Raw genomic sequence first — 55,333 nt, 5'->3', positions numbered from 1 at the left:
TGCGCCGAGCGAGAGCGGGGAGTCCTGGCGGATGTCCTTCGGAACGGCGGTGTCCACGAGGGCGTCGACGGTGTCATAGCCGACAGCCTTCAGCATGGCGTCGACGTCGGACTCACGGCGGGCGCCGATGTGCCGGTCAACGAAGGACGTGGAGGCTGAGGTAACAGTCACAAGGAACTCCATAACTAAGGCGGCGCAGGGTACGCCACATTGATTCGGGTTCCTCCCCGCTCTGTATTGGACCTGAGAGTTTCCGCGCAGCCGTGCTCTCGCATGGCTCCGCTTGCACCGTCGGTGAGCACAGCATGTCAGAAGACAGCCTGCTACTTTCCAGAGTTGCCTTGCCGCGGCGGTACATGGGCCTGAGAGATTCCTGGGGAGGATTTGCTCCTACGGCGCCTGCTTGTACCTACAAGCAGAACTCTCCCGCCGCAGATCAAAGGCATATTAACTTGGCGTGACAACAGTCACAGCTCTCATTGTCCTACGCCCGGCCCGCGTCCGCAAACCAGCGACGGGTCGCCCGCGAGAGTTACGCGCCGGGACCGCAGACGGTAGGCGGACGGGCCGCCGCAGGCCTAGCCGCGGAGACGTTCGAGGGCAGTGAGGAGGCTTTCGACGTCGGGGCCGACCTCCGGCAGCGATCCGCCCGGCCCACGGGCCAGCATGGCATTGAAATACAGCCCGTCCCCCATATAGAGGACCGGCTTGGCCATGGCGGGGCCGACGTCGGCCGCCAGCAGTTCCAGCCATGACGCCTGCACGGCGGCCATCCGCCGCAAGGTTTCCTGGTGGGCCACTTCGGCGAGCCTGGTGGCGGCGACGAAGACCCGGTCCAGCGGCGTGTCAGCCCAGACCGAGGACTTGATGAAGAACGCCGCAGCGCCTTCGGGGGCGGCCGCCATGGCAGCGAGGTCCTCGGCGAGCAGCCGGTCCAGCCGTTCCAGCAGGACGGAGATCATCGCTTCCTTGTTGGGGAAGTGGTACAGCAGCCCGCCCTTGGAGACGCCGGCCAGCCGGGCCACGGCATCCAGCGTCGCGGCACGCTCGCCCTCTTCTATCAGCAGGGATTCGAACGCGTCGAGGACGGCTTCGCGGGCGACGGGTTTTCTGGCCATGCGTCCTATCATGCCTCCTGGCGGGGGTTTCATTTCTTAACTATACCGTCCAGACGGTACAGTTAAGCCATGAGCAACACTTCCTTCACCCGCAGCAGCGCCGGAGCACTTGGCAAGTCCGCCGCCGGGGCAACAACCAGCCATGCACCGCGTGCCCCGTGGCGCGACTGGCTGGCGCTGGCGCTGTTGATGTTTCCCGTGCTGCTCGTGGCCGTCGACAACACGGCCCTGACCTTTGCGCTACCGGCCATCGCGCGCAGCCTCGACGCCACCGGAGTTGAGCTGCTCTGGATTGTCGACGCCTATCCACTGGTCCTGGCCGGTCTTCTCGTGGCCATGGGCAGCCTCGGGGACAGGATCGGCCGCCGCCGGCTGCTCTTCATCGGCAGCACGGGTTTCGCTGCCGTCTCGGCGGTCACCGCCTTCGCCCCCAGCGCCGAATGGCTGATCGCCGGACGCGCAGGGCTGGGATTCTTCGGCGCCATGCTGATGCCCTCCACCCTGTCCCTGATCCGCAACATCTTCCCCGAGCCCAACCGGCGCCGGCTGGCCGTGGCCATCTGGGCCGCCGGCTTCTCCGGCGGCGCCGCGCTGGGCCCGATCTTCGGCGGCTGGCTGGTGGAGCACTTCTGGTGGGGCGCTGTCCTGCTGGTCGCCGTGCCGATCATCCTCCCGCTGCTGGTCCTGGGTCCGGCCCTGATCCCGGAATCCCGCGACCCGAACCCGGGCCGCGTGGACGTGCCCAGCATCGTCCTGTCCCTGATGGTGATGGTGCCCGTGGTCTACGGCATCAAGATCCTGGCCACCCACGGACCGGCCGCGGAACCGCTGGCCGCCATCGGCTTTGGCCTGCTGATGGGCTACGTCTTCATCCGGCGCCAGCGGCACCTCCTGCAGGCCGGTCCGGCACAAAGCCGTCCGGTACGGAACCGCACCGCTCCGCTGCTGGATATCAGCCTCTTCGGCAACCGGGTCTTCAGCACCGCCATCATCGCGAACGTGCTGGCACTGTTCTCCTTCAACGGCTTCATCCTTTTCCTCGCGCAGCACCTGCAGTTGCTCGAGGGGCAGTCCCCCTCGGAATCCGGCGTCGCCATGGTTCCCGCCCTGATCGCCACCGTGGCGGCCGGCCTGCTGGTGGTCCCGCTGGTGAAAAAGGTCCGGCCCGGTTTCGTGGTGGCCGGCGGGCTGCTCCTGAGTGCCGCGGGCTACTTCCTGGTGGCCTTCGGCGATCACGGCAACGGCCCCGCGCTGCTGCTGGCGGCCCTGCTGGTGCTGTGCCTCGGTGTGGGGGCTGCGGAAACCATTTCCAACGACCTGATCCTGGGCGCCGCCCCCGCGGAGAAATCCGGCGCGGCGGCGGCAATTTCCGAGACGGGCTACGAAATCGGATCCCTCCTCGGCACCGCTATCCTGGGCTCGATTCTGACGGCCTCCTACCAGGGCAATCTCCGGTTGCCCGCTGCCGTCGCCGAGAGCGCCCCCGCCGAGGCGTCTGCCCAGGCCGGCGAGACCCTTGCCGGGGCCGTGGAGCTGGCCCAGGCTCTCCCGGGACCGCTGGCGGACGCAGTAATGACCGCAGCCCGCGCCGCCTTCGACTCGGGCGTCCACATCACGGCAGCCATCGCGCTGGTCCTGATGGCGGGGGCGTCAGTCCTCGCCGCCGTCGTCCTTCGGAAAGTGCCAACGGCGCGGTAACCCGGGGGGATTAAATGCCGAGCGCCCGGCGTCGGTGGGAACCGGCGCCGGGCGCTGAAAATGCTGGCGGCTGCTACTTGCTGTCCGCCGTGGTGACGCTGGCGTTGGCCCGCATCGTCTCGGCGTTGACCATCCACGCGTACTGCTCAAACTTGGCGATGAACTCGTGCAGCAGGTCCGCCGTCGTGGGGTCCTCTTCGTCCACTTCGTCGTGAACCTTGCGCATGGTTCCGACGGCGGCCTCGAGGGCGGCGACGATCCGCTCGATGGCGTCCTTCGTGTTGATCAGGCCCGCCGGGAATTCGGCGAGAGAGGTGGACTTGGACACCGTGGAGCTGCGGCCGTCCGGGAGGGCGTGCAGGGCACGCATGCGCTCCGCCAGGTCATCCGCGAAGGCGCGCGCGGCGTCTATGATCTCATCCAGCTGCAGGTGGAGGTCCCGGAAGTTCGTCCCGACGATGTTCCAGTGCGCCTGCTTGCCCTGAACGTGAAGTTCGATCAGGTCCACGAGCACTGCCTGCAGGTTCGTCGTGAGCGTTGGTGATGCTTTCATGCGTCCTCCTGAGTAAGTCCGATACCGTTGCGCGACTGTAGAATCCGCTTTTACCAAGCCGCTATTGCGGTCGATATCGCTGGATTCGATGCTACCGACGCTACCCCAGAGCATGGAGGGACGGCGACGCCCCGGGTAGAATTTCTCGGTCAGCTTACTAAGTCGGCTTACTACCTGCCGGGGAGGACGTGCGGAACCGCTCAGACCGCCTGGTTGAGCACCGGCCCCTGCGGGAAGATCGCCCGCGTAATGCCGCCCGTGGTGGTTTCTGCCAGTTGGGCGAGGTAGTCGTTTCGGCGTTTCGGGGTGATCCGCGACTGGGGCTCGAAGCCCTGCCCCGGATCGTCCGAATAGTGCGCGGTCAGGCCGTCACGCATAAGCCGGATGGCCTCGGCGCGCTGCTGGGAGACCGCCGCGTGGGTGGATCCAAGTTCCGCGGCCAGGTCCTTGACGGTCCGGTCGCCAAAGTAGATCTCCTCGACGACGTAGCGCATCCGCTCGGGGAGGGACTTCACCGCCGCGCGGAGGTACTGGAGCCGCTCGTCCGCGAGTACGGAGTGTTCAGGGGTCAGGGTCTCGGCGGCCAACGTGTCAACGACGGCTTCATCCAGGGGCGTCAGGGTCCGGGAGGCATCGGCGAGGGCTGCCTCGACGACGCTCTGCTGGACACCGAGGGCCGCGGCAATCTCGTCGACGCTGGGGGTGCGCCCGAGGGCTGCGGCGAGGGTTTCCTGGACCGACATCGTTTCTTTGATCCGGCGCCGCGCCGAGCGGGTGGCCCAGTCGCTGGCCCGCATCTCGTCGGCAAAGGCACCCAGGATCCGCCGGCGCGCGAAAGCACCGAACGGCACACCGAGGTCCGGGTCGAAGGAGTCCGCCGAGGTGATCAGGGCAATGGCGCCCGCCGACGCCAGGTCATCGCGAGAAAGGTGTGACGCCTTTGAGCACAAGTCTGAGACGAGGTAGCCCACCAGCGGAAGATGCTGTGTGACCATCTCGTTGCGTTCCACGCGATTCAATAGAATGTCCCCCCATGAGACAGGATCCGGCAGCCTTAAAAGACCGAGAGCCGCACCCGAAATGGGCCCCGTGCTCCCCCCATGGAAGTCGGTGTTCAAAACCCGGGCGCAGCACCCAGAACGAAACCTATCACCTGATCCCCGCTCTGCGTGTAACCTCAGGGAAAAGCTTGGCTGAAAATGCGGTAAGGCTTCTCGGCCGGGGGCGGCAAGGGGAATGGGGCCCATGGGTGCAGGTGATCTTTCGGCGGCTCTCTGGCAGGAGCGCCGGCAGCTGGAATTGCTCTTATTCAGGCTGGAGACGCAGCGTCTCCATGTCTTGGCCGGCAACCTGCAGTGGCTGAGCTTCACTGCCTCCGAAGTGGAGAGCGTCCTTGACCGGCTGCGCTTTGAAGCGCTGGCCCGGAGTGTCGAGTCGGCGGCGGTGGCGGCCGAGTGGGGGTTGCCCGCCCAGGCGACCCTGAATGAACTCGTCGCGGGGGCGCCGCCCGGAGCCTGGGCCGGAGTCCTGGAGGATCATCTGGAAGGTCTGCGCGCTTTGGTCCGGCAGCTCGACGATGCCGCCCGGACCAGCGAGGACACGCTGCGCAACCTGAACCGTCCAGTGGCGTCCGGCGCGTCCGCCGGTCCACGCAACGGCGACGCCGCCTCTTTGCCGGCGGACACCGCCGGGGTTCTTGATCAGCTGACGACGGCGGGGAACATTGAGCGCGCCCTGGCAGTCACCCGCCGGACCAAACAGCCCCTCCTGGACCAATACCTCGGCGGCAACCGCGGCTGACCGGGTTCCCGTCCCGGCACTCAGTCCGCGGCGGGGGCTGGGGCCGACGGCGGCAGGAGCCCGCGCAGCGCGTCTTCCGTGTCCGGGCCGGATTCCGCGCCCGCTTCAGCTGCCGCCAGGTTCGCCGCGGCAATGGCCTCGATGACTTCCCGGCGCTGGATCGGCACCCCGCGGGGCGCCTCAATGCCTATCCGAACACCGTCGCCGCGGCCTTCCAGAACCGTGATGACGATCCCGTCGCCGATCATGATCTGTTCGCCCGGCTTGCGTGTAAGTACCAGCATCCTCTCAATCTACCCTTCGCTGTGCTGAGCTGCCGACGAATCCTGCTGCTGGTGCCTGGATCGTGCCCATCTCAGATCCTGGCCGCACGGGCCTGGCCGGAGTCGATCCAACCCACCGGCAGTCCAAGCGTGTTGACGGTTTCCGGGGTGGCGGTCTCCGCCGCCCCGACAACCGCTACCGCGGTGATGTCGAGTTGCGCGGCGAGCACGCCGACCCAGCGCGCCGAGTCCTCCTGTTTGCGTCCGGCGTCGACCACTACCCACAGCTGGTCGGCGGAGAGCGCGGCGACGGATTGGAGCCGGGCGAGGGCATCGCGGGCCTTCCCGAGGCCGAAGGCCACCAGCACGGTCTGGTCCGTCATCACGGCGTGGGCGCGGGCCGCCGTCGCGCCCTGGCGTCCTTCCACGTGCAGATGGCCATAAGCGGACAGCTTGCCAGCCGTGCGCACATCGGCGCCGCCGGCGGCCGTGGACATCGCCAGGGCCGTGTCCAGCGCGTCGTCGTCGAGCCCGACCAGGACCACCAGATCACCGGTACCGCTCAGCGGCACCGGCACGGACTCGAGCGCCTGGGCCGGGGCGGGCGCCGGTGCTGCCGGAGCCGCAGCGCCGGCCGTCAGTTCGGTAGTGGCGCCAAGGGCCGGGGCAGTGGCCGTTCCGGAGCCCTGCCGGTTGCGGCTGCCCGGGACACCCGGGGCGGCGGCAGGGCCGCGCAGCCCGGTGCCGAGCTGTTCGAGCAGTTCAGCGAAGTCCGGGGACTCCGTCGAGAGGCCGGGGTTGCCGGGGCGGTGCAGGCTCAGTTCTGCAGCGTCGGCTTCCTCGAGCAGGGCCGCAATTGCGGCGCCTTTCAAGTCGTGGGCGGGCGCAGCCCCCGCGGGCTTTGCAGCCTCCGCCGACGGTGCCGCCGGCGCGTCAGCCTCGGCCAGGATGTCGGGATCGGGAACCACCTCACCGGTGACCACCTCATGCCCCGTCACCACCTCGACGATCGCCTCGTACCGGTCGCCGGCGAAGAGTCCGGCGATCCCTGGGCTGATCACCCGTTCCGCCGAGACGATGCGCGCCGCGGGGCCGTGCTGCTGTTCCGCCTTGCGACGGATCTCCTCCAGGGAGGCGCCCTTAAGCCGAAAGCGGTTCTGCATGGCGAACGACTCCTACTGTTTCGATCCGGACGTTGGCTGAAGTGACTTCGCGGTAAGAGAGTACCGGCACCGAGCCAGGCTGCGCTCCCACGAGGCGGCGGATGGCGGGGCGGAGCGCAGGCGCGCAGACCAGCACGGCCGGTCGGTTGGCGCCCGCTGCGGAGTCGACGGCGGAACGCACCGAGCGGAGGACGGTGTCGAGCCTGTCCTGGTTCATCACGATCTGGCTGCCGCCCTCGGCGGGCCGCATGTCCTCGAGCATGTGTTGTTCCAGGACGGGGTCGATCATGATCACGTTCAGCACCGGGCCGTCCATGAACTTGGCCGTCAGCGCCGGGCCGAGGGCCTGCCGCGCGGATTCGACCAGCGATTCCGGGTCGGTGGAGACCTTCGCGCGGAGGGTGAGCGCCTCGTAGATCCTGGCCAGGTCGTTGATGGGCACCTGCTCATCCAGCAGGCCCTGGAGAACGCGCTGCAGCTCGGCGAGGGAGAGCAGGGCGGGCGTGAGTTCGTCGACGGCGGAGGGGCTCTGCTTCCGCACTCCCTCGGTCAGGACCCGGACGTCCTCGCGGGACAACAGCCGGGCGGCGTTGGCCGTGACGATCGAGGACAGGTGCGTGACCAGGACCGAGACGCGGTCGATCACGGTGGCGCCGGTCATCTCCGCGTTGTGCCGCATTTCCGCCGGGATCCATTTCCCGGCCAGCCCGAACACGGGCTCAATCATTGCGATGCCGGGGAGCGAGTCGAGGCTGTCGCCCAGGGCCAGCATCTGGCCGCTGGGGGCGGTGCCGGCGCCCGCTTCGACTCCGGCGATCCGGATCGAGTAGCTCGCCGGGGGCAGGTCCACGCTGTCCCTGGTGCGGACGGGCGGGATGACCAGGCCCAGCTCCATGGCAATCTTGTGCCGCAGGGACCTCACCCGGGCCAGCAGGTCGTCGGAGGCGCCGGAGACCATATCCACGAGGTCGGGGGCGAGCAGGATCTCCACCGGATGGACGCGCATGTCCTCGAGCAGCTTCTCGTTCGGATCCATTTCCGGGAAGTTCAGGGCGCTGGCCTCGGCGTCCAGGGTCTTTGCCTCCTGCGCCTTTTGCGCGGCGATCCGGCGGGACGCGAAGATCAGGCCGACGCCGACCAGGATGAACGGCAGCGGCGGCATGCCGGGGATGAGCGCCATCGCGACGGCGGCGACGCCGGCGATCATCAGCGCGTTGGGCGACTGCATCAACTGGGTGGAGGCCGTGCGGCCCATGTCGGATTCCGCGTTGGAACGGGTCACGATCATGCCGGTGGAGACGGCCATCAGCAAGGCCGGGATCTGGGTCACGAGGCCGTCGCCCATGGTCAGGATGCCGAAGGTGTTCACGGCGTCGCCGATCTCCATGCCGCGCTGCAGCATGCCGATCGCGATGCCGCCGACGAAGTTGATGATGATGATGATGAGCCCGGCGATTGCATCGCCCTTGACGAACTTCGAGGCGCCGTCCATGGCGCCGTAGAAGTCGGCCTCGGCCGAGACTTCGGCGCGGCGTTCGCGGGCCTGGGTGTCCGTGATGAGCCCGGCGTTGAGGTCGGCGTCGATCGCCATCTGCTTGCCCGGCATCGCGTCGAGGGTGAATCGGGCACCGACTTCGGCCACGCGCTCCGCACCCTTGGTGACAACCACGAACTGGATGACGACAAGGATGAGGAACACGACGGCGCCGATGATCATGGAGCCACCCACGGTCACCTGGCCGAACGCCTCGATGACCTGTCCGGCGTGCCCCTCCCCCAGGATCAGCCGGGTGGAGGCGACATTCAGGCCCAGCCGGAAGAGGGTAGCGACCAGCAGGAGTGACGGGAAAACGGAGAAATCCAGCGGTTTCTTCACGAACATGCTGGTCAGCAGGACCAGGAGCGCCAGCAGGATATTGCAGACGATGAGGACGTCCAGCAGCGGCGCCGGCACCGGAACAATCAGCAGCAGCACAATGCCGACGATGCCGATCGGCACTGTCAGCGGGGCGAGCTTCTTCATGGTGCGGTCCTTTCACAGACGCTGGTTGGAGCAGTTTTCATAGGGCAGCGGCCATCCGGTGCATGCCGCGGGCGGCGCCGCGGGCCTTGAGCGACATCACGAAGGCCAGGACGCCGGCCACCGCACGGTAGAAATCCACCGGGATCTCCTGGCCCAAGTCACAGGCGCTGTGCAGGGCCCGGGTCAGCGGAATGTCCTGGACCATCGGCACGTTCTTCGCCTCGGCCTCTTCCCTGATCCTGACCGCGATGTGGCCGGCGCCCTTGGCCACCACGCGGGGGGCGGACTTTCCGGGTTCGTATTTGAGCGCCACGGCGAAGTGTGTGGGGTTGACCAGCACGACGTCGGCGTCCCCGATCGCGGCGATCATGCGGTTCCGGCTCATCGCCATCTGCCGGGCCCGCCGCTGCGAGCGGATCAGCGGGTCGCCTTCGCTGCTCTTGTTCTCGTCCTGGACTTCCTTCTTGGACATCCTGGTCTTCTTGCGGTTGCGGCGCATCACGACGAAGAAGTCCGCCGCCGCCAGCACGATGCCGGCCGCCACGGCAAACTGGACCAGCGAGGCGATGCCGCCTCCCGCGGCCTGCACGACACCCGAGACGGGCATTCCCCCGGCCGTCAGCAGCACCGGAACCAACCCTTGCACGACGCCGTAGAGGACCAGCCCCACCACACTGGCCTTCAGCAAGGCCTTGACGCCGCCCCAGATCGCCTGGGTGCCGAAAACGCGCTTCAGGCCCTCGAGAAGTTTGAAGTGCTCGAAGTCCAGCTTGAATTTCTTCATGTGCACGCCGCCCTGCAGCGCGGACCCGGCGAGGACCACGATGAACACCACAATCAGCATGGGGCCGACGATCCCGGCCATGGAGGCGAGCCCGTCCTCCAGGGCCTTGACGGCCTTGCCCGGGTCCGGGGCCGCGACAATGCCGCGGACGCTGAAGAGCTGGTCCGTGGCGGCGTTCGAGGCGCGTTCGACGGTGGCCGGAATCATGATGGCGGCGGCTCCGACGCCGACCCACGCGGTGAGGTCCTGGGAACGGGAAAGCTGGCCCTTGGAGCGGACCTCTTTCATCCGTTTGTCGGTGGCTTCCTCGGTTTTCTCCTGTGAATCCGACATCAGCCCACCCCCAGCACTGTCTTGGCGGCCTGGTTGGCGAGGCTGGAGACGATTCTGGGAAGCGCCAGGAACATAAACCCGGCCAGCATCAGCGTCATCAGGATCTTGAGCGGGAAGCCGAGGGAGAAGGCGTTGAGTGCCGGGGCCACGCGGGTCAGCAGGCCCAGCCCGACGTCGGCGAGGAACAAGACCACCACGAGCGGCCCGGCGATCTGGACAGCGGCGAGGAACATGCCGGTGACCGCCGACGTCATGGCCTGGACCGGCTGGGCCAGATCGATGCCGCCGGCCAGGGGCAGTGCCACGAAGCTGCCCGTGAGCCCGGTAATGACCAGCTGGTAGCCGTCGGAGGCGAACAGCAAGGCCAGCGCAGCCATCTGCAGCAGCCTGGTGAACTGGGCGCCGTTGACGTTCATCTGGGGGTCAAAGCTCTGGGCCAGCTGAAATCCGCTGAAGAGGTCGATCAGGCTGCCGGCGGACTGGACGGCGGAGAAGATCACCAGCACCAGGAAACCCAGAGCCAACCCGGTGACCAGCTCGAGGACCACGCCCGTGATGAAGCCGGCCGTGTCCCGCGGTGTGTAGCCGGCGGACACCCACTGGGAGACGGCCAGGCCGAGCCCCAGCCCGAGCATGGCCTTCACGCGGCCCGGGAAGGCCTGTGACGCGAAGGGCGGTGCCACGATCAGGAAAGCCGTCATCCGGACTGTGGCCAGCAGAACCGCTTCCAGCCACGTCGGGTCGATCGGTATGCCCACCTCACAGGCCTCCGAGCAGCGCCGGGATCTTGGCGAACAGATCGTTGGTGAAGGCGACCATCTCCGAGATCATCCAGTGGCCGCAGATCACCAGGGCGACGGCGACGGCCGCGGCCTTGGGCACGAAGGACAGGGTGGCTTCCTGCAGCTGCGTGATGGACTGCAGCAGCGCGATGGCAAGCCCGACGACGAGCGCTGTCACCAGCACGGGGGCCGAGAGCTTGGCCGCGACGATCATGGCCTGAAGGCAGATGTCCAGGACGGCGTTGGCGTTCATCCGGTGCCTGCATAGCTTTGGATAAGGGACGTGATGATCAGGCCCCAGCCGTCCACGAGGACGAAAAGCAGGATCTTGAAGGGCAGTGAAATCATCACCGGCGGGAGCATCATCATGCCCATGGACATAAGGGCCGCGGAGACCACGAGGTCGATCACGAGGAAGGGAATGAAGATGACGAAGCCGATGATGAACGCGGCGCGCAGTTCCGAAATCATAAAAGCCGGAATGAGGGTCTGCATGGGAACGGCCTCGGGCGTGGCCGGGTTCTCCTGCGCGGCGGCCCGGGACATCAGGGCGATGTCCTCTTCCCGGGTGTGGGCCAGCATGAACTGCTGCAGCGGGCCGCTGGCAGCGTCGACGGCCCCGTTGAAGTCCAGGGTGCCGTTGAGGTAGGGCTGGATCCCGATCGTGTTCATCTCGTTAATGACCGGCCACATAACGAAGATCGAGAGGAACAGGGCCAGCCCGGCGAGGACCTGGTTCGGCGGGATGGACGGCAGCGACAGTGCGTTGCGCGTCATCGCCAGGACCACGAAGATCTTCGTGAACGACGTCATCATCAGCAGCAGCGCCGGCGCCACCGAGAGCAGGGTGATGCCGATCAGGGTCAGGACCGCCGTCGACGGTTTGCCGTCGAGTCCGTTGATCTCGATGTTGACGTTGCCGCCGCCGGGGTTCGCCGGATCCGTCGGGGCGACCGGCGGGGTGGGGTCGATCGGGGCGGCGTGGCCGGCCGAGGCGTTCAGCCACAACAGCAGCACCGCGAAGAGGACGGCGGCAAGGCCCAGGACCAGGGCCCTGCCAAATCGGAACGGGGCCGGCCGGATGGAGCCCCGCCGGACCGTTTCAGCGGCAACGACGCGCGGGAGCGTGGGGGCAGCCGGAACTGCTGGGGCGGAGCGGAAAGTCAGGGAGCTCAATTGCGTCGTCCGCTCCTGAGAGCGGCAGCGGCCTGCTTCCACGTGGAGCCGGCAAGGATCGAACCGTGCAGGGGCGGGTGGCCGGCAGCGCCGGACGCGTTGCCGCGCAGCCCGGGCCCGCGCGCGTGGGAGTCCCTGTGAAGGGTGCTGCGGCGGGACGGCGGGGCGTTCCCGGGGCCGGAGCCGGCAGAGTCTTCGCTGCCGTCGCCGGGCAGTTCCTCGAAGCTGGACTGCCCGCTGGGAAGCGAGCCGAACCCGGAAAGGATCCGGGCGAATTCGCCGGCTCCGCGGCGGGTTTCAGGAACCGACGCCTCTTCGGCTTCTGCCGGGATGTCGCCGGTGTGCAGGACGTTGACGGCGTGTTCGGTGACGCCCAGCAGGAAGCGCTGCCCGGAGGCGTCGACCACCACCACGGAGGCCTTCTGGCCGACGCTCTGCCGGCTGACAATGGTCAGCGCACGGTCAGCCCGCCGCCGTCCGGTGCCCTTGCCGAGCCGGCGCTGCAGCAACCACATGAGGCCAAGCACCGCGCCCAGGGCCACGAATACCCGCAGCCCGAGGATCAGTGCGTCCATTCAGCTGAGCCCCTCGGCAACGTCGAGGATGCGGGTGATCCGAACAGCGTAGTCCTGGTCCAAAACCACCACTTCGCCATGGGCGATCAGCCGGCCGTTGAGCAGGACATCTGCCGGGGCACCGGCCGAGCGGTCGAGTTCAATAATCTTGCCCGGTTCGAGCGAGAGCACGTCCCGCACGGACATCCGGGTGCGGCCGATCTCCACGGTCAGGGCCATTTCGATGTTGTTGATCCGCCCAAGCCGGCCGGCCACGGCCTCGCCGCCGGCGAACACGTCCCCGGCGCGGTCCTGGCTGGTGCTGTGCTCCCGGAGGCGGACGGCGAACCAGGCGGCGGCGTTGGCGCCGTCGGAAAGCTCGAAGACAGCAGTGTCGGGGTCCGAAAGCAGCCCGGAGGCATCGGACTCGCGCAGGTCGCTCAGGACCCCGGCGCCGAACACGGAACTGGCGCTTTCCATCGCGGGGCGCAGCACATCGGTCACCGAGACGACGCCGGTCTGGGTCCCCGCCATGCCACCTGCCGCTTCGTCGAGGAAGGTGCGGTCGCTCAACATCAGGGCGAGGTCTGCGGTGACGGAGCCGACGAAGGTCGCGGTAACGGCCTGGCGGGCGTAGGGCGCGGCGGCACGGGCCGGCACCAGAGCCAGCACCTTGAGCGCAACCGGGCTCGGCAGTTCTTCAACGAGCCGTTCCGCCGACGATTCGTGCCTGGTCAGGGTGATGCTCATCGGTGATTCTCCTCGATTGTGACAATGACGGCGGCCGCGCGGGACCCGTTGCGGGCCGGGGCGGCAGTGGCGAGCCGCGTGCCGTCCAGGGTGAGGTCAAACGGACGGTTTTCCAGGTGCGGCAGGGTCAGAACGTCTCCCACGGCGAGGCCCAGGACCTGGCTGGGGGTGACGAACGACGTCGAAAGCCGGACGGAAAGTTCCACCGGAACCCGTTCCAGTTGGGCGGTGACGCGTGCTGCGGCGTCCCCGCGGTTGTCGGTCGGGTTGACCTTCTTGAGCCGGCCCAGCAGGATGCTCGCGGGGACGGCCAGGGTGGCGGGGGCGCTCATGTCGCCGACGTTCATGGTGAATGCCGCGACGATCATCAGTTCGCTGGGGGCTGCGGCCTGGGCGAACTGGGAGTTGTACTGGATGGTGTCCACCCGGACGGATTCGCTCAGCAACGGTCCCAGGGAGTAGCCGAGGTCTTCAAGGGCCTCGTCCATGAGGCCTTTGACGAGGGCCTGTTCGATCTGGGTGAACTTGCGGTCCGGCATGGGCGAATCGTTCGAGGCGCCCAGCATCCGGTTCACCCAGCCGAGGGCGGCCGGGGCGGGGAACTGCACCACGAGCTTGGAATCGTGGCCCTCCACCGTGCACAGCACCATGGCGGTGACCGCGGGCAGCGAGGCGGCGTATTCGTCGTAGCTGAGCATACTGACGTCTTCGAGCCGCACCACGGACTTGACGCGGACCTTGGCGGTCAGCTGGGTCCCCCACTGGCGGGCGTAAGTTTCGAAGGCGAGTTCCAGGACGCGGCTGTGTTCGCGGGCGAGCGTCGCGGGGCGCCGGAAGTCGTAGACGCTTACCGTCCGCTCCCGCACCACTTCCCGCTCATCCAAAACACTCACGGTTGCCACTATCGGCAAGGGATCGCGTGGCGTAAGCAGTATGCCGCAGGCAATTCAAGTGTTAATACAGGTGGCAATACTGCAGGCAATACAGCCGCTACTTTTCGCTGAGCTTCAGCACTTCCGGAATCAGTGCCCGGACGACGTCGGGCTGGTCCGAGATGATCACGATGTCCACCCGGCGGTTCAGCTCCATGAGCTCCGGCGTGGAATCGTCGTTGACCTGCCGCGCGGAGCCGAAGGCGACGGCGCCGATGGTTCCCGGTGCGATCCCGCCGCGGTCCACCATATAGCGCAGGACATTCACGGCACGGGCCGAGGAAAGCTCCCAGGTGGACGGGTAGGCGGTCACGCCGTTGGCCGCGTGGCCTTCGACCATGATCTCCAGGGCCGCCGGACCGAGGATGGGCGAGATGATTGTCAGGACCTGAGAGGCCCGTTCCGTGAGTTCCGGCCGGTCCGGCGCGAAGAATGTCTGGGAGCCGACCAGTTTCACCGTAAGTCCACGCTGGTCGATCTGGAATTCAACGTTTTCGCTGAGTCCGGCGGCCGCGAGGGCGGCCTTCATCTGCTCCTCCAAGGCACGCAGCCGGTCCACTTCCTTGAGGGCCGCCGCGAGGGCATCGGGGGCCGCCGCTGAATCTTGCGCCTTCATCGCAGCGAAGGCTTCCAGTTGTTCGTCCACGAATTCCGGCGGGACCACCGTGCCCTCGGCCGTGTCCACTGTTTCGCTCGCCACGGCTCCGAAGCCGGTGGCGAGGGAATTGCGGAGCTTCTCGAACTTGTTCGCGTCCACCGTGGACATGGCGTAGAGGACGATGAAAAGGCACATAAGCACCGTGACCATGTCCATGTAGGACGCCATCCAGCGTTCATCGACGTGGTGCTCTTCGGGTTTCTTGCGGGGGCGCCGGCGGCCACTCACGCGGCGGCGTCCATCGTTTCAGCGTCGTCGGCGGCCGCCTTGCGGCCGCCTCCGGAACTCTTGAGCTGGTGCTCGGGGACCATGGAGCGGAGCCGCTCGGCGAGCAGCAGCGGCTGGGCGCCGGACTGCACGGCGAGCATCCCTTCCATTAGCAGCGTCCGGCGTTCGATGTCCAGTTCGGACAGCCGCGCCAGGCGGCCGCTGAAGGGCAGCCAGATGAAGTTGGCGGACAGCAGTCCCCAGAGGGTGGCAACGAACGCTGCGGCAATCATGTGCCCCAGCTCGTCCGGCTTGGACAGGTTTTCCAGGACGTGGGTCAGGGACACGACGGTTCCGACGATGCCGACGGTGGGGGCGTAGCCGCCCAGGGACGCGAAGAACTTCGAGTTGGAGTGGTCGCTGCGTGCCTTCGTGTCGATCTCGTCTTCCATCTGCATCCGGAGGTCTTCGGCGTCGGTGCCGTCAGCGATGTTCTGCAGGGCCCGGGCAAGGAAGGGATCGTTGACGCTGGCGGCTTCTTCCTCGAGGGACAGCAGGCCCTCGCTGCGCGCCTTTTCCGCGAACCGCACCATCTGGTCGATACTGTCCTGCGGCTTCGCGGTTTTCCCGATGAACATTCCCGGCACGGCTTTGAACGCCTGGATGACGTCTTTGAGCGTATTGCCGGCAAGCCCGATGGCCAGGGTGGCCCCGAAAACGAGGATCATGGGGGCCGGCAGCAGCAGTGAGGAAAGGCTGCCGCCTTCCAGGAGGACCATAACGATGAGGGAGCCAAAGGCGAGGAGCAGTCCTATGACTGTTGCGGGATCCATGGATTACTTTCTTGGTGGCTCAGGTGCGGGGCGGCGGCCGTCGTCCGCGGGGTCCGACGGCGGCACAAGGCTCAATGGGTATCCCGTCACGGCGGGAAAATCCCGCGCCTTACTCAGGACGTACGCCCGGTAGTCGGAAATAAGTTCGACCACTTCCGCGAGGCTTTCCAGCACCACATAGGCGGCGCCGTCGAGGGTCACCAGATGGGTGTCCGGGCTCTCGTGGATACGCTCGATCAGGTCCGGATTGACCGCGAAGCGCGTTCCGTTGAGGCGTGTGACGACGATCATGGGCCGATTCTGCTCTGTTTTTCTGCTCAGCGTGTTCCGCTCAGCGTGGTTCAGCAAGGGAAGGGTGTTCTCCTCCTACTGTCGGCAGAGGCGGCCGGTTCGTTAGGCGGAGGCCTTCGCTGAAGTGCGGAGCGCGTGGACGAACTCGAGTTTGTCGTTCACCGCACCGGGGAGGACAAAGGGGTACAGATCGTCCTTCCCCATGCTCCGGTTGACCTGGTTCAGTGCGATCGAGAGCGGCAGCCATTCGGTTTCCACGAGGGCGCGGAAAGACGAGGTCTCCGACGTCTTCGACACCAGGCCGAATTCCCGGGCGGTTTCGATGGTGTCGCAGATATGCAGATAGTGGGCAAAGGACTCGGCAAAGTCCTCGTACGCGTGCATCGTCGCGTAACGGGAGATGTAGCGCTCTTCCCAGTCCGCCGGGGCCCCCTCGGAGTAGTGGCGGTCAATCTCTGCCTCATAGTCCTTGGTGTCGTCGCCGAAGAGATCCCGGGCCGCGCGGGTCCGCTCGTCATTGCTGAAGACCAGCGCGTCCTCAAAATAATGGCCCACCTCGTGCCGGAAATGACCCAGCATCGTCCGGTACGGCTCATCGAGCCGGGCGCGCATTCTTTCGCGGTATGCGGCGTCGCTCTCGGCAAGGTCAATGGTGATGATCCCGGCGGCATGACCGATGACCACGTTCTCGTTGGCACTGGACAGCAGGTCGAAGGCGAGGCCCTTCTTGGGATCTTCCGCTCGGGTGACGATTGGCAGGCCAAGCCCGTCCAGCTCGGCGATAAGCTGACGCTTGGCCCGCTCAGCCACAATGAACTGGGAAAGGCCCTTGGCGTCTTTGTCGTTCGGACGTGTCCGCGTGAGGTCACAGCTGAAGCACTGGCCGCCGATTTTCGGGGCAAGCCATGTGCAGCCGGAGAGCAACAGGTTCGCGCAGATGTACCACTCGGTACCTGAGGAGTCCTTGTACCGCCCCTGCCCATCCACTGCAACGATGGCGCGGAGCTCCCGCGCGTAGCCGAGGTTCGTCCCGCAATGCAGGCAGACTGAGTTTTCAAAGAACACGGCATAGTCGCAGGAACTGCAGGATTGTTTTTTCACCACACGATCCTACCCGCGACAGATGCCGCAGCACCCGCCGCGCGACCGTTGCGCAAGGCTGAGCAGACGGACCTGTCTCCTCCGGCGGTTTCGCACTGGCGCGGTCATCGTTAGGGCATGATCGCGTAAAAGATGATCCAGTTCATGGCGAGGTTGAATCCGGCATGAGCAACTACTGCCCCGATCAAGGATCCCGTGAGCTTCCGGAAGCCGTAGAACGCCAGGGACACCGCGAACATCGCAGCCACCCAGAACAGCGCCGGGAGTGGCAGGAACGCCCAGGAGCCGGCCACAAACACTACCCCAAAGTGCGCCAGATGGGTGACTGCGAACGCTGCCGCGTCGATGAGGGCTGCCCGCCGGTCACCGAGTTCCGCGGCGAAACTCTCGTGGGCCACCCCGCGGTACAGCACCTCTTCGCCTATCGGGCTGAAAAGCATCCCGATAACGGCGAAGATGATGAAATAGATCAGGCGGTCGTCCTCGGAGGGCGAGGCCGGCACGTTTGAATACGAAAGCGCGATGTACGCGAACGGATTGGACATGCTGTGACCCCACACAGCGGCAGCCGTGAAATGCCCTGCGAGGGCCATTGCAACGCCGGCTATCGCGGCCGGCACGATCCAGCGTCGCCGCGTCGGCCGGACCAGGCCGACGCGCTCACGCCCTTCCTTGGTCAGAAGTATCCACGGCAGCGCAATCATCGCCACAAACACGACGCTGACCGCCTGATAGCTGCCGGTCACGTTCGCCTGCAGAACGAGGGCCACGCGCGCCAGCCCGAAAAGGACCAGCAGCAGAATGCCGGTGCGGAGGTTCAGCGGCACAAGCGAGCGGAACAGTGGCCGGACAGACAGTGTGGTCATGCCGTGAGTGTATGGCGACCGAGCGCAGGCCCGCTGATAAGCGGAACCTCCGCGCCTCGTGTCTGCAGCGTCTTCGTGGTCCGCGTTGCGTGGTGCCGGGCGATGATCGCCGACGATGGCGCCCACTCCCGCCAGGCTCGGCAGGGAGTGGACGCCATCAGCGGGAGACAGCCAAGATTTCCGGAAACTTAGCGCTTCAGGTTGCCGAGCTCCTGCAGCACCTCGTCCGAGGTGGTGATGATGCGGGCGTTGGCCTGGAAGCCGCGCTGCGCGACGATCAGGTTGGTGAATTCCTGGGAGAGGTCCACGTTGGACATTTCCAGCGAGCCGGCGGCGAGGCTGCCGATGCCGGCGTCGCCTGCTCCGCCGAGCTGCACGCCGCCGGAGTTGGCGGTGGCGACGTACGAGGAGCCGCCGGCCTTCTCCAGGCCCGAGGGGTTCGTGAAGTTGGCCAGCGCGATCTTGGCGAGGACCTGCTTGACGCCGTTGCTGAAGGAACCGATCACGGATCCGTCGTTCCCGATCGTGTAGGACTCAAGCTTGCCGGCCGCGGAACCGTCCTGGCCGCTGACGGCGAGTGAAGTCATGCCGGCGAACGCGGAGATCCCGCCAAGATTGACCGTGATGCCGCCGCCAACAGCCAGCGTGGCGTTAGCCGGCGTCAGGTTTCCGCTGGCATCCTGGGTCAGCGTCGTGGTGGTCGCGCCCGAGCCATCGTTGCCGGTGACGGTCCAGTCGTTACCGGCCCGGGTGAAGGTGAGGGTGAGGTCTCGCTCCGCGCCGCTTGCGTTGTAGACCTTGACGACGCGCGTAAGCGGAGTGTTTACTGCTCCGTCGCTCGGCAGGTTGCCGTCGACAGTCACGGAATTAGTCGCTTTGGCGGGCACCAAGTTATTCGCGTTCAGCGTGATGCCGCTGACCGGGCCGCCGGTGTTGACCACACCGCCGACGGCCGACCAGCCCTGCAGGATGCCGCCGTCGGGACTGACCAGCTGGCCGGCGGCGTCGGGGCTGAAGGCGCCCGCGCGGGTGAAGAGCTGCTGGCCGCCCTTGCTGGTGACGAAGAAGCCGTCGCCGGAGATCATCATGTCAGTGGCGCGGCCGGTGCTCTGCGAGGAGCCCTGGGCGAAGTTGGTGCTGACGCCGGCGACGCGGACGCCGAGGCCGATCTGGGCCGGGTTGCTGCCTCCGGACTCGCCCTGCGGCGCGGAGGCGCCCTGGGTCATCTGGGACAGCGTGTCCTGGAACTGGGTGGATGAAGCCTTGAAGCCAGCCGTATTGACGTTGGCAATGTTGTTGCCGGTGACGTCCAGCATGGTCTGGTGGGCACGGAGGCCGGAGATTCCGGAGTACAGCGAGCGGAGCATGGGAACTGCCTTTCTACGGGTGGAAAACTGGTCAGGAAGCGGCCGGTGCGGTGAGCCCGGTGATGGAGTCTAGGGGGATGGACAGCTCGCCGACCTTGACGATCGGAACTGCCCCGGAGTAGGACACCGAGCTGGCGATGCCGGTTCCGGTGGTGCCGTCCTCGAGGATGTAGCCGACGGAATGGCCGATCAGCTGCGCGGCGGCCTGACGCATCTGCAGGGAGAAACCTTCCTTGCTGTTGGTGGTCAGTTCCTGCATCTTCTCCATCATGGAGAGCTGGATGGTCTGGCTCATCATTTGGTTGGTGTCCATAGGCGCGCTCGGGTTCTGGTTCTTGAGCTGGGCCACCAGGAGGGACATAAAGACCTCCGAATCCATGGTCTGCACGGGTGCCCGCACGGCAGTTGCCTGGGCGGTCTCCCCCGCGGCCGTGACCGGCTGCGGGGCGATGGGCTGGATCGTCATGAGTCGCGTTCCTTCGTGTCAGACAAGAATGTCGAGGGTGGTCTGTGGGCCGTTCAGGATTCTTGCGTCGCGCAGGGCGCCGCCGTCGGCCAGTGCTTCCCAGCGGTGGCCGGGGCGCGGATCGCCAGGGCCGTTGCGGTTGCCCGGTCCGGAGCCGGAGTCCCGCCCGGCGCCGCCCTGGCTGGTTCCGTCCTGGCTGGTTCCGTCCCGGGCTGTGTTGCCCGGCCCGGTGTGTTCGGAGACGTCGAGGCTGGCACCGAAGCCCGCATCGGCGAGTTCCTTGCGGAGTTCCGGCAGGATCCCGCGGATGGCCTCCCGTCCGGCGTCGCCCGGGGCGAAGAGTTCGATCCTGACGCCTGCAGCATCAATGTGCGCCCTGACAGTCATTGGGCCCAGGTCCTCGGGGGTGACCTGCAGCGTCATGATGTGCTGCCCCTGCGGGGCTCCGGCGAGCGTGAAGAGCGGCTTGGCCAACTGCGGCTGGAGCGTGGCGCCCGGCTGGGGAGCCGTTGGGGCCGCGGGTTGCGGCGCGACAGCGGTTGACGACGTCGGCTGGCCGGCCGGCGCCGTTGCGGCCGCTGCGGTTCCGGCTGCGGCGAGGGCGTCCACCGATGCCGGAACGGGCGCGGTGGATGCTTGGGACTCGGCGCGGGCGGTGCCGGAAGTGACGCCCGCGGCGAGCGCTGCGGCCGGGAAGCCGGTTGCACTGCCGGCGGCCACGGTGCTTTGCGGTGTTGCGGGCGACGGCGCCCCCGCGGGGGCCGTGTTCGGTGCCGGAGGGTTGCCCAGGACGGTGGCGGACCGCACGCCCGTGGCGGGCGCAGCGAGCGGGTCCGTGTCCGCGCTGCCGGAGGCGACACCCGAGGCGGCGCCGGTGGGGGCGCCGGTGGACAGCGTCTCTTCAGCTGCTGACCCCTGCATGGTGAAGGCCGGGGCGGTGCTGGTGGCCCCGGGCACTCCCCCGGCGGCGGGCGGGACGGACGAGGGCGCTCCGGCAGCAAGGCCTGTGACCGGAAGGGCGGTGACGGGCTGCAGACCGGATGTCTGTGCCGTCCCAGGCGCTGCGGCCTGGAGGGCAGCCTGCTGCGAGGTCGCGGCCAACAACGCTCCCGGCATGGCAAGCCGGGGGTCGGGCCCGGGGGTTGCCGCCACAGTCGCGGGGGCCGCTGACGGCGTTTGGCCGTCCGGCGCGGGGAGACCGAGGGCCGCTGTCAGCGGTGTCGGCTGGTCCGCGAGGGCAGCGGCGACGTGCCCGGCGGCTTGCCCGGCAGCCTGGCCCGCGGACCCTGCAAAGGCCGCGTCGTCCTTCCCGGCGGCAACCGCAGGGTTCTGCACAGCGGCCGAACCATAGTCGGCGCCGTCGTCGACGGCGTCGACGGCGCTGTCCGCGCCGGCGTCGTCAGTCTGTCGCGGCGCAGCGTCGGCAACACCGTGGACGTCGTTGAAGACGGTGTCGAAAGACTCCGCATCGGTGTTCCCCGCCTCGGACCTGGAGCGTGCGCCTTGCCCGGAACCGCGGCCCTGGACCGGCGCGGCCAGGGCGGAAGCCAGATCCATGCCTTTCATGACGCCGCCCCGGCTGGGACAATGCGCCGGATGGAGGTCAGATTGGAGTGCTGCTCCCAGGCGTCGCGGATCTGGATGGTCTTGCCGGGGACCGGCGCGTCGATGGCTTTGCCGTTGCCCAGGTAAATGGAGATGTGGTCCCCGCCGAAGCTCACCAGCAGGTCACCGGGCTTCGCCTGGGCCAGGGAGGCCACCGGCGTGCCCTGGCGCATCTGGTCACTCACCACACGGGGAATCTCGATGCCGAGGTCCTTGAAGACCCGCTGGGTAAAGCCGGAGCAGTCCATGCCGGTGGCCGGGTTGGTTCCGCCCCAGACGTAGGGGACGCCGATGTACTTCTTGGCCATGGCCACGACGTCGTTGCCCGTCGCCGCGCCGGCCACGGGAACGGTCGCGGGCGCGGTGAGGCCCTTCAGGGCGTCGATCGCCGTCGTGCCGCCCAGCCCCAGGCTGTTGGTGAGGGAGGAGATGTCGGTTCCGTTGGCTCCGCCCAGCGCGGCGCTCAGCGCTTCGGTGAAGGACGCCGCGTCGCCGCTGCCCGTCCCGGTGGCGAGCGACGTTGCGGCAGCCGACTTCAGTGCAGCCGCATTGGCCTCCGAGGAAGCCGGGCGCGTCAGTTCAGCGATCATCGACTGGATGCCCTGCATCCGGCCGATTGCCTCGGTCATGCTCATGACCTCACCTCCTGCTCTTCGCGGTGCCAGACGGTGGAGGCGATCTCGTCGAGGGTGGATTGTTCGGCACGCAGGTCCGCCGTGTGGACCTCTGCGTCGTGGCGGGCCTTCAGTTTCTCCAGGCCGACGGAACGGGTGCGTGCGGCGATGAACTCCTCGCGGGCGGTGGCTTCCTCGGTCTCCGCGATCCGCGAGAGATTCTGCAGGTCCGCGAGCATGCTGTGGGAGGAGGACCGGGCCGCGGCGACGGCCCGCAGGGATGCGGAACTGGAAATGGGCGCGTCGCCGTCGGCGAGACTGCGGCGCGCTGACGCTTCGCGGGCCCGCACGGAACTGGAACGCGAGCGGGCGCTGGCAAGCCCGGTGGCCGCCTGGTCCTGCTGGATCTGGCGGAGGCGCAGGAGCCCTGCCAGTGAGAATTGGCGGTTCATGCTGCTGCTCCCAGGATCGAGGTGAGGTGGTTGAGCCGCTGCCAGGACTCGGTGTGGGCCGTGGATTCCTCCATCGGCTGCTGCAGGAAAGCACTGACATCGTGCTCGTGGTTCAGGGCCGCGTCCACCAGTGGGTTGGTTCCTGTCTGGTAGGCGCCGACGTCGATCAGGTCCTGTGCGGCCTTGCGGGCCGCGAGGACGCGCCGCAGGGTGGCCGCCGCTTCGAGGTGCGGGCGGGCGTTGACCTTGGTGGCGACGCGGGAGACCGAGCCGAGCACGTCCACCGAGGGGAAGTGCCCGGTGACGGCCAGCTTCCGGTCCAGGACCACGTGGCCGTCCAGGATGGAGCGCGCCGCGTCGGCGATCGGTTCGTTGTGGTCGTCGCCGTCCACCAGCACGGTGTAAATGCCGGTGACGGAGCCGGTCTCGGCGGTGCCGGCGCGTTCCAGCAGCCGGGCCAGGATCGAAAAGGTCGACGGCGGGTAGCCGCGGGTGGCGGGCGGTTCGCCTGCGGAGAGTCCGATCTCGCGCTGGGCCATCGCCACGCGGGTGAGGGAGTCCATCATCAGAACGACGTCCTGGCCGTTGTCCCGGAAGGATTCGGCGATGCGGGTGGCCGTGAACGCTGCGCGCATGCGCATCAGGGCGGGTTCGTCGGAGGTGGCGACGACGACGACGGACCGGGCCAGACCGGCAGGGCCGAGATCGTCTTCGAGGAACTCGCGGACTTCACGGCCGCGCTCCCCCACGAGGGCGATCACCGAGACCTCCGCGTCCGTGCCGCGGGCAATCATCGACAGCAGCGACGATTTCCCGACGCCGGACCCGGCGAAGAGTCCCATGCGCTGGCCCTTGCCGAGCGTGGTCATCGTGTCCAGCACTCGGACCCCGGTCTGCAGGGCCGTGTCGATGCGGGCGCGCTTCATGGCATTTGGTGCTTCGTTGTCGATCGGCACGCGGGGGCCGCTGTTGAGGGGTCCCTTGCCGTCAATGGGCCGGCCGAGTCCGTCAATGACGCGGCCGAAGAGCCCTGGCCCGGTGGGGACCAGAACGGTACCGCCCTTGGCCCGGACGGGATCCCCCGCCGCGACACCGGCGAGCCGGCCCAGCGGCATGCACCGCACGGAACTGTCCAGGGCAGCCACCACCTCGGCGTCCAGTCCCGGGTCCGAGCCCACGGTCACCAGGTCGCCCAGGGCGCAGTCCAGTCCTGACACTTCAAGGCCAAGGCCCATGACCGAGGTCACGACGCCGACCCGCTGCGGGGCGGCGGCGCGCAGGGCCGAGGCGTAGTCGGCCCCCTTGGGCCGCCACTCGGCGATCATCGCTGGTCCCCGGTCGAATCCTCTGCCCAGTCCTGGTCGCCCAGCAGCGCCGCGCGGGCGCGTGCCAGGGCGCTGCCGAGGCTCGCGTCGAGCCAGCCCTGCTGGTATTCGACCTTGGCGTCGCCGCGGTTGAGCGACTGGTCGGCGAGCAGCGGCAAGCCGGCCGGCAGGTCTTGGCCTTCCTTGGCGAGGACCTCGATGTCAGCCGGGTTCAACCGGATTGCCAGCACAGTGGCGGCGTCGTTTCCGGAGAGGGCCCGGTCCAGGGCGGCGCGGGCGGTCCGGGTTCCTTCGGCCAGTTCGTAGCCCAGGATGGCCTCGGCGAGTTCCAGCGCCGTGCGGGCGAGGACCTCCTCGGCGTCGTGGAGGGCCTGGACGTTCCGGTGCGCGAAGTCCGTCCGTGCCACGGCCAGGGCGCGGACCGCGCGGTCGAGGTCCTGCTGCCCGGAGGCCAGCGTGGCGGCCTGCTCGGCCGTCATGCGGTCGCGCCAGCGGCGCTGTTCCTTGGCCGCGGCCCGGACCCCGGCCGCGTAGCCCGCGGCGTGGCCTTCGGTGTAGCCGGCCTGTTCGCTGGCGGGCCCGCTGGCGCGCAGCGAGGGGAAGATGATCCGGGCCGGGGCGCTGTCGGTAGCGGTCCCGTCAGTAGACATAATCTTCTTCGTCCCCGCGCTGGATGGTGATCTGGCCTTCGGCCTCGAGTTCGCGGATGGACCGGACCACGGCGGCACGGGCTTCTTCGATCTGGGAGGCACGCAGCGGCCCCAGTGCGGCGATCTCGGATTCGAGGATTTCCAGGTTGCGGCCGGAAACGTTCGTGGTGATGGTCTCCAGGACGGGCTCCGAGGCGCCCTTCATGGCCACGGCCAGCACGGACGCGTCGAGGCCACGGAGGACCAGCTGCACGTCCCGGCGTTCCAGTTTCACGATGTCGTCGAAGGTGACCATCTGGGCGCGGATTTCCACCGCGAGGTCCGGATCCAGCAGGTCCAGGCCGTCCAGCACGGAGCGTTCCGTGCCGGCGTCGGTCCGGTTGATGATTTCCAGCAGCGGCTGGATGCCGCCCACCACCTTGGACGCCTGCTGTGAGACAGCCGCGCCGCCGCGCAGTTTGAGGGTGTCGGCCACGATCCCGATTGCCTCGGGCGCACCGGAACCCATGGTCGCGATGCTCAGGGCGACGTCGGCCCGCAGCGAGCCGGGCAGCCCGGACATCACGGCAGAGGCCTTGCGGGGGCTGAGGTGCGCCAGGACCAGGGCGATGGTCTGCGGCAGCTCGCCGTCGATCAGGGCAAGGATCTGGACCGGTTCAATGTCCTCGAGGAACTCAAAGGACTTGCCGGCCATGTTGACGGTAAGCCGGTTGAGCAGGCCGGCGGCCTTTTCCGAGCCGAAGGATGCCTCCAGGAGGCCTTCGGCCAGCTCACGGCCGCCGCGGGCCTGCCGGGGGCTGGACATCGCTGCCTCGTGGAAGTCCTTCATGATCTGCTCGGCGACGTCAGGATCCACTTTGCGGAGCCTGACGATTTCCGCGGCGATGTCCTCGGCCTCGGCGTCGTTGAACTGGGCCATCACCTTGGCGGCGTTGGCCGGGCTCATCTGCATGAGCACGACGGCGGCACGCTGGGTACCGGTGAGGGTCGAATCGGCTAGTTTCATACCGGCTGCCTGTCATCCATGAGGCCGCGCAGGTAGTCGGCCGCTTTCTCCGGGTTGGAGGCGACCATACTGTCGATCTCGAAGCGGCGCCGCTCAGCCTCCACCTGGGCAGGCGGCGGCACCATCGGCGGCAGGGCGGTGAGCGGGATGGCAGACGTCGCGGGTGCCGGTGGCAGCGCCGTGACGGTGGGCATTACCGGGATCATCTCCAGGTCGAGGCGTTCGCCGAGGTCCACCGGTTCACGCTTCTGCCGGCGGCGCAGCACCATGGCGACGACGAGGGCAAGGATCAGCAGGCCCAGCAGAATGCTGCCTGCCGTGACCAGGGTGCCGAAGAACGCGGACTGCTTCTGGGCTTCAAGGTCGGCCTTGGCGGCTTCGAGGGACGCGGCCGCCTGGTCCGCGGCGGCGGTGCTGAACGGCACCACTTCAACGGTCACGACGTCGCCCCGGGCGGCGTCCACACCGGCGGCGGCGGTGACGAGCGCGGTCAGCGACGCGAGGTTGAGTCCGCCGGCGGAGGCCTGGTCGACGGCCACCGAGATGGTCTGCCGTTTGACCGCGCCCGCCGGGATCACCCGGTCCTCGGTGATCTTGTTGACGGCATTGTTCTTGGTTTCGGTGGACGAATCGAAGCTGCCGTCGCCGCTCGTGCCGCCGGGTACCGCAATGTTGTCCGGGCCGAGGACGCCCGCGCCGCCTCCCCCGGTGCCGGTGTACTTCTCGGTCTTGGAGGACTCGCTGAGTGGAAGGGCGCCTTCGGCGTTGCTGAAGGTTTCGCTTTTCTGCTGGGCTGATTCGCCTGTGACGTCCGCGGCCACGGCCACGGTGGAGTTCCCCGGGCCAACCACGCGGTCCATGACGGCCTTCACGGCGTCGGAGGTGCGCTGCTGGTAGTCAGTGGCCTGCTTGGACGCGGATCCCGCAGCGCCGCCGCCGACGGAGGACAGGACGTTGCCCTGCGAGTCGACGACCGAGACGTTGGCGGGCTTGAGGTTTTCGATGGCGGCCGAGGTCAGGTGGACGATCGCCTGGACCTTGTCGCCGGAGAGTGTGGAGCCGGGGGCGGTCTCCACAAAGACGGAGGCGGTGGTGTCCGGGGTCTTGGAGACGAAGACGGTCTTTTCCGGAATCGCGAGGCGGACGGCGGCGGTTTTCACGCCGTCCATGGCGGAGATCGTGCTCGCCAGTTCCCCTTCGAGGGCCCGCTTGTAGGTGACGGACTGCTGGAACTCGGACGAGGTGACGCCCATTTTGTCCAGCAGGGAGTAGCCGGTGGCTGCGGCTGTGGGGAGGCCCGCGGCGGCGGCCTTGAGGCGCTCGTCGTAGACCTTGTCCTGCGGCACCAGGATGGTGGAGCCGCCGTCGCTGAGCTCATACGGCACATTGTCCTTGCGCAGCTGCTCCACGATGCCGCTGGCGTCGGTGTCCTTGAGGCCGGAGAACAGCGGCGTCAGGGCGGGCTTGGACAGCCAGGCCGAGAGGGCAATGATGCCGACCACCAGCAGGGCGGCGCCGATCACCGCGACCGTGCGCTGACCGGTGGTGAAGCTTTTGAGGCCTGCGCCGAAGCGCTGGAAGAAGCCCGTAATCTGCGGAGGCATCAGGCCTGCATCCTCATGATCTCGTTGAAGGCGTCAACGCCCTTGTTCCGCATGGCGGCCACGAGCTCGAGCGTGATCTGGGCGCGGCTGGCGGCAAGGGTGGCGTTGTGGATGTCGTCCAGGTTGCCGGTAACGGCGGAGACGGCGAGCTCTTTCGACGTCGACTGCAGCTGCTGGAGGTTGTCCACCGCGCCGGTGAGGGACGCGCCGAAGGCGGAGCCGTCAGTGCCGGTGGCAGCGCCCGCACCGGAGATGTAGTCGGTGGGCATAACGCCCTGGACGGGAGCGATTGGGGAAACAGGCATCAGGATCTTCCAATCTCAAGGGCGGCCAGGTAGCTTTCACGGGCGCGGTCCACAACCTGGGCGTTTGCCTGGTAGCCGCGCTGGGCGATGATGAGGGCCCCCATCTGTTCGGCCATGTCGATGTCCGGGTACTTCACGTTGCCGTCGGCGTCCGCCAGGGGGTGGTCCGGCTGGTAGACGATCCGGCCCTCGCCGTTGCCGAGCTGCGTGCTCTTGACGTAGACGCCGGTGCCCTCGGCGCCTTCGGCGGCCTCGACGTACTTGGCCTGGAATGCCGGTCCGTTGGTGCGGGAGGCGTTGTTCATGTTGGCCAGGTTGTCCGAGACGGCGTCGAGCCATTTGCGGTGGACGGTCAGGGCTGAGCCGGCAATGCCGATTGCATCAAAGGTCATTAGTTGGTCCTCATCGCGGCGCGCACTGCATTGAATTCCCCGCCAATGGCGCGGGCCGCGAACTGGAAGCGCAGCACGGTGTCGATGTTGGACAGGGTCTCGGTGTCCAGATTGACGTTGTTGCCGTTCAACTGCGTGGGCTCAAGCGAGGTGCCGGTGGTGGCGCCGACGCTGCCGTCACCGGAGCGCACGGAGTCCGCGAGGGCTGCCTCGAAGCTAACGCGCTTCGCGTGGTAGTTCGGCGTGTTGACGTTCGCGATGTTGTTCGCGATGGCGCGCTGGCGCAGCGCCAGGCCGTCCATGGCGCTGGCCAAGGCGGCGGAAGTCACGGATTCGAGCACAGAGTCCTGCCTGGGATGGTGGGGTGGCCGATCCGTGGCCGTTAAACGAGCGATCCGTGCTCTATCAGTGGTTATCGGCACTGGTCAGCCGCGCGTTAGCAGAAAATGTGAAAGTCTTTTTGCAGGTTTTTCTGCCGGGGGTTTCGGCGGGCTGCAAGGCCGGTGCGGTCAGCCGTTCACGTCGAGGTAGACGGCACCGGAGGGATCCCCGACACCGGGAACGGAAGCGACCGCCTGCAGCTGCTTCGCGACGTCCAGCCGGGCCTCCTCGAGCCTCTTGGCGACGCGCTCCTGGGCCGCCGTGAGCGCGAGGGCGCGGCGCCGGGCTTCGGCCGGCAACGGCCCCGGAGGCACCGGCGGCTGCCAACGCGTCTCCGGCAAGGGTGCCGCCCCGGACTGGGGTGCGGCGGACAGCGGGCCGAGCGGGTCCTTCAGGGTGCGCTCTGCGGCGCCGACAGCCATCTCGAGCACGTCCAGGATCGCATTCCACGCTGCCAGGGCGGTGTCCGCGGGCGTCGTCAGGGTTGATTCGGAGTGCTGGATGCCGGCTCCCCCGAAGCCGGTTTCCATGTCCGTTTGGTTACCCAAACCCGAGACTCCCGCCACCTGTTCCTGGCCGGGTGTTCCAGCCGCCCGCTGCGGCAAAGCCTGCGGGGGCGGCTGCGAATGCAGCGGCAGCGGCCGGGGCCGGGGCCGGAATCGCTGCGGCGGCCTCGTGCCAGGCCTGGCGCAAGGGTTCTAGGAGTTCGATGGCTTCGCGGGTCAGTGCCGGGTCGCGCTGGATGTTCGCGTTGACCAGAGCGGTGAAGGCATAGTTGTACAGGCCAAGGAGGCCGTCGGCGCCGTCCCAGGCGTCCGTCTTGAGCGAGGAGATGAGCTCGGCAATGATGGCTTGGCCGTGCAGCAGGTTCTCCGAAGCGACGGGCCAGTTGGCCGCCTGCTGCGCGGTCTCCGCCCGGCCGAGGTCCAGCATGAGCCGGTCGTAGAGCATCGTGAGCAGGCGCGCCGGCGGGGCCGAGAGAACGGAATCGGCGAGGTACTGGTTGCGCTGGGCGGCGCCGCCGTAGCCGTTACCAAAGGACGTGGTGGTCATTCCGATTTACTTCCTGAAGAAAGGCCGCCGAGCTGTGCGGAGAGCCACGACTGCTGGGCCTGCATGTTGCTGAGGGCCACTTCCAGGCCCGAGTAGGTGCGCTGCAGCGTCGCTTTTCGGGATTCGAGCCGGGTGTCCCAGTCGCTGATGCGGTTCGCGAGGTCACGGACTTCGGATTGCTGACCGGTGATTTTCTTGGTCAAGGTGCCGTCGAACTTGTCCGAAGCCGTGGTTGCGGCGGCCGCGACGCGCGTGGCAATCTCCTGGACCTTGGCAGCAGTCCCGGCGGGGTCAGCGGCGAGTGCTGCGGCGAACTTCTTGTCGTCGAACTCCATGGTCCCGGTCTTGGTGATGCTGATGCCGATTTCCGACGGCGACGTCGCCGGGTTTCCCACGGGCAAGGAGGCTGCAGACAGGATTTTTTGGTTGACGGAGCGCACCGCACTGTCGCCGGCGAAGATGCCGGCGCTGGTCGATGTGCCACTCGTGTTGGTGGTGCTCGTGACGGCGGTCCTGGCGGCCACGTAGGAGAAAATGCCGTTGACGCCGGTGACGAGGTCTGAGGCGAGCTTGGTGACGGCGGCGTCGTCTCGGGCCACGGTGAGCGTGACGGGAGCGGCGCTTACTTCCTTTGCGGTGATGGACACGCCGGGCAGCAGGTCCGTAAACGTGTTGGTGGCCGACTTTACAAACTCGGTCGCAGCTGAGCCCGGCCAGAGTGAAATCTCTGCATCTTGTGCCTTCGTTACATCTATGAACCCTGCTGCGGGATCGGTGAACGTGGTGGGTGGCGGGTTGGTAATCTCGAATTTGCCGGCTTCGCCGGACTTTGTTGCGGTGAACTGGAGCCGGAAGTCCCCATTACCGACCTCAACTTTGGTTGCTGTGACGCCGGCGCCCTTGGCGTTGACCGCCGTGACGACGTCGTCCAGGTTCGTCCCGAGGGGTTCGATTGTGTAATCGACGCCGCCGCTTCTGATCGTCATAGTGGTGTACGGCCAGCCGACTACGGCGTTCACCTTGGGCGTGACGGTAACCTGGGTCTGGGCAAGCTTGGTGACCTGAAAGTCAATCGAACCGGCCTTGGCAGCTGCCGTGGTAGTGGCGGTGATCTTGTCGCTGCTGGTCGTCGCGGCATACTGGTCCAGGGCGCCGGGCTTGGCCGCGGCGGTGGCCTGGGCGGCGAGCGCGGCAACCTTGCTGTTGAGTCCCTGCAGTGCGGACACCATGGACTGGAGGTCCTGGGACTTGTACTTGAGCAGCGTTTGCGGGATGGCTTCGACCTGCATCACGGAGCTGATGAGCGCGGTGGTATCGAGCCCGCTGGCTAGTCCGTCGAGTGAGATTCCCATCGCTGCCTCTCATTGCTGCAGATGTCTGCTGGTGCCAAATATTCGGAACTTCGAATGTTGCGCGTAAGGGCCGGACGATGGATTGCTCGCATCGTCCGGCCCTTCCGCAGGAACTTGATCGGGATTAAGTCTTCGTCCGATCAGGGTGGCAGCCCTACTGCTGGACTACCGGACGGCCGAAACCGGTTTAGCGCAGGAGCGAAAGAACACCCTGGCTGGACTGGTTTGCCTGGGCCAGCATTGCGGTGCCGGCCTGGGACAGGATGTTGGCCTTGGTGAACTTGACCATTTCCTGAGCCATGTCGACGTCGGCGATGCGGGACTGAGCGGCAGACAGGTTCTCGCCGGCAACGTTCAGCGACTTGATCGTGTGCTCAAGGCGGTTCTGGGTTGCACCCAAGTCGGCGCGCTGGGCTGAGACCTTGCCGATTGCGGCATCGATCGTGGCGATCGTGCCCTTGGCCAGAGCCGCAGTGGTGACGTCGAAGCCTGCGTTGCCGGTTCCAGAGTCAGCCAGCGTTCCGATTTCCGTGCCGGCGGCGCCGTTGTTCTTGAGGTTGATGGTGATGGAATCGGAAGCACCTCCGCCAGTGCCAACCTGGATGCTGAGGCTGGCAGGCGTTCCGTTAAGGAGGTCGATGCCGTTGAAGTTGGTGCCCTGGGCAAGACGTTCCAGTTCCTGGCCAAGGGCAGTACCTTCAGCCTTGATGGCGGTGCGGGCCGGGGTGTCGTTCGTGTCCGATGCACCCTGAACAGCGAGGTCACGCATACGCTGCAGGATGGAGTGCACCTCGGTCAGGGCGCCTTCAGTCGTCTGAATGAGACTGATGCCGTCCTGGGCGTKGCGGGCGGCCTGAGCCGAACCGGTGACCTGCGACTTGAGGCCCTCGGAGATGGACAGGCCAGCCGCGTCATCGGCTGCACGGTTGATACGCAGGCCGGTGGACAGCTTCTCCAGGGACTTGGAGAGGTCGTTCTGTGTGGCGTTGAGGTTGCGGTAAGAGTTGTTTGCCGCGAGGTTGTTATTGATAACGAAGCCCATGATGTTTCCTCCGTGAGTAGGACTGTAAGCGATGGCCCATCCGTGGGCCTTCAGGAGTAGTTATCGCCCTTTTGGATACACAGGTAAGGAGAAATCCAAAATTCTTTTCGCGACTGCTTTCCCTTCCGTCCCACCTGTAATCAGCCTTATTCCCGCTAACGCATCCCACTCCCCTGCCGATAGTTTCTACGAACCCTGCTGAAGGCTGCAGCTGACTCCTTATGTACTGCATGCCCGGCACCACCGTATTAGTCACCTTTGAGGGAGCCGTCCGGAACATGGCCATCCACGAACTTTCAGCCCTGCTGTGGCGGGAGCGTGAACTCCTGGACGTTCTTACTTTCAAGCTGGAGGAAGAGCAGCTGCTGCTCACCTCGGGCAAGTCCCGCTGGCTGCCCCACGGCACCCGTGAAGTTGAACAGGTGTTGGGACACCTCGGCCAGGCGAGCCTGGCGCGCACCATCGAGGCCGCGGTCGTCGCCGAGGTCTGGGGCCTCCCCACCGACGCGTCTTTGGCGGAACTCGCCGCCGCGGCCCCGGAAGGCGCCTGGGCCGAGATCCTCAACGCGCACCTCACCGCCCTGACCCGCCAGACGGCCCTGATCAAGGAACTTCGCGACTCCAACGAGCAGTACCTTCGCACCGCCGTCCGCTCCACCCAGGAGTCGCTGGCCGACCTGCGCCCCGCCGCGGGCACCTACGACGCGCACGGCAAGACCGGGGAGACCGCCGGCTCCCGCATCTTCGACAAGCAATTCTAAGGAAGCGACCATGAGCACCTTTGGCGCCCTGAACACCGCCTACCGCGGGCTGACCGCAGCCCAGCAGGGCATGAACGTGGCCGGGCAGAACATTGCCAACGCCGCCACAGAGGGCTATACCCGGCAACGCGTCGATCAGTCTTCTGTGGCAGCACCCGCCCGTGGACTCTTCAGCGGCGGAGCGTTGCAGGCCGGCCAGGGCGTGTCCGTGAACGCCATCGCCCGGCTTGGGAGCAGCTTCCTCGACGCCGGTGTCCGAACGGCAGGCGCCCAGGCCGGCTACGCCAGCGTCCGCTCCTCTGCGATGCAGGGCATCGAAGGAATTCTCCAGGAACCCGGCGACAACAGCATCTCCACCGCGTTGCAGGGCTTCTGGTCAGCATGGCAGGGCGCCGCAACCCAGCCGGATAAGTCTGGGCCCAAGGGCTTGCTGCTGAACGCCGCCAATTCTGTGACGGACAAGGTCTCCTCCGCCTACAAGGCGCTCGACTCGCAATGGAGCAGTGTCCGGGGCCAGGCACAGGACGCGGTGACCGCCGTCAACGCGGCAGCCGCCCAGGTTGCCTCCTACAACACGACCATCCGCTCCACCCTCGCCGCCGGCGGATCGGCCAACGAACTCATCGACGCCCGGGCCAAGCTCACGGACCAGATCGCCGGCCTCGCCGGCGGCACCGTCCGCGAACAGCCCGACGGCACCGTGGACGTCCTCGTCGGCGGCAATGCCCTCGTGACGGGCGGCTCCGTCCGGACCCTGCAGCTGGCGGGCGCGACGGCCATGACTAACGCCGCCACCGATGCCCCGCGCGTCGAGTGGACCACGCCCGCTCCCGGTAGCACGGCGGCCCTTGACGGCGGCGAAATCGCCGGCGCCCTCTCGGTACTGGCGCCCGCGGACAAAGGCGGTGCGATTGCCCAGGCGGCGGCGTCCTACAACAGCTTCGCCAGCGATCTGGCCAGGATCGTCAACGAAGTCCACCGCGCCGGGCAGCTGCCCGACGATACCTCGGGCAATCCGGGGGGGCATGACTTCTTCACGGTGGGTCCGGCCGGAAGCGAGGCGCTTGGCATCAAGGGACCCGCAGACATTGCCGGTATTGCACTCAAGCTCCCCAACAAGGGCGCCCTGGACACCAGCATTGCGGACCAGATCTCGCAGCTCGGTACCGGCGCGAACTCTCCGGACAAGATCTGGTCGGGCATCGTCACTGACATCGGGGTGCAGTCCCGCGGAGCCCAGCAGCACGAGTCCCTCACCAATGCCGCCCAAGCCTCCGCACTGACCGGCCGGACCTCCCAGACTTCCGTCAGCCTGGACGAGGAAAACGTCAGCCTGCTCACCAACCAGCACGCCTACCAGGCCGCTGCCCGCGTGATGACCGCCGTCGACGAAGCCCTTGACGTCCTGATCAACCGCACCGGATTGGTAGGAAGGTAGACCCATGCTGAACCGTGTAACAAACCTGACCATGAGCGCAAACGCGCTGCGGACCCTCCAGACGCAGCAGTCCCGGCTGTCAGAGCTGCAGGACAAGGCCACCACACTCAACAAGATCTCCCGTCCCTCGGACGATCCCGCCGCTACCGCCAAGGCGCTGGAGACCCGCTCCCTTCTCGCCGCCAACGCCCAGTACGGCCGCAACATCGACGACGGCAACACCTGGCTGACGGCAGCGGACTCCGCGCTCGAGCAGGCCACCAACGTGATGCACAAGATCAAGGACCTCACCGTGCTGGCAGGCAACGGCTCACTGCCGCAGTCCGGCAAGAACGCCATCGCCCTCGAGCTGGAGGCCCTGAACAAGGACCTTGTCTCTATCGCCAACACCAAGCACCTGGGCCGGAACATCTTCGCCGGGAACTCTGATGAGCCAGAAGCCTTCACGCCGGGCACTCCGCGGGACCCCGCCAACCCGGCTGACCCCGGCACGCCGCCCGTCTTCCAAGGAGCCGGCATCAGCGCGGTGGAACGGCGTATCAGTGCGACGCAGACGGTCCGGGTCGACGCCGACGGCGGAGTGATCTTCGGCAATGGTGCCGGTTCCGTCTTTGCCACGGTGGCAAACATCGCCGCGAAGCTCCGGAGCGGCGGGGATATCACCTCGGATCTGGCACCGCTTGAGAAATCGTTTAGTAGCATCGTCGACGGACGTGCTGAAGTAGGAACACGCCAGGCGCAGCTGGAACGCGCCGGCATCGTCAACACAGAATTGGAGGCCACCTTGGATGCCCAGCGGACCGGCATTGAAAAGGCAGATCTCGGCAGCGTCATCATGGACCTGAAACTTCAGGAAACCAACTACCAGGTGGCCCTGGCCGCCACGGCGCGGGTCCTTCAGCCCACCCTGATGGACTTCCTGCGATGAACACGCCCGTGGCTGATGCGCCCGTCACCAATACCCCGGTGACGTTTACAGCGCCCATGCCGGGCCTCGAGAATGTCCAGGACTTCACCCTGCGCAGCGTCGAAGGCGCCGCAGGGCTCTACGCCCTGGAAGCCGGTTCGCCCAGTCCGGTGCGGCTCTTCCTCGCCGACGCTGCCGTGTTCGTTCCGGGCTACGCCCCGCCGGTCCCTGAGGCCACATTGCAGGCCCTGGAACTGGGGCAGGACCAAGACCTCCAGGTCCTCGTGGTGCTCAACCACTCCCCCAAAGCCACGACGGTGAACCTGATGGCCCCGATTGTGCTGAACCCTATGACGCGCCGCTGCGCCCAGCTGGTCCTGGACGGCCGCGAGTACCCCCTCCGGGCAGACCTCAACTCGCTCTAGCGGTAATCATCCCGCCCGTCACCATGCCTCACCAGAAATGCGCGACGTCGATCACCAGCCGCGAGCCGGTGTCCGGCCCGGCCAGGGTAAACACGCGGAACGGCAACCGGGCCCTTACTCCCAGGCCAAGGGTTGAAAGCCCTTCGAAGCTCCCCGCCCAAGCCACCTGCCGGAACGTCTGGTAGCCGTTGACGTCAGCCAGTTCATTCGGGGTTGCCGGGTTGTAGGTGGCAATGCCGTTGTCGTCATAGGCCGGGGCATTGGCCACCACCTGGATGAACGCCTGCCCCCGCAACGGGACCGGCGCTCCGGAACCGTCTTGCGTGACCTGCGGCACGTAGCGCACGGTGTAGCCGCCGACGGGCCCGTTGAGGTCAATGACCAGGCGGTCGAAGCAGTAGTGCTGGCCGGTGCGCACGTTCGTCAGTTTGGCCTGGCTCATGGCGGGGTCCGCTTTGACCAGCGACCCCCACACCAGCCCGCAGTAGGGAGCCGCTGATGCTGGCCCGGGCGCCACGAGCCCCGAGCCAACAGCCATCAGGATCGCTATCAACCACACCCGGAACTTCTTCAATTGGGCCGCCCCCTCAAGAGATGAGATAGCTCCAGAATAGGAGCGATCCCTTGCCGAATCGAGGGCCCCGGACGGATAGGCGTCCAACCGTTAAGCAGCGCCGCACCGGGTCACGGGACGGTTGCGCCGCCGTCGTGCGTGTTCATGGAAACTGGTGGGAACGGCGAAGCGCCGGTCCCCTTGCGGGTGCCGGCGCTTCGCTTTGCCTTGGTGGTGGTGCGCGGTGGAAGGTCCCCTAGCCTTCGCAATCGCGGCAGTACTTCAGGCCGTTCTTTTCTTTGGCCACCTGGGACCGGTGACGGACCAGGAAGCAGGAGGAGCAGGTAAATTCGTCGGACTGCTCGGGAACAACAATGACGGTCAGTTCCTCGCCGGAAAGATCGGCACCGGGAAGGTCGATGCCTTCAGCGGTGTCGTTCTCGTCGACGTCGATGACAGCAGTCTGCGCGCCGCCGCCGCGGGACGCCTGAAGGGCCTCCAGCGACTCAGCGGGAGACTCTTCTTCTGTCTTGCGTGGTGCGTCGTAATCGGTAGCCATTTGGGGGTTCACTTTCGTTGCTGCGCAGCGCCATTTCAGGCACCTCAGTGAAGCAGTTTAGGACATTATGCACGCAGTTGAAGAATAGTGTGGTGAAACCGACAATTTACGTCGCGCGGGTGTATCCGGGACGCACCCAGCGGGCCACAGCCGGCGGCTCCATGGACGTGTTCCGGGGCAAGTCAACGGCGGGACACCCCTCAGGCCACCGGCCAGACGACGAGCGTCTTCCAGGTTGTCGGGTCACTTTCGGCGGCCGGATCGCTGAGGTAGTACTCCCACATCACCTTCCCCGGGGTCAATCCTTCGGCCTGCATTTTTCCCGTGATGGCGCTGTACGTCTCAGGTAGTTTCTCGTATGAACCCACGTGCATCGCTTCCATTGCGCGGCCGGCGGGAAGGGACCCCGCGGTCACTCCCCCTTCGCTGCCCGGCCACGGTAGGGGTGCCGCCACCGGAAAGCCAGCCTCCACGTCCACGACGTCGGTCGGCTTCCCGTGGTAGAGGGCGAACGGCGGTCCGGCCAGCTGGACCTGCTGCTGTTCCGCCGCGGTCATCACGGCCTGGTAGGCGCGGCCAAAGAACTCCTTCAAGGCGTTCATCGGGACGGTCTCGCGCAGTACCGCCGTCGGCTGTTCATCGAGTTGGGTGGACTTGATGTCCGGCGTCTTGCCCGGATTGGTTTCGCTCATGTGCCCAGACTCCGCTTGACCGTAAATACGGTCTAGGGCCTAACGTCCCGCAGGAGCAGCGCAGCGCCCTACATTGGGGCAAAGCGAAACCGCGCCGCCACCGGGCAACATCCCAGTAGCGACGCGGTACTTCGTGGGCCCCCTGTCGGATTCGAACCGACGACCCCCGCTTTACAAGAGCGGTGCTCTGGCCAACTGAGCTAAGGAGGCATTCCTGCGCACCGGCCGGTACCGGGCCGCAAACGAAGGACCTGGCGCCATGGCGCTAGATAAGGTTAGCCCACGGATGCCCGGTGATAAAAACAGGCCCGGCCCCGGAAGAATCCGGAGCCGGGCCTGCGGCCCGGCTGTGGGCTGGGCCGTTTACTGCTTCGCGTCGATGGCGGCCTTCAGGAACTGATCGAATGGGGTCTGGGCGCTCTCGCCCTTGCCCCACTGCTGGCCGTCAACGAAGACGGTCGGCGTTCCGGTGACCCCGATGGAGGCAGCCTGCTGGGTGGTGTACTTGACCCACGGGCGGAAGGTCTTCTGTTCCACGCACGCGTCGATGCTCTTGGCCCCGATGTCGGTTGCCATCTTCTTCAGATCCGCATCCGAGATGCCGGCACCGCCCTCTTGAGGCTGCTTCTCAAAAAGCACATTGACGAAGTCGGCGTACTTCTCCGGCGATTCGTTCACGACGCAGGCCGCCGCGTTGGCGGCGCGGGAGGAGTAGTTGGTGGTGGAACGGGTGTCCAGGAAGCCCAGCGGACGGTACTCCACGGTGATCTTCCCTTCGTTGCGAAGGCTCGTGAGGGTCTCGTTGTACTGGGCCTCGAAGTTCTTGCACACCGGGCAGATGAAGTCGATGTAGAGAACCACCTTGACCGGCTTGCCGGCCTCGGCCTCGGCGCCGGGCGCCGTCACCACTGCCGGCGGGGTTGCAGCCGGAGCGGGAATGTCGGCGACCCGGACGGTGGCGGGTTCCGTCTTCGCCACCTCGGTGTTGGCCAGCAACGTCACGCCGCCGTAAACGTTGCCGTTGGCAGGGGTGGGCCCCTCGTCCGCGACCGGCGCGTTGTTCTGAATGTTTGAGGTAACCACCAGCGCCACCACAACAATGATGGCGACGACAGCGACAACAATGCCCCAGCCGATGAGCAGCTTGTTGCGCTTGTCCTTCTTCAGCTGCGCCTCGCGGATCTCACGGGCTTTCTCGCGGGCCGCGGCAGTTCGCTCTGACTTGGACTGACGGGGTTCGTTTGCGGGGCTCATTAGTTCCTCGGGTCGATCGGCCTGTGATGTCCACTGGGTGGCAATTCATCATTTTAGGGGAGAAAACTGGGAAGTTGCGCTTTCAACCTTCCCCTACGCGTCCCAACGGACGAATAGCACAGAAGATTCCTCACAGCTAGGGTGGATAGGAGCCACGAGCAATCCCCAGGGGGCACCAATGCAGGCCACGAAACACGCCGAATCGGATCCAAAATCCGAAGACGCGTCCGCGCAGAGCACTGCCGTGCAAGACACTGCCGTGCAAAACACTGCCGTGCACGGCACCAACGACACGGATCCGGACGCGCAGTATGACTTCATGGTGGTTTCCAACCGCCTGCCTGTCGACCGATGCTCCCCGGACGAGCCCGGTTGCGAGGATGGCTGGCGCCGCTCCCCCGGGGGCCTGGTCACGGCCCTGGCCCCCATGATGACCAAGACCGACGGCGCGTGGGTCGGCTGGCACGGCGCACCGGACGAGCAGCTCCAGCCCTTCAGCCATGGCGGCATCGACCTCGTTCCGGTCCAGCTGAGCACGCAGGACATTGAACTCTTCTACGAGGGTTTCTCCAACGCCACGCTCTGGCCGCTCTACCACGACGTGATTGCTCCGCCGGAGTTCCACCGGACCTGGTGGGACTCCTACCGCAAGGTCAACCGCCGGTTCGCGGACGCCGTCATCCACCACGCCGGCCCCGGCGCCACGGTCTGGGTGCAGGACTACCAGCTCCAGCTCGTCCCCAAGATGCTCCGCGAAGCCCGCCCGGACCTCAAGATCGGCTTCTTCAACCACATTCCCTTCCCGCCGCCGGAGATCTTCGCCCAACTGCCTTGGCGCCGCGCCATCATCGACGGCCTGCTCGGCGCCGACCTGGTCGGATTCCAGCGCAGCAGCGACGCCGGCAACTTCATGCGCTCCGCCCGCCGTTTCCTCGGCGCCAGCGTCAAGCAGCAGCAGGTCCACGTCAAGGGCAACGACGGCGAGACCACCCATATTGCCCGCGCCCAGGCCTTCCCGATCTCCATCGACGTCAAAGCGATCAGCGAATTGGCCCGCAACCCGGAAATCATTGAGCGCGCCAAGCAGATCCGCCGGGACCTTGGCAACCCGAAGACCATCCTGCTGGGCGTCGACCGGCTGGATTACACCAAGGGAATCCGGCACCGGCTCAAGGCCTATGAGGAGCTCCTGGCGGACGGCGAGGTCACCGTGGAGGACGCCACCCTGATCCAGGTGGCCAGCCCCAGCCGCGAGCGCGTCGAACAGTACCGCCTGCTCCGCGAGGAAGTCGAAGGCACCGTCGGCCACATCAACGGCACCTACGACACGATGCAGAACACTGCGGTCCGCTACCTGCACCACAGCTACCCCGTCGAGGAGATGGTGGCGCTGTACCTGGCGGCCGATGTCATGCTCGTCACCGCCTTGCGGGACGGGATGAACCTGGTGGCCAAGGAATACGTCACCGCCCGGACCAACAATGACGGCGCACTGGTGCTGAGCGAGTTCGCGGGCGCCGCGGACCAGCTCAAGCAGGCCCTGCTCATGAACCCGCACGACATCGACGGCCTCAAGGACACCATCATGAAGGCCGTCAACATGCAGCCCGCGGAAGCCGCGCGGCGGATGCGTTCAATGCGCAAACAGATCCTGGACCACGATGTTGATCTCTGGTCCGCCGACTTCCTGAAGGCGCTCAAAGAGAAGGTAATCCGCGATGACTCCTGAGCTATCCCCGGAGCAGACCCCCCTTACGCTCTCCCCGGACCTGCTGGCGGCCCTGCGCGCCATCGCCTCGACGGAGCACCTGCTGGTCGCGATGGATTTTGACGGCACCATGGCCCCGCTCGTGGACCATGCCGGGGATGCACGCTCCCTCCCCCGCTCGGCCGCGGCTTTCGCCGCGCTGACCGAACTTCCGCGGACGACGACGGCGCTCATCTCCGGGCGGGCACTGGACAGCCTGCGGGCGGTCGCCTTCCCCCCGGAGAAGACCCTCCTGATCGGCAGCCACGGCGCGGAGGTCTGGATGGGACCCGGGTCTTCGAAACTGGAACTCGATGATGACCGGCGGGAACTGCTCGCGGACGTCCGGCGCGAGCTGGAGGGCATCGTGGAGGTGGCGCCAGGGACCCTGCTGGAAGACAAGCCGGCCGGCGTCGTACTTCACACCCGGCTGGCCGCGGACGACGTCGCCGAGGACGCCGTCGCCGCCGCCCGGGCCGTCCTGCAGGACAGGCCCGGCGTGTTCCTGAAGAGCGGCAACCGGGTGCTGGAGACCTCCGTGATCCATGCCTCGAAGGGGGAAGGCATAGCCTTCCTGCGCCAGGCGACCGACGCGACCGCCACCATCTTCGCCGGCGATGACACCACCGACGAGGACGCCCTGGCCCGCCTGCTCCCTGGGGATATCGGCGTGAAAGTGGGCCTGGACTTCACCCAGGCCCAGTTCCGGGTGGAGGCTCCGGTACACGTTTCGGAACTGCTGGAGGCCCTGCTGCGGGAACGGAAGCGCGCTCTCGGCGTGTGACCACTAGCTCATGCGGGCCCGGAAGTCGGCCGAATCACATGTGACATCTGTAACATTTTGGCCCATTTGACATAAATCTGACATACTCTGGTTGTGATGTGGCGCACAAGTACCGTGCGGCGTCATTGGATACTCCTCGGCTTCGGCCGGGGAGTATGCGCACGATTAGGTGCTGACAACTGAATTAACAACTGAAGAATAAGACCATTCACTACGGATCGTCCGGCACGTACCTGCCGGTGAAGGGATTGATAACTGTGGCTACAGTTACTTTTGATAACGCAACACGTCTTTACCCGGGCACGGATAAGCCCGCTGTTGACAAGCTCAACATTGAAATCGCCGACGGCGAATTCCTGGTCCTCGTTGGACCTTCCGGCTGTGGCAAGTCGACCTCCCTGCGCATGCTTGCAGGTCTTGAGGACGTCAACGCCGGCCGAATCCTGATTGGCGACCGCGATGTCACCGATGTTCCCCCCAAGGACCGCGACATCGCCATGGTTTTCCAGAACTACGCCCTGTACCCGCACATGACGGTTGCGGACAACATGGGCTTCGCCCTGAAGATCGCTGGCGTCAGCAAGGAAGAGCGCGCCGAGCGTGTCCGTGAAGCCGCCAAGCTGCTGGACCTCGAGCCGTACCTGGACCGTAAGCCGAAGGCACTCTCCGGCGGCCAGCGCCAGCGTGTTGCCATGGGCCGCGCCATCGTGCGCAACCCTCAGGTCTTCCTCATGGATGAGCCGCTGTCAAACCTTGATGCCAAGCTCCGCGTCCAGACCCGCACGCAGATCGCGTCCCTGACCCGCCGCCTGGGCGTCACCACGGTCTACGTGACTCACGACCAGGTCGAGGCCATGACCATGGGTGACCGCGTCGCCGTGCTGAAGGACGGCCTGCTGATGCAGGTCGACACCCCGCGCAACCTGTACGACAAGCCGAAGAACGTCTTCGTCGCCGGCTTCATCGGCTCCCCCGCGATGAACCTGCTGGAACTTCCCGTCGTCGACGGCGGCGTCCAGTTCGGCGGCACCGTGTACCCGGTACCGCGCGACGTCCTCGAGGAAGCCCACGGCCAGACCGTCACCGTCGGCTCCCGGCCCGAGGACCTGGAGACCGCACCGGAGGGCGAGGGCCTGCAGGTTGAGGTCGACGTCGTTGAGGAACTCGGCGCGGACGCCTACGTCTACGGCCACACCACGCTGGACGGCAAGGACCACGACATCGTGGCCCGCGTCGACGGCCGCCGTCCCCCGATGAAGGGCGAGACCGTCTGGGTCCGCCCGCAGTCAGGCCACGTACACCTGTTCGACACCAAGACGGGTCTGCGCCTGGGCGACTAGTCCCCACCGGCTCCCTAGCCTCGCTCCGCGTCGGCCAGGGAACCCTGCCGGCGTGGGCCCACCCACCGGCACCTGTATGACGCGTCCGACGGCGGTCCTCCTCACTGGAGGGCCGCCGTCGGGCTTTAACTGACGTTGCAGCACCCATTCGTTAGGGCCGGCGCCCTTAGTACGGAAGAATTGGTTTATGACCGAGCAAAGCCCCAGCACCGAGGAAAACAGTGCCCAGTGGCACGACGAGCCCACCGACTACGGCCAGATCGGCAAGCTGCCCCGGTTCGAAGCCGCCAGCGCCAATGACAGCAAGGGATCTGTGGCCTCGAGCTCGTTGAGCATCACGGCCGCCGCCACCGAGCCGGAACTCCTGGACCTGCCGTGGCATATCGCACTGGAAGACTGGCCCGCGGAATACCTCGCGGCCCTCCCCCGCGGCATCTCCCGCCACATTGTGCGCTTCGCCCATCTCGGCGGCTCGGTCATCGCCATCAAGGAAACCTCGGAACACGTGGCCCGTCACGAGTACCACATGCTCCGCAAACTCGCCCGGCTGGACGTCCCCTGCGTGGAACCCGTCGCCGTCATCACAGGCCGCACCACCCCGGAAGGCCGTCCGCTGAACCCGGTGCTGGTCACCCGGCACCTGAAGTTCTCCATGCCGTACCGCGCGCTCTTCTCGCAGATGCTGCGCAAGGACACGCTGACCCGCCTGATCGACGCCCAGGCCCTGCTGCTGGTCCGCCTGCACCTCATCGGCTTCTACTGGGGCGACGTCTCGCTTTCCAATACGCTGTTCCGCCGCGACGCCGGAGCGTTTGCCGCCTACCTCGTGGACGCGGAGACCGGCGAACTGTATCCGGACCTCTCCACCGGCCAGCGCGAATACGACCTGGAAATCGCCCGCGTCAACATCGCCGGAGAACTCATGGACCTGCTCGACGGCGGCCTCATCGAGGAAAAAGTGGACCCCGTGGCCACGAGCGAGCTCATCATGGACAGCTACCGCCGCCTCTGGACCGAGCTGACGGAGAAGGAATCGTTCGAGATCGGCGAACGCTGGCGCGTGGCCGCCCGCATCCGCAAGCTCAACGAGCTGGGGTTCGACGTCGAGGAATACGCGATCAAGACGACGCAGAACGGTTCCACCATCCAGCTCCAGCCCAAGGTGGTCGACGCAGGCCACCACCAGCGCCGGCTGCTGCGCCTGACCGGCCTGGACGCGCAGGAAAACCAGGCCCGCCGGCTCCTGAACGACATGGATTCCTTCCGTGCCGACAACAACCCCGGGATGGACGAGGAATACAGCGCCCACCTGTGGGTCAGCCAGATCTTCGAACCGATTGTCCGCTCCATCCCCCGCGACCTGTCCGGGAAGCTGGAACCGGCGGAAGCGGTGCACGAGATCCTGGAGCACCGCTGGTACATGTCCGAGAAGGAGAACCGGCACATCCCGCTGGCCGAAGCCGTGCAGTCCTACATTGACTCCGAGCTGCGCCACCGCCGGGACGAGGCCGCCATCATGCTCAACCCGGACACGGGACTGCTCAAGATCCTGGAAGTGGAAACCGAGGAATCGCGCTACGGCGACGACGAGTCAATCGACGAATACCCCGACTCTGACGACTAGGGGCATGCCGGTAACAGCACAGCCGGGCTAAATCGCCTTGCCGGGGTTCAGGATGCCGGCAGGGTCGAACAATTCCTTGATCCGGCGCTGTAGTTCACGCACGGGTTCCTTCTGTTCCAGCCCGAGCCAGCGCAGCTTGAACTGGCCGATCCCGTGTTCCCCGGTGATGGTGCCGCCCATCGCCAGCGCCACGGTGATGGATTTGTCCAGGGCAGCGCCGAGGCGCTTGATGGCATCGGCGTCCACGGCGGCGTCCACGCGGTCCACCCAGAACGTCGGGTGCAGATTCCCGTCGCCGGCGTGCGCCACCACCTTGAGTCTGACACCGTATTCCGTGGCCATGGCCTCCAGCTCGGCGACGTAGTCCACCAGCCGGGAGCGAGGGACGGCGACGTCCTCGCCCACCCGGTATTCGTCGTCGACTTCCACGCCCCGGCTGTTGCGCCGCAGGTCCACGAGCCGCTCCGCCTCCGCGCTGGCCTCCGTCGTCACCACGGCACCGCCCGTCACGAGGACCGGCCGGATGGACGCCGCCTCGGCCGCCGCGCCGAAACCGTCGGTCTGGATCAGCAGCAGCGACTGGCCGCGGGTTGCGAGGTCCGACCCGTGTATCTCATCGAGCTGGGCAAGGGTGCCGCTGTCGAGCAGTTCCATGATGGCCGGCTGCACGCGGGCCCGGCCTACGGCGAGGACGCCCGCCGCGGCGCTGCGGAAATCCGGGTAGAAGGCGGCGATCGTGTGGACGTCCTGCGGGAGGTACTTGAGCCGGACGGTGATGCCGACGACGATTCCCAGCGTCCCCTCGGAGCCGACAAACAGCCCGGTGAGGTCGTAGCCGGCGACGCCCTTGAACGTCTGGTGGCCGGTGTGGATGAGCGAGCCGTCCGCCAGTACGACGTCGAGCGCCAGCACCGAGTCCCGGGTGACCCCGTACTTGGCGCAGCGCAGGCCACCGGCGTTGGTGGCGACGTTGCCGCCGATGGTGGAGAGCTTGAAGCTGGCCGGATCCGGGGCGTACATCAGCCCGTGGAGCGCCGCGGCGGCGTTGAGGTCGGCGTTGACGACACCGGGTTCGACGACGGCCGTCTCGTCGTCCGGGTTGAGGTCCAGGATGCGGTTCATCCGTTCCAGGCTCAGCACGACGCAGTCCTTGCTCGCGTGCGCTCCGCCCGAAACGCCGGTGCCGGCGCCGCGGGCCACCAGCGGCACTCCGTGGGCGGCGCAGGCGCGGACGGTGGCCTGGACGTCGTCGATCGATTCGGCATGGACAACGGCCTGCGGCAGCTGGTAGTCCAGCACCGGCGCCTGGTCCACGGCGTAGACGCTCAGGGTGGGGGCATCCAGCGCGACTTTCGCCGGGCCCAGGGCAGAGGTGAGCTCGTCGATGATGCTCATGCGGTCTCCAGTTCGTCGAATCCGGCCTTCAGTCTAAGGCGCGGATCCGGGCGCGCCGGAGTGAGGGCGTGATTGTGGCGTGGCTCCGGGCGGAATGGTGCCGGGCAGCAGCCAGACCCCGGCTGCGGGGCCCCGGGTGCAGATCAGGGCGCCTGAGGCCGCGTCATCCGCCCTGAACTGATCGGTGCTGAACGCGGGCTCCCCGCCGAGGGCACCAAACTGGGCGTCGGTGAGCATCCCCGCCTGCAGTTTCACCGCCGCGGCGGCCCTGGCCACGACGACGAGCACGGAGCTCCCTGCCGTTTCGCGCACAAACGCCAGCGCATCTCCCTGTGCGTGCAGCCAGCGGAGCCCGCCGCCGGTCAGGGCGGGCTGGTCCCTGCGGAGCGCGGCGAGCGCTGCGTAGTCGTCCCGGAGGTCGGCGGGGATCCGGTCCGGAGCGTTCCAGGGCATCGGCGTCCGGGATGCTTCGCCGTTGTGTCCCTTGAGCCCGAATTCGTCGCCCGCGAACACCACGGGGACGCCGGGCATCGTGAACATCAGCGCCGCCCCGAGCCGCTGGCCGCCGTCGAACATGACGGTCGCTGCCCGGGCGGTGTCGTGGCTGTTCAGCGCGTTCATGTTCTGCTGCCGGACATCCCAGCTGAAGGCTGCTGCCAGGTCCAGGTGGGTGGCCAGGAAGTCCTCGGCGCCGGTCCGGTTGGGGCCGGGCAAGGGGGTGCCGAAGAAGTTGACGTGCGCGGCGTCCCCGGCGAGCCAGGACCAGAGTGGCCGGGTGAAGTTGGAGTACGTCATGGCGCCGTGCCAGTGTTCACCGCTGAAGTCCGGGGCGGCGTCGTTGGTGGCCTCGGCGAGCAGGGCCGCCTCCGGGTTGATCCCGCGGACCCGGTCGGCGATCAGCCGGGCAACGTCCTGGTTGAGGTCCGTCGCCCCGAGCCGTCCGGTCATGTTGCCGACGTCGATCCGCCAGCCGTCCAGGTTGAACGGAGGCTTGAGCCAGCGGGCCACGGGCGAATCGTCGGCCAGGACGAATCGTTCCTTCAGCCCCGGCGAGGCCCAATTGAGTTTGGGCAGCGAGGGGACGCCGTACCAGGCTTCGTACGCGGTGTGGTTGTCGTTGAAGTAGTAGTAGCCCGCTTCCTCGGAATCCGGTTCGGCGAGGGCCTGCCGGAACCATTCGTGGGCGTCGCCGGAGTGGTTGGCGGTGAGGTCACCCATCACCTTCAGGCCGCGGGCGTGCGCCGCCTCAACGAGCTCCACCAGGGCTCCGTCCCCGCCGAGGAGCGGATCCACGGACTCAAAGGTGGAGGCGTCGTAGCGGTGGTTGGAGCGCGCCGGGAAGAACGGCGTCAGGTAGATGACGTCGGCGCCGAGCTGCTGGATGTGGTCCAGCTTTCCGGTGATGCCGGCGAGGTCCCCGCCGTAGAACTGGTACGGGGTCTCCGGGCCCGAGCCCTCCACCGGTGTGGTGTCCCAGCTGCAGGGCACCGCCCAATCCGGGGTTGGCTGCGCCGTCGCCCGGGAGCGGGCAAAGCGGTCCGGAAAGATCTGGTACATCGTGCCCCGGCGGAGCCATTGCGGGGCTGCCGGGAATGTGGTCAACCGGAAGTCCGCGTAGTCGGAGACGTCCCGGCTGAAGAGGCCCTGCGCGTTCAGGCTCCAGTAGCGCAGCTCTCCAGCAGCCGGGCCGGGCGGTGCGCCGTACGCACCGCGGGCGCTCCCGCCCGGCTCACGGCCGGGCCCGCCGTCGTCGGAAACCGCCTGTCCAGACGGGACCTCCAGCAGGAAGCGGTACCGGGCCACCGGGTTGGTGACCGTCATGGCCGCCTCCCACCACACCCAGCCATCCGACTCGCCCAGGCTGGTGCAGGGCGCATAGCGGGGCTCGCCGTCGTGGATCGAGCGTAGCCAGACACGGGCGGCGCGTCCCCAGCCGGCAGGCACGCGGACCCGCAGCAGTGCCTCGTCCCCGGGCGCCGCCAGTTCCGGGGCGTGCAGGGCGGACCCGTCGTGGTGCGGCAGCAGCCCCAGCGTGTCCGGCCCTGCCATACCGAACCCGCTGCCGCCCGGCCCCATCATGCCTAGCCCTTCACCGAGCCCTGGGTGAGCCCGCTGACGATATAGCGCTGCAGGAAGAGGAACAGTGCCATCACAGGCACGGCCGCGAGCACGGCGCCGGCGGCGAAGACACCCCAGTTCTCGGACCGCTGCTGCGCCACGAAGGAATACAGGCCGACGGCGAGGGTCTGGCTGTCCGGGTCGGTGAGCACCACGCTGGCGATCACGAACTCGCCCGAGATACCGATGAAGGACAGCAGGCCCACCACGGCCAGGATCGGCGTGACCAGGCGCATGATGATGCCAAAGAAGATCTGCGTGTGGCTGGCGCCGTCGATCTTGGCCGCCTCGTCGAGGGACTGCGGGACCGTGTTGAAGAAGCCGTACATCAGGTAGGTGTTCACGCCCAGGGCGCCGCCGAGGTAGACCATAATGAGGCCCAGCTGGCTGCCGAGGCCAAGTGCCGGGATGACCTCGGAGATGCCGCTGAGCAGCAGGAAGATGGCGACGACTGCGAGCAGCTGCGGGAACATCTGCAGCAGGAGCAGGCTCAGCAGGCCGATCCGGCGTCCTTTGAAGCGCATCCGGGAGAACGCGTAGGCCGCCATGGCGCCGAGGAACACGGTGGCTGCGGACGTCACGACGCCCACCACCATGGTGTTCACGAACCAGCGGGCATAGGGCCGCGCGGGGTTGTTGAACAGTTCGACGAAATTCCCGAAGTCGATCCGGCTGAACAACGCGTTGGAGCCCACCAGGGTGCCGGTGGAGTTGAACGCCGCGGAGAGGACGTAGAGCAGCGGGAAGATCGCGAAGATGGTCACGGCGATGCCGACGAGGTGCCGCCAGCCCTTGTCCTTGAACCAGACGCCGAAGGGGCGACGGCGGTGGAGCGCCTTCAGGTCTTCGACCGTGGTGCGGTCCGGTGTGGTTCCGCTGGCGTCCGCCGGTGCCGGCGTCGTACTGACGGTGCCTGGTGCTGACCCGTTCATGAGTTCACGTCCTCGAGTGCCTTGGTCTGCTTGAAGCTGATGGCCGAAACGGTGGCCACAATGATGAAGATGATGATGGCCAGGGCGCTGGCGAGGCCGTAGTCACGGCCCGTCCCCTGCCCGAACGCCACCTTGTACACGAGCGTGATCAGGATGTCCGTGGCTCCGATGTCCCGGTCGGTGTCCGCGAACCGCGGGCCGCCGCCGGTGAGCATAAAGATCACGTTGAAGTTGTTGAAGTTGAATGCGAAGGAGGAGATCAGCAGCGGTGCGATGGAGACCAGCAGCAGCGGCAGCTTGATGGACCGGAACACCCGCCAGGGGCCGGCGCCGTCCATCCGGGCGGCCTCGTCCAGTTCCGTGGGCAGCGACTGCAGCGCGCCGGTGCAGACGAGGAACATGTACGGGAAGCCGAGCCAGAGGTTGACCACCAGCACGCTGATCTTGGCCAGGAACGGGTCCGTGAGCCAGCCGATCGTGGCGCCTCCCAGCAGGGTCTGGTTGAGCCAGCCGAACTGCGGGTTGAGGATGCCGGACCAGACCAGCCCGGAGAGGAACGCCGGGAAGGCATAGGGCAGGATCATCAGGATCCGGTACACCTTCTTGCCGCGCAGGTCCTCGCGGTTGAACGTCATGGCCAGGGACAGGCCCATCGCGAAGGTCAGCGCCACGGAGGCGACGGCGAACGTGAAGGTCCAAAGGATGACGCCCAGCAGCGGCCCGCGCAGGCTGGGATCGGTGAAGGCACGGGCGAAGTTCTCCATGCCGACGTCGATCTTCCAGCCGGTGGTGAGTGTCTCGCCGTTGCCGGCCGCGAACGCGCCCTTGCCGTTGTCCTGGTAGACGGTTCCGGTGTCGGTGTCCGTGAAGGTGTCCGCGGCGGCGTCGTAGGTCAGGGCCGGTTTGAACTGGTAGGCGTTGCTGCCGTCCGCCGTGCGCAGCGTCCCGTCGGCGGGGTCTTCGGAGACCGGGACGGTGATGCCGAGGATGCTCTGCTGGTTCGCGACGATTTCCTGGAAGTTCAGGGTCCGGTAGCCGTCCACAGCGTTGGCCTTGCCGGTGGAGTCCGTGCCGGCGTCGGAGATTTCCTCGAGGGGGGTTTCCGTGTTGCCGAGCGAGACTTTGCCGTCCGGATCGGTGAACAACAGGTAGAAGGAACTGTCCTTGGCGAGGACGGCAGCCTTGTAGGCCGGGGAATCGGGGACGCGTTTCTGCGCGGTCAGCTGGATGGCGGCGATCGCATCATCCTTGGTGCTGTTGTGCCCGTCACCGTAGTTGGTGAAGGCGATATAGCCGCTGAACATGACCACAAACACCTGGAAGACCAGCAGGAACAGGACGCCGGGGGCAAGGTACTTTGCCGGGAGTCCGCCCTTGCGGAGGTAGATCCAGTTGATCGCCAGGACGACCGCGGACGATACGGCCAGCGCGCCCCACGACTCGCTGAGGAAAAGCATCATCAGGACGTAGACGGCCAGTGCGTCCACGAGGCCCAGCAGGACGATCTTGGCGACGGTGCCCTTGGTGGTGTCCGGGCCGAAACGGCGGCGCCTTTTGCCCGGGCGGCCGGGCCGGCCGGCGGCGCCGTCGGGTGCTGTTGCCGTGCCCTTTGCGGCGGCCGGGGTGCCGGCCTGGCGGAGTTCGGTATCTGTCATGGCTGTCTACAGTCCTTGGGAGCAGCTGGTGGTGGTGCAGGAACGGGCCGGGCGGCATCGCTGCCGCCCGGCCCGGTGCTTGCCGGTTTCTGGGGGTGGAACGTCAGGAACCGGCGCGGGGCTAACCCGCGATTTTGGCCTTGATGCTGGCGGCCATCTTGGCCCAGTCTGCGGCCGGGTCGCCCTGGCCCTTGATGAGGGCCAGTTCGGTGGCTCCCCAGTCAGCCCAGACGGCGCTCATTTCCGGGATGGCCGGCATCGGGACGCCGGTGGCGCCGATCTTGCCGAACGCTGCCACGACGGGATCGCTGGCGGCCTTCTCGAAGGACGACTTCAGTGCCGGCGGGCGGCCTCCGGCCTTGTACATGGAGTCCTGCGCGGCCTCGGAGGTGAGGTAGTTGGTCACGAACTCGTTGGTGGCCAGGGCATTGGCGCTCTTGGCGCTGATGAAGAAGCCGTTGACGCCGATGAACGGCTGGGCCGGCTTGTCACCGGTGGTCGGCAGCTCGTCCACGGCGAACTTGATGCCCTTCTTCTGCACGTCCGGCACGTTCCACGGGCCGGTCAGGAAGTACGGGGACTCGCCGGCCAGGAACTTCTCCTTGGCGATGTCGCCGGTGATGTTGGAGTTGATGATCTTCTCGCCGGCGTCGCCCCAGGCGGCCAGCTTCTTGGCGAACTCGACGCCGGCGGCGTCGCCGATCAGGAGCTGCTTGGGATCGTAGCCGCCGTCGGCAGCCTTGCCGAAGACCTGCGAGCCCATGGAGGCCTGCAGCGGGTACAGGTGGTACGGATCGCCCTGCTTGGGATCCATGCCCACCAGGAACGGGAACGTGGCCTTGCCGTCGGCGACGGCCTTCTTGCCGTTGGCCACAACCTCGTCGAAGGTCTTGGCGGCAGCGGGCACGATGGCGGTGTTGCGCAGCAGCGCGATGTTCTCGATCGCGTAGGGGACGCCGTAAACGGAACCGTTGAAGGTCATGGCCTTGATCGAGGAGTCCTGGAAACCGGACGTCTTGTCGCCCAGCTCAACCGGGGCGATGACGCCGTTCTGGACGAACTTGCCGACCCAGTCGTGCGGGCCGACGATCAGGTCCGGGCCCCTGCCGGTGGGGACCTGGGTGATGAAGTCGTCGCGGACCGCGGCGAAGTCCTTGACCACGAGCTTCACTTCGATGCCGGTGTCAGCCTGGAATTTGGCGGTGATGTCCTTCAGCGCGGGTGAGCGCTCGGCGTCGACCCACATGGTGATGGTGCTGGCCCCGGAGGCCTTGAGGTCCGGCTTTGCCGTGGCGGTGGCCGGGGCGGTGGCTGCTGCGCCGCCGCAGGCGCTCAGTGCCAGCGCGGCAACTACGGAGATTGCGCCGGCCGCGAATACGCGGCGGCTGGTCCCGGTTGTGAGGGTGTTCTGCACCTTCATTGGTGTCCCTTTCATGAATCCTGCATCCACGCTGAAGGCCCCGTCCGAAGGCTCTGGTGAATCCTCCGGAGGCCTGGTGGCATCGTCGGTGATGTGGCTCACAGCTGCAAGCGCTTCCAAGGTACACGCTCATCATGACTTTGGAAAGTCACCCTACCGGCGGGTATCGGGAGAGGCCGAATCCGGCGCCGGAACACGCCGCGCCCGGGTAAGGGGCCACTTCAGCGAGCTGGCGGGGCTGACGCTGGAGAACGCCGCTGCGACGGCAGAAACCGGCGGAGTGGCGGCCGCGGCTGGAAGCGTTTTCATTTTGGGCGGTTCGGCCTTACGATTACCGGCATGTCCGTTGATTCAGCACTCATCGCCCCCGCCGAAACGGCCGCGCCTCTGGCCGGTCCGTTGACCCTGGTGCACGCCGCAGATCACTTGCCCGGGTGGTGGCGCTCCGCCGTGATCTACCAGGTGTACCCGCGCTCGTTCCGGGACCTGAACGGGGACGGCGTCGGCGACCTCGCCGGGATCACCGCAGAGCTTCCGCAGCTGGCCGAACTGGAGATCGACGCCGTCTGGCTCTCCCCGTTCTACCGCTCACCGCAGCGCGACGCCGGTTACGACGTCAGCGACTACTGCGACGTCGATCCGCTGTTCGGCACGCTGGCGGACTTCGACGCCATGATGGCTGAAGCCACACGGCTGGGCCTGCGGATGATCGTGGACCTGGTACCCAACCACTGCTCGGACCAGCATGTAGCGTTCCAGGCAGCCCTGGCGGCGCCTGCAGGCAGCCCGGAACGGGACATGTTCATCTTCCGCGACGGCCGCGGAGCGTTTGGTGAAGAACCTCCAAACAACTGGGAATCCCACTTCGGCGGCCCGGCCTGGACCCGGATCACCGAACCGGACGGCACACCCGGCCAGTGGTACCTGCACCTGTTCGACACCTCCCAGCCGGACTTCAACTGGGACCACGACGCCGTGCACGAGGAATTCGAGCGCGTCCTCCGGTTCTGGCTGGACCGCGGCGTATCCGGCTTCCGCGTGGACGTCGCCCACGCCCTGGTCAAGGCTCCCGGCCTGCCCGAGTGGGGCGGCCGCGCCGACGGTAACAGCTCGCACGGCTTCCCCGGCCATGACGCCCCGATGTTCGGCCAGCCGGCCCTGCACGACATCTACCGCAAGTGGCGGAAGATCCTCGCCGAATACGGCCCGGACCGCATCCTCTGCGCCGAGGCGAACGTGGACCCGCTCCCCCGCCTGGCCGACTGGGTCCGCCCGGATGAAATGCACCAGGCCTTCAACTTCCCGTACCTGCACGCCGGCCTGGACGTCCACCGCATGCGGGGCGTCATCACCGAGTCCCTGACGGCGCTGGACGCCGTCGGCGCCCCCAGCACCTGGGTGCTCTCCAACCACGACGTCGTCCGGCACGCCACCCGCTTCGGCTATGACGGCCACGCACCGCGCGACGGCGACGGGATCGGCAGCTTCGATCCGCAGCCGGACGAGGCCCTCGGCCGCTCCCGCGCGGCGGCCGCCTCCATGTTCATGCTGGGACTCCCCGGCGGCGCCTACCTCTACCAGGGCGAGGAGCTCGGCCTGCCCGACGGGATCGACATCCCGGACAGCCAGCGGCAGGACCCCACGTTCGCCCGCACCGGCGGCGAAAGGCTGGGCCGCGACGGCTGCCGCGTTCCGCTGCCGTGGCGCGCCGCCGAGCCCCACACGGGATTCGGCGACGGCGCCGCTCCCTGGCTTCCGCAGCCGGTGAGCTTCACCGGACTTGCGCGCGACGCGCAGGCTGCCTCGCCGTCGTCGCACCTTAACCTGTACCGGCGCATGCTGGCCGCCCGGCGCGAGCTGGGACTCGGCGAGGGCTCCCTCGCCTGGGCAGAGGAATGGTGCACGGACACCTGCCTGGCGTACCTGAACGGCACCACGCTGGTGCTGCTCAACGTGGGGCACGATCCCGTCGAACTGCCCGCCGGTCGGGTGCTGTTGCGGAGCTCGCCGGGTTCCGCGGCGGAGGATGCGGAGTCATCTGGACTGGCCGGCTCCGGGCATCGGTTAAGCTCAGGGGAAACTGTTTGGCTGGAAATCTACATCGAGGACGCGGAGAGCTAAGAATGCCCGGCATCAAGGACGTTGCGGAGCGCGCTGGCCTCTCCATAGCCACCGTTTCGCGCGCCTTGAGCGGCAAGGGAAATGTGTCGGCCCGCAGCCGCGAACTCGCCCAGACTGCCGCTGCCGAGCTCGGTTTCGTGCTCTCGTACCACGCCTCCAGCCTGGCCTCCGGGCGGAACCACAACGTCGGCGTCGTGGTTCCGTCCGTGCACCGCTGGTTCTTTTCCTCGGTGGTGGAGGGCGTCTCGGCTACCCTGCTGGATGCGGGGTACGATCTCACGCTGTACAACGTCAGTGAGGGCCAGGAACGCCGGCACAGCGTGCTGAACGACTTCCTGCTGCGCAAGCGTGTGGACGCGGTGATTGCCGTGTCGCTGGAGCTGAGCGAGGCCGAGATCCAGCAGCTGCTCGCTATCCACCGACCCATCGTCGGGATCGGCGGGCCGCTGCCCGGAGCCTCGACCATCCGCATCGACGACTCGGGTATTGCACAGTCCGCGGCCCGGCACCTGATCCAGCTCGGCCACAGCAAGATCGCGCACATGACCGGCGACGCCGCCTACGAGCAAGACTTCCGTCTTCCGGGCACCCGCCAGGCCGGCTTCAAGAAAGCCATGAAGGGCGCCGGACTGGAGGTCCGCCCGGAGTGGCAGGTCTCCGCGGACTTCACCATCCAGGGCGCCTACGCCAGCGCCCGGCGGCTGCTGGGCGGCTCCGTGGAACGCCCGACGGCGGTCTTCGCGGCGTCCGACGAGATGGCGATCGGCACGATCCTCGCCGCCCGCGACTTCGGGCTCCGCGTGCCGCATGACCTGTCGGTGATCGGGATTGACGGCCACGAACTCGGCGAGGTCTTCGGGCTCACCACGATCGACCAGGACGCCCGCGGCCAGGGTGCGCTGGCTGTCCGGCGCCTGCTGGCAGGGCTCGACGGCGTCGGGGACTCCGGGGCGCCCGACACCGAGTACCCGACGCGTTTCGTGATCCGCTCCAGCACGGCTGTTCCGCCGGTGGACACGGTGCCGCCGCGGTAAGTCCTGGTGGCGGGCCTCTGCGGCCGCGTTCCTTCCCAGTTACCTGCTTCAATATCCGGTCGGCTGGGGACCAACGCCCTGCAATCCGGGGACGTCCTTGGGTGCCTTGCACGGCCTGGCCGGTAACTGGGCAGGAACACCGCACGTGGCCTAGGGGCCGGGCACGCTCAGGCGCCGGCACCACCCATGAAACGCACAAACCGGTCCAGGACTCCGGGCCAGCCGGCGGCGTAATCCGCCCGCGTTGCGGCTGGGTCCTCGGCGCCCTCCCACCCGCTGTGGACGAGGCGCAGCTCCGTGCCGCCCTCGACGGCCCGGAATGCCACGCGCAACTCCGTGGACCATGCAGCGGACGAGCCGGGGTGCCAGCTGGCATGGAAGGAGAGCGGGGGCTGCCAGTCGTCGATGGACCCCCAGATGGAGGTCCTGCCGTCATCCGCAGTCTCCAGGATCAGGTTCTCCTCGAACTCCACATAGGAGCCGGCGCCAAAGACACCGTGCTCCTCCAGCGGCCACCACAGGTGGGTGTGTTCGGTGAAGCCCACGAAAGCACGGGCGACGGCGCCCGGCACAGTGACGCTGTAGACGACAGGGTCCAGCCCGTCTGTCGCTTCCGGTTCCGGCGTCTCGTCGGCGTCAGGGGCTGCGTGGCTGAAGAGGTTATCCATGGGCACCAACTCTACCCGCGCCCCGGCGCTCCCTCACGGCCGGCAGGTTAGGTACCAACGCTCCCGCAGCTTCGGCAGGAATAACGGCGACGCTCCCGCAGCTCCGGCGTCGTCCGATGCCAGCCATACGCAGGAGCGCGGGAGGGGAGCGGGAATGCCGGCAGGATGTGCGGGAGGGCCGGGTTTTATGCCGCCGGCGGTGCAGGAGGGTGCGGGTGTGGCCGGCAGGAGGTGCGGGAGGGTTCTGGTTGTGGTTTGGGGGTTAAATGCGGGAGAGCCCCAACCTGTGGTTGGGGCTCTCGACCGTGTAATGATGTTCCGGCGGTGACCTACTCTCCCACACCCTCCCGGGTGCAGTACCATCGGCGCTGTGGGTCTTAGCTTCCGGGTTCGGAATGGGACCGGGC

At 67.0% G+C, this 55,333-nt stretch carries 57 protein-coding genes, 1 tRNA gene, 1 rRNA gene and 2 riboswitches (1 of these 61 cut by a window edge); of the genes, 12 read left to right on the top strand and 47 right to left on the bottom strand.

Annotated features, from left to right (window positions below; all coding sequences use genetic code 11):
* Together gcvP and AC1DF4_RS18170 are read right to left on the bottom strand one after the other, a co-directional pair.
* On the bottom strand, positions 1-183 hold the beginning of the coding sequence (gcvP, locus tag AC1DF4_RS18175) for an aminomethyl-transferring glycine dehydrogenase (RefSeq protein ID WP_476914177.1). 2,700 nt of this gene lie to the left of the window's left edge; only the first 183 of its 2,883 coding nucleotides appear in the window; its start codon is at positions 181-183; the stop codon falls past the left edge of the window.
* A 39-nt stretch (positions 184-222) separates the two neighbouring features.
* A riboswitch (glycine riboswitch) is annotated at positions 223-339 on the bottom strand.
* 1 nt (position 340) lies between these two features.
* Positions 341-439, bottom strand: a riboswitch (glycine riboswitch).
* Positions 440-578: 139 nt separating this feature from the next.
* Entirely contained in the window at positions 579-1,118 is a 540-nt protein-coding gene (locus AC1DF4_RS18170) for a TetR/AcrR family transcriptional regulator (RefSeq protein WP_476914176.1), read from the bottom strand.
* Between the two features lie 69 nt (positions 1,119-1,187).
* Here AC1DF4_RS18170 and AC1DF4_RS18165 point away from each other — a divergent pair, with 69 nt between their 5' ends.
* Positions 1,188-2,816 (top strand): MFS transporter, encoded by a 1,629-nt coding sequence (locus tag AC1DF4_RS18165; protein ID WP_476914175.1) that lies wholly within the window; start codon positions 1,188-1,190, stop codon positions 2,814-2,816.
* Between the two features lie 73 nt (positions 2,817-2,889).
* Here AC1DF4_RS18165 and AC1DF4_RS18160 read toward each other — a convergent pair whose 3' ends face one another.
* Together AC1DF4_RS18160 and AC1DF4_RS18155 are read right to left on the bottom strand one after the other, a co-directional pair.
* A complete protein-coding gene (locus tag AC1DF4_RS18160; RefSeq protein WP_441404968.1) occupies positions 2,890-3,369 on the bottom strand; it encodes a Dps family protein in 480 nt (159 codons plus the stop codon).
* Between the two features lie 200 nt (positions 3,370-3,569).
* A complete protein-coding gene (locus AC1DF4_RS18155; RefSeq protein ID WP_441404969.1) occupies positions 3,570-4,388 on the bottom strand; it encodes a sigma-70 family RNA polymerase sigma factor in 819 nt (272 codons plus the stop codon).
* Between the two features lie 319 nt (positions 4,389-4,707).
* On the opposite strand from AC1DF4_RS18155, the gene AC1DF4_RS18150 reads away from it, so the two are divergent.
* Positions 4,708-5,169: a hypothetical protein gene (locus AC1DF4_RS18150; RefSeq protein WP_476914174.1), complete on the top strand. Its 462-nt coding sequence runs from the start codon at positions 4,708-4,710 to the stop codon at positions 5,167-5,169.
* Between the two features lie 20 nt (positions 5,170-5,189).
* Here AC1DF4_RS18150 and AC1DF4_RS18145 read toward each other — a convergent pair whose 3' ends face one another.
* The 31 genes from AC1DF4_RS18145 to AC1DF4_RS17995 form a co-directional block, all read right to left on the bottom strand.
* On the bottom strand, positions 5,190-5,453 hold the full coding sequence (locus tag AC1DF4_RS18145) for a carbon storage regulator (protein ID WP_441404971.1): 264 nt from the start codon (positions 5,451-5,453) through the stop codon (positions 5,190-5,192).
* Positions 5,454-5,524: 71 nt separating this feature from the next.
* Positions 5,525-6,595 (bottom strand): hypothetical protein, encoded by a 1,071-nt coding sequence (locus AC1DF4_RS18140; protein WP_476914173.1) that lies wholly within the window; start codon positions 6,593-6,595, stop codon positions 5,525-5,527.
* On the bottom strand, positions 6,573-8,618 hold the full coding sequence (locus AC1DF4_RS18135) for a flagellar biosynthesis protein FlhA (RefSeq protein WP_476914172.1): 2,046 nt from the start codon (positions 8,616-8,618) through the stop codon (positions 6,573-6,575). Before AC1DF4_RS18135 ends, AC1DF4_RS18140 begins: the two co-directional genes overlap by 23 nt.
* 37 nt (positions 8,619-8,655) lie before the next feature.
* On the bottom strand, positions 8,656-9,735 hold the full coding sequence (locus AC1DF4_RS18130) for an EscU/YscU/HrcU family type III secretion system export apparatus switch protein (RefSeq protein WP_476914171.1): 1,080 nt from the start codon (positions 9,733-9,735) through the stop codon (positions 8,656-8,658).
* Positions 9,735-10,493 carry a flagellar biosynthetic protein FliR gene (locus AC1DF4_RS18125; RefSeq protein ID WP_441404975.1) on the bottom strand — a complete coding sequence of 253 codons (759 nt, stop codon included), beginning with the start codon at positions 10,491-10,493 and terminating at the stop codon, positions 9,735-9,737. Before AC1DF4_RS18125 ends, AC1DF4_RS18130 begins: the two co-directional genes overlap by 1 nt.
* A 1-nt stretch (position 10,494) precedes the next feature.
* Entirely contained in the window at positions 10,495-10,770 is a 276-nt protein-coding gene (gene fliQ / locus AC1DF4_RS18120) for a flagellar biosynthesis protein FliQ (protein ID WP_224048616.1), read from the bottom strand.
* Positions 10,767-11,600, bottom strand: a complete 834-nt coding sequence (gene fliP / locus AC1DF4_RS18115) for a flagellar type III secretion system pore protein FliP (protein ID WP_476914182.1) — start codon at positions 11,598-11,600, stop codon at positions 10,767-10,769. The genes fliQ and fliP overlap by 4 nt, the downstream gene beginning before the upstream one ends.
* Positions 11,601-11,689: 89 nt before the next feature.
* Positions 11,690-12,268 (bottom strand): flagellar biosynthetic protein FliO, encoded by a 579-nt coding sequence (gene fliO / locus AC1DF4_RS18110; protein WP_476914170.1) that lies wholly within the window; start codon positions 12,266-12,268, stop codon positions 11,690-11,692.
* Positions 12,269-12,997, bottom strand: coding sequence for a flagellar motor switch protein FliN (fliN, locus tag AC1DF4_RS18105; RefSeq protein WP_476914169.1), 729 nt, complete (start codon positions 12,995-12,997; stop codon positions 12,269-12,271). It abuts the gene before it with no gap.
* Complete coding sequence (locus AC1DF4_RS18100) at positions 12,994-13,890, bottom strand: flagellar motor switch protein FliM (RefSeq protein WP_476914168.1); 897 nt, start codon at positions 13,888-13,890, stop codon at positions 12,994-12,996. Before AC1DF4_RS18100 ends, fliN begins: the two co-directional genes overlap by 4 nt.
* 97 nt (positions 13,891-13,987) lie before the next feature.
* On the bottom strand, positions 13,988-14,815 hold the full coding sequence (locus AC1DF4_RS18095; RefSeq protein WP_476914167.1) for an OmpA/MotB family protein: 828 nt from the start codon (positions 14,813-14,815) through the stop codon (positions 13,988-13,990).
* Complete coding sequence (locus tag AC1DF4_RS18090) at positions 14,812-15,627, bottom strand: motility protein A (RefSeq protein ID WP_476914166.1); 816 nt, start codon at positions 15,625-15,627, stop codon at positions 14,812-14,814. The genes AC1DF4_RS18095 and AC1DF4_RS18090 overlap by 4 nt, the downstream gene beginning before the upstream one ends.
* Positions 15,628-15,630: 3 nt before the next feature.
* Positions 15,631-15,918, bottom strand: a complete 288-nt coding sequence (locus AC1DF4_RS18085; RefSeq protein ID WP_476914165.1) for a flagellar FlbD family protein — start codon at positions 15,916-15,918, stop codon at positions 15,631-15,633.
* A gap of 102 nt (positions 15,919-16,020) precedes the next feature.
* Positions 16,021-17,019, bottom strand: coding sequence for a zinc-binding metallopeptidase family protein (locus AC1DF4_RS18080; protein WP_476914164.1), 999 nt, complete (start codon positions 17,017-17,019; stop codon positions 16,021-16,023).
* Positions 17,020-17,129: 110 nt separating this feature from the next.
* Positions 17,130-17,885, bottom strand: coding sequence for a lysostaphin resistance A-like protein (locus tag AC1DF4_RS18075; RefSeq protein WP_476914163.1), 756 nt, complete (start codon positions 17,883-17,885; stop codon positions 17,130-17,132).
* A 188-nt stretch (positions 17,886-18,073) separates the two neighbouring features.
* Positions 18,074-19,252 (bottom strand): flagellar hook protein FlgE, encoded by a 1,179-nt coding sequence (locus AC1DF4_RS18070; protein ID WP_476914162.1) that lies wholly within the window; start codon positions 19,250-19,252, stop codon positions 18,074-18,076.
* 31 nt (positions 19,253-19,283) lie between these two features.
* Positions 19,284-19,718, bottom strand: coding sequence for a flagellar hook assembly protein FlgD (locus AC1DF4_RS18065; protein WP_476914161.1), 435 nt, complete (start codon positions 19,716-19,718; stop codon positions 19,284-19,286).
* 18 nt (positions 19,719-19,736) lie between these two features.
* Positions 19,737-21,284, bottom strand: a complete 1,548-nt coding sequence (locus tag AC1DF4_RS18060) for a flagellar hook-length control protein FliK (protein WP_476914160.1) — start codon at positions 21,282-21,284, stop codon at positions 19,737-19,739.
* A complete protein-coding gene (locus AC1DF4_RS18055; protein ID WP_476914159.1) occupies positions 21,281-21,958 on the bottom strand; it encodes a C40 family peptidase in 678 nt (225 codons plus the stop codon). Before AC1DF4_RS18055 ends, AC1DF4_RS18060 begins: the two co-directional genes overlap by 4 nt.
* Positions 21,955-22,389 carry a flagellar FliJ family protein gene (locus AC1DF4_RS18050; protein WP_476914158.1) on the bottom strand — a complete coding sequence of 145 codons (435 nt, stop codon included), beginning with the start codon at positions 22,387-22,389 and terminating at the stop codon, positions 21,955-21,957. Before AC1DF4_RS18050 ends, AC1DF4_RS18055 begins: the two co-directional genes overlap by 4 nt.
* Entirely contained in the window at positions 22,386-23,714 is a 1,329-nt protein-coding gene (locus tag AC1DF4_RS18045) for a FliI/YscN family ATPase (RefSeq protein ID WP_476914157.1), read from the bottom strand. Before AC1DF4_RS18045 ends, AC1DF4_RS18050 begins: the two co-directional genes overlap by 4 nt.
* Positions 23,711-24,364: a FliH/SctL family protein gene (locus tag AC1DF4_RS18040; protein ID WP_476914156.1), complete on the bottom strand. Its 654-nt coding sequence runs from the start codon at positions 24,362-24,364 to the stop codon at positions 23,711-23,713. Before AC1DF4_RS18040 ends, AC1DF4_RS18045 begins: the two co-directional genes overlap by 4 nt.
* Positions 24,354-25,370 (bottom strand): flagellar motor switch protein FliG, encoded by a 1,017-nt coding sequence (gene fliG, locus AC1DF4_RS18035; protein WP_346927727.1) that lies wholly within the window; start codon positions 25,368-25,370, stop codon positions 24,354-24,356. The genes AC1DF4_RS18040 and fliG overlap by 11 nt, the downstream gene beginning before the upstream one ends.
* Positions 25,367-26,974: a flagellar basal-body MS-ring/collar protein FliF gene (gene fliF / locus AC1DF4_RS18030; protein WP_476914155.1), complete on the bottom strand. Its 1,608-nt coding sequence runs from the start codon at positions 26,972-26,974 to the stop codon at positions 25,367-25,369. The genes fliG and fliF overlap by 4 nt, the downstream gene beginning before the upstream one ends.
* Positions 26,974-27,279 carry a flagellar hook-basal body complex protein FliE gene (gene fliE / locus AC1DF4_RS18025; RefSeq protein WP_476914154.1) on the bottom strand — a complete coding sequence of 102 codons (306 nt, stop codon included), beginning with the start codon at positions 27,277-27,279 and terminating at the stop codon, positions 26,974-26,976. Before fliE ends, fliF begins: the two co-directional genes overlap by 1 nt.
* Positions 27,279-27,671 (bottom strand): flagellar basal body rod protein FlgC, encoded by a 393-nt coding sequence (locus AC1DF4_RS18020; RefSeq protein WP_476914153.1) that lies wholly within the window; start codon positions 27,669-27,671, stop codon positions 27,279-27,281. The genes fliE and AC1DF4_RS18020 overlap by 1 nt, the downstream gene beginning before the upstream one ends.
* Complete coding sequence (locus AC1DF4_RS18015; protein ID WP_224048598.1) at positions 27,671-28,012, bottom strand: flagellar basal body rod protein FlgB; 342 nt, start codon at positions 28,010-28,012, stop codon at positions 27,671-27,673. The genes AC1DF4_RS18020 and AC1DF4_RS18015 overlap by 1 nt, the downstream gene beginning before the upstream one ends.
* Positions 28,013-28,180: 168 nt before the next feature.
* Complete coding sequence (locus AC1DF4_RS18010) at positions 28,181-28,582, bottom strand: hypothetical protein (protein WP_476914152.1); 402 nt, start codon at positions 28,580-28,582, stop codon at positions 28,181-28,183.
* A 10-nt stretch (positions 28,583-28,592) separates the two neighbouring features.
* Complete coding sequence (locus AC1DF4_RS18005; RefSeq protein ID WP_476914151.1) at positions 28,593-29,105, bottom strand: flagellar export chaperone FliS; 513 nt, start codon at positions 29,103-29,105, stop codon at positions 28,593-28,595.
* Entirely contained in the window at positions 29,102-30,457 is a 1,356-nt protein-coding gene (gene fliD, locus AC1DF4_RS18000; protein WP_476914150.1) for a flagellar filament capping protein FliD, read from the bottom strand. Before fliD ends, AC1DF4_RS18005 begins: the two co-directional genes overlap by 4 nt.
* A 187-nt stretch (positions 30,458-30,644) precedes the next feature.
* Positions 30,645-31,499 (bottom strand): flagellin N-terminal helical domain-containing protein, encoded by an 855-nt coding sequence (locus AC1DF4_RS17995; protein ID WP_476914149.1) that lies wholly within the window; start codon positions 31,497-31,499, stop codon positions 30,645-30,647.
* A gap of 278 nt (positions 31,500-31,777) precedes the next feature.
* Here AC1DF4_RS17995 and AC1DF4_RS17990 point away from each other — a divergent pair, with 278 nt between their 5' ends.
* Genes AC1DF4_RS17990 through AC1DF4_RS17975 form a run of 4 tightly spaced genes read left to right on the top strand, consistent with a single transcriptional unit; the run spans position 31,778 to position 35,030 of the window.
* Positions 31,778-32,260: a flagellar protein FlgN gene (locus AC1DF4_RS17990; RefSeq protein WP_476914148.1), complete on the top strand. Its 483-nt coding sequence runs from the start codon at positions 31,778-31,780 to the stop codon at positions 32,258-32,260.
* Positions 32,261-32,270: 10 nt separating this feature from the next.
* Positions 32,271-33,698: a flagellar hook-associated protein FlgK gene (gene flgK, locus AC1DF4_RS17985; RefSeq protein WP_476914147.1), complete on the top strand. Its 1,428-nt coding sequence runs from the start codon at positions 32,271-32,273 to the stop codon at positions 33,696-33,698.
* 4 nt (positions 33,699-33,702) lie between these two features.
* Positions 33,703-34,626 carry a flagellar hook-associated protein FlgL gene (gene flgL / locus AC1DF4_RS17980; RefSeq protein ID WP_476914146.1) on the top strand — a complete coding sequence of 308 codons (924 nt, stop codon included), beginning with the start codon at positions 33,703-33,705 and terminating at the stop codon, positions 34,624-34,626.
* Entirely contained in the window at positions 34,623-35,030 is a 408-nt protein-coding gene (locus AC1DF4_RS17975) for a flagellar assembly protein FliW (RefSeq protein WP_476914145.1), read from the top strand. The genes flgL and AC1DF4_RS17975 overlap by 4 nt, the downstream gene beginning before the upstream one ends.
* A gap of 28 nt (positions 35,031-35,058) precedes the next feature.
* Here the strand turns inward: AC1DF4_RS17975 and AC1DF4_RS17970 are convergent, their stop codons facing one another.
* From AC1DF4_RS17970 to AC1DF4_RS17950, 5 genes are all read right to left on the bottom strand, one after another.
* Positions 35,059-35,604, bottom strand: coding sequence for an AMIN-like domain-containing (lipo)protein (locus tag AC1DF4_RS17970; RefSeq protein ID WP_476914144.1), 546 nt, complete (start codon positions 35,602-35,604; stop codon positions 35,059-35,061).
* A 235-nt stretch (positions 35,605-35,839) separates the two neighbouring features.
* Positions 35,840-36,142 carry a DUF4193 domain-containing protein gene (locus AC1DF4_RS17965; protein ID WP_056741192.1) on the bottom strand — a complete coding sequence of 101 codons (303 nt, stop codon included), beginning with the start codon at positions 36,140-36,142 and terminating at the stop codon, positions 35,840-35,842.
* 200 nt (positions 36,143-36,342) lie between these two features.
* Positions 36,343-36,834 carry a GyrI-like domain-containing protein gene (locus AC1DF4_RS17960; protein ID WP_476914143.1) on the bottom strand — a complete coding sequence of 164 codons (492 nt, stop codon included), beginning with the start codon at positions 36,832-36,834 and terminating at the stop codon, positions 36,343-36,345.
* 136 nt (positions 36,835-36,970) lie between these two features.
* Positions 36,971-37,044: transfer RNA gene (locus AC1DF4_RS17955), tRNA-Thr, on the bottom strand.
* Between the two features lie 153 nt (positions 37,045-37,197).
* Complete coding sequence (locus AC1DF4_RS17950; protein WP_476914142.1) at positions 37,198-38,088, bottom strand: DsbA family protein; 891 nt, start codon at positions 38,086-38,088, stop codon at positions 37,198-37,200.
* Between the two features lie 319 nt (positions 38,089-38,407).
* Between AC1DF4_RS17950 and AC1DF4_RS17945 the strand changes: the two genes are divergently transcribed.
* The 4 genes from AC1DF4_RS17945 (at position 38,408) to AC1DF4_RS17930 (ending at position 43,583) form a co-directional block, all read left to right on the top strand.
* The gene (locus AC1DF4_RS17945) at positions 38,408-39,817 is read left to right on the top strand and encodes an alpha,alpha-trehalose-phosphate synthase (UDP-forming) (RefSeq protein ID WP_476914181.1); all 1,410 of its coding nucleotides are present in this window, start codon (positions 38,408-38,410) and stop codon (positions 39,815-39,817) included.
* Positions 39,807-40,619 carry a trehalose-phosphatase gene (gene otsB / locus AC1DF4_RS17940; protein ID WP_476914141.1) on the top strand — a complete coding sequence of 271 codons (813 nt, stop codon included), beginning with the start codon at positions 39,807-39,809 and terminating at the stop codon, positions 40,617-40,619. Before AC1DF4_RS17945 ends, otsB begins: the two co-directional genes overlap by 11 nt.
* A 257-nt stretch (positions 40,620-40,876) precedes the next feature.
* Positions 40,877-41,959, top strand: coding sequence for an ABC transporter ATP-binding protein (locus AC1DF4_RS17935; protein ID WP_441405007.1), 1,083 nt, complete (start codon positions 40,877-40,879; stop codon positions 41,957-41,959).
* A gap of 187 nt (positions 41,960-42,146) precedes the next feature.
* Positions 42,147-43,583, top strand: a complete 1,437-nt coding sequence (locus AC1DF4_RS17930) for a DUF4032 domain-containing protein (protein ID WP_476914140.1) — start codon at positions 42,147-42,149, stop codon at positions 43,581-43,583.
* A gap of 27 nt (positions 43,584-43,610) precedes the next feature.
* Here the strand turns inward: AC1DF4_RS17930 and AC1DF4_RS17925 are convergent, their stop codons facing one another.
* The 5 genes from AC1DF4_RS17925 to AC1DF4_RS17905 form a co-directional block, all read right to left on the bottom strand.
* Positions 43,611-44,978, bottom strand: a complete 1,368-nt coding sequence (locus tag AC1DF4_RS17925) for an FAD-binding oxidoreductase (RefSeq protein ID WP_476914139.1) — start codon at positions 44,976-44,978, stop codon at positions 43,611-43,613.
* A 33-nt stretch (positions 44,979-45,011) separates the two neighbouring features.
* Complete coding sequence (locus AC1DF4_RS17920) at positions 45,012-47,057, bottom strand: glycoside hydrolase family 13 protein (protein WP_476914138.1); 2,046 nt, start codon at positions 47,055-47,057, stop codon at positions 45,012-45,014.
* A gap of 2 nt (positions 47,058-47,059) precedes the next feature.
* Entirely contained in the window at positions 47,060-48,028 is a 969-nt protein-coding gene (locus AC1DF4_RS17915; protein WP_476914137.1) for a sugar ABC transporter permease, read from the bottom strand.
* Positions 48,025-49,683: an ABC transporter permease subunit gene (locus tag AC1DF4_RS17910; RefSeq protein ID WP_476914136.1), complete on the bottom strand. Its 1,659-nt coding sequence runs from the start codon at positions 49,681-49,683 to the stop codon at positions 48,025-48,027. Before AC1DF4_RS17910 ends, AC1DF4_RS17915 begins: the two co-directional genes overlap by 4 nt.
* Before the next feature lie 121 nt (positions 49,684-49,804).
* Positions 49,805-51,103, bottom strand: a complete 1,299-nt coding sequence (locus tag AC1DF4_RS17905) for a sugar ABC transporter substrate-binding protein (RefSeq protein ID WP_476914180.1) — start codon at positions 51,101-51,103, stop codon at positions 49,805-49,807.
* A 339-nt stretch (positions 51,104-51,442) separates the two neighbouring features.
* Between AC1DF4_RS17905 and AC1DF4_RS17900 the strand changes: the two genes are divergently transcribed.
* Positions 51,443-53,224: a glycoside hydrolase family 13 protein gene (locus AC1DF4_RS17900; RefSeq protein ID WP_476914135.1), complete on the top strand. Its 1,782-nt coding sequence runs from the start codon at positions 51,443-51,445 to the stop codon at positions 53,222-53,224.
* A 2-nt stretch (positions 53,225-53,226) separates the two neighbouring features.
* Positions 53,227-54,258, top strand: coding sequence for a LacI family DNA-binding transcriptional regulator (locus AC1DF4_RS17895; RefSeq protein ID WP_476914134.1), 1,032 nt, complete (start codon positions 53,227-53,229; stop codon positions 54,256-54,258).
* Between the two features lie 167 nt (positions 54,259-54,425).
* Here AC1DF4_RS17895 and AC1DF4_RS17890 read toward each other — a convergent pair whose 3' ends face one another.
* Positions 54,426-54,926: an SRPBCC domain-containing protein gene (locus AC1DF4_RS17890; protein ID WP_476914133.1), complete on the bottom strand. Its 501-nt coding sequence runs from the start codon at positions 54,924-54,926 to the stop codon at positions 54,426-54,428.
* Between the two features lie 316 nt (positions 54,927-55,242).
* Positions 55,243-55,333 (bottom strand): 5S ribosomal RNA (gene rrf / locus AC1DF4_RS17885); the annotation flags it as partial.

This window comes from Arthrobacter sp. 05N429, from assembly GCF_056397045.1.
Note: the sequence above shows the minus strand (reverse complement) of the source record. Positions and strands in the feature narration are given on the sequence as shown.

Coding starts and splice junctions, on each gene's coding strand:
- AC1DF4_RS17950 (WP_476914142.1), bottom strand. CDS start 38,088: ATGAGCCCCGCAAACGAACCCCGTCAGTCCAAGTCAGAGCGAACTGCC.
- flgK (WP_476914147.1), top strand. CDS start 32,271: ATGAGCACCTTTGGCGCCCTGAACACCGCCTACCGCGGGCTGACCGCA.
- AC1DF4_RS17900 (WP_476914135.1), top strand. CDS start 51,443: ATGTCCGTTGATTCAGCACTCATCGCCCCCGCCGAAACGGCCGCGCCT.
- AC1DF4_RS18085 (WP_476914165.1), bottom strand. CDS start 15,918: ATGATCGTCGTCACACGCCTCAACGGAACGCGCTTCGCGGTCAATCCG.
- otsB (WP_476914141.1), top strand. CDS start 39,807: ATGACTCCTGAGCTATCCCCGGAGCAGACCCCCCTTACGCTCTCCCCG.
- AC1DF4_RS17910 (WP_476914136.1), bottom strand. CDS start 49,683: ATGACAGATACCGAACTCCGCCAGGCCGGCACCCCGGCCGCCGCAAAG.
- AC1DF4_RS18140 (WP_476914173.1), bottom strand. CDS start 6,595: ATGCAGAACCGCTTTCGGCTTAAGGGCGCCTCCCTGGAGGAGATCCGT.
- flgL (WP_476914146.1), top strand. CDS start 33,703: ATGCTGAACCGTGTAACAAACCTGACCATGAGCGCAAACGCGCTGCGG.
- fliE (WP_476914154.1), bottom strand. CDS start 27,279: ATGCCTGTTTCCCCAATCGCTCCCGTCCAGGGCGTTATGCCCACCGAC.
- AC1DF4_RS18160 (WP_441404968.1), bottom strand. CDS start 3,369: ATGAAAGCATCACCAACGCTCACGACGAACCTGCAGGCAGTGCTCGTG.
- AC1DF4_RS17965 (WP_056741192.1), bottom strand. CDS start 36,142: ATGGCTACCGATTACGACGCACCACGCAAGACAGAAGAAGAGTCTCCC.
- AC1DF4_RS18005 (WP_476914151.1), bottom strand. CDS start 29,105: ATGACCACCACGTCCTTTGGTAACGGCTACGGCGGCGCCGCCCAGCGC.
- AC1DF4_RS18040 (WP_476914156.1), bottom strand. CDS start 24,364: ATGTCTACTGACGGGACCGCTACCGACAGCGCCCCGGCCCGGATCATC.
- fliQ (WP_224048616.1), bottom strand. CDS start 10,770: ATGAACGCCAACGCCGTCCTGGACATCTGCCTTCAGGCCATGATCGTC.
- AC1DF4_RS18070 (WP_476914162.1), bottom strand. CDS start 19,252: ATGCTCCGCTCGCTGTACTCCGGAATCTCCGGCCTCCGTGCCCACCAG.
- AC1DF4_RS18010 (WP_476914152.1), bottom strand. CDS start 28,582: ATGGAAACCGGCTTCGGGGGAGCCGGCATCCAGCACTCCGAATCAACC.
- AC1DF4_RS17915 (WP_476914137.1), bottom strand. CDS start 48,028: ATGAACGGGTCAGCACCAGGCACCGTCAGTACGACGCCGGCACCGGCG.
- AC1DF4_RS17930 (WP_476914140.1), top strand. CDS start 42,147: ATGACCGAGCAAAGCCCCAGCACCGAGGAAAACAGTGCCCAGTGGCAC.
- AC1DF4_RS17975 (WP_476914145.1), top strand. CDS start 34,623: ATGAACACGCCCGTGGCTGATGCGCCCGTCACCAATACCCCGGTGACG.
- AC1DF4_RS18170 (WP_476914176.1), bottom strand. CDS start 1,118: ATGGCCAGAAAACCCGTCGCCCGCGAAGCCGTCCTCGACGCGTTCGAA.
- AC1DF4_RS18050 (WP_476914158.1), bottom strand. CDS start 22,389: ATGAACCGCCAATTCTCACTGGCAGGGCTCCTGCGCCTCCGCCAGATC.
- AC1DF4_RS18055 (WP_476914159.1), bottom strand. CDS start 21,958: ATGAGCATGACCGAGGCAATCGGCCGGATGCAGGGCATCCAGTCGATG.
- fliD (WP_476914150.1), bottom strand. CDS start 30,457: ATGGGAATCTCACTCGACGGACTAGCCAGCGGGCTCGATACCACCGCG.
- AC1DF4_RS18020 (WP_476914153.1), bottom strand. CDS start 27,671: ATGACCTTTGATGCAATCGGCATTGCCGGCTCAGCCCTGACCGTCCAC.
- AC1DF4_RS18045 (WP_476914157.1), bottom strand. CDS start 23,714: ATGATCGCCGAGTGGCGGCCCAAGGGGGCCGACTACGCCTCGGCCCTG.
- AC1DF4_RS17920 (WP_476914138.1), bottom strand. CDS start 47,057: ATGATGGGGCCGGGCGGCAGCGGGTTCGGTATGGCAGGGCCGGACACG.
- AC1DF4_RS18060 (WP_476914160.1), bottom strand. CDS start 21,284: ATGAAAGGCATGGATCTGGCTTCCGCCCTGGCCGCGCCGGTCCAGGGC.
- AC1DF4_RS18165 (WP_476914175.1), top strand. CDS start 1,188: ATGAGCAACACTTCCTTCACCCGCAGCAGCGCCGGAGCACTTGGCAAG.
- AC1DF4_RS18090 (WP_476914166.1), bottom strand. CDS start 15,627: ATGGATCCCGCAACAGTCATAGGACTGCTCCTCGCCTTTGGCTCCCTC.
- AC1DF4_RS18130 (WP_476914171.1), bottom strand. CDS start 9,735: ATGTCGGATTCACAGGAGAAAACCGAGGAAGCCACCGACAAACGGATG.
- AC1DF4_RS17990 (WP_476914148.1), top strand. CDS start 31,778: ATGGCCATCCACGAACTTTCAGCCCTGCTGTGGCGGGAGCGTGAACTC.
- fliO (WP_476914170.1), bottom strand. CDS start 12,268: ATGGACGCACTGATCCTCGGGCTGCGGGTATTCGTGGCCCTGGGCGCG.
- fliG (WP_346927727.1), bottom strand. CDS start 25,370: ATGAAACTAGCCGATTCGACCCTCACCGGTACCCAGCGTGCCGCCGTC.
- AC1DF4_RS18135 (WP_476914172.1), bottom strand. CDS start 8,618: ATGAAGAAGCTCGCCCCGCTGACAGTGCCGATCGGCATCGTCGGCATT.
- fliN (WP_476914169.1), bottom strand. CDS start 12,997: ATGAGCATCACCCTGACCAGGCACGAATCGTCGGCGGAACGGCTCGTT.
- AC1DF4_RS17905 (WP_476914180.1), bottom strand. CDS start 51,103: ATGAAGGTGCAGAACACCCTCACAACCGGGACCAGCCGCCGCGTATTC.
- AC1DF4_RS18075 (WP_476914163.1), bottom strand. CDS start 17,885: ATGACCACACTGTCTGTCCGGCCACTGTTCCGCTCGCTTGTGCCGCTG.
- AC1DF4_RS17925 (WP_476914139.1), bottom strand. CDS start 44,978: ATGAGCATCATCGACGAGCTCACCTCTGCCCTGGGCCCGGCGAAAGTC.
- fliF (WP_476914155.1), bottom strand. CDS start 26,974: ATGCCTCCGCAGATTACGGGCTTCTTCCAGCGCTTCGGCGCAGGCCTC.
- AC1DF4_RS18065 (WP_476914161.1), bottom strand. CDS start 19,718: ATGACGATCCAGCCCATCGCCCCGCAGCCGGTCACGGCCGCGGGGGAG.
- AC1DF4_RS18145 (WP_441404971.1), bottom strand. CDS start 5,453: ATGCTGGTACTTACACGCAAGCCGGGCGAACAGATCATGATCGGCGAC.
- AC1DF4_RS17960 (WP_476914143.1), bottom strand. CDS start 36,834: ATGAGCGAAACCAATCCGGGCAAGACGCCGGACATCAAGTCCACCCAA.
- AC1DF4_RS17895 (WP_476914134.1), top strand. CDS start 53,227: ATGCCCGGCATCAAGGACGTTGCGGAGCGCGCTGGCCTCTCCATAGCC.
- AC1DF4_RS17945 (WP_476914181.1), top strand. CDS start 38,408: ATGGTGGTTTCCAACCGCCTGCCTGTCGACCGATGCTCCCCGGACGAG.
- AC1DF4_RS17890 (WP_476914133.1), bottom strand. CDS start 54,926: ATGGATAACCTCTTCAGCCACGCAGCCCCTGACGCCGACGAGACGCCG.